74 protein-coding genes, 1 other RNA gene, 5 pseudogenes and 1 other annotated feature (1 of these 81 only partly in view) are annotated in these 54,198 nt (G+C 38.0%); of the genes and pseudogenes, 74 read left to right on the top strand and 6 right to left on the bottom strand.

The genetic code is table 11. The features are described from left to right. From fusA to JCM1039_RS03625, 39 genes and pseudogenes are all read left to right on the top strand, one after another. A protein-coding gene (gene fusA / locus JCM1039_RS03815; RefSeq protein ID WP_025014718.1) for an elongation factor G crosses the window boundary here: on the top strand, nt 1-1,110 show its 3' portion. It extends 984 nt beyond the left edge of the window; 1,110 of the gene's 2,094 nt are visible here — the last part of the coding sequence; its start codon lies beyond the left edge, outside the window; it ends in the stop codon at nt 1,108-1,110. A 315-nt stretch (nt 1,111-1,425) separates the two neighbouring features. Continuing rightward, nucleotides 1,426-1,734 (top strand): 30S ribosomal protein S10, encoded by a 309-nt coding sequence (rpsJ, locus tag JCM1039_RS03810; RefSeq protein ID WP_025014717.1) that lies wholly within the window; start codon nt 1,426-1,428, stop codon nt 1,732-1,734. 26 nt (nt 1,735-1,760) lie between these two features. Beyond that, the gene (rplC, locus tag JCM1039_RS03805) at nt 1,761-2,399 is read left to right on the top strand and encodes a 50S ribosomal protein L3 (RefSeq protein ID WP_005720335.1); all 639 of its coding nucleotides are present in this window, start codon (nt 1,761-1,763) and stop codon (nt 2,397-2,399) included. 14 nt (nt 2,400-2,413) lie between these two features. Beyond that, the gene (rplD, locus tag JCM1039_RS03800; RefSeq protein WP_025014716.1) at nt 2,414-3,031 is read left to right on the top strand and encodes a 50S ribosomal protein L4; all 618 of its coding nucleotides are present in this window, start codon (nt 2,414-2,416) and stop codon (nt 3,029-3,031) included. Next, nucleotides 3,031-3,336 (top strand): 50S ribosomal protein L23, encoded by a 306-nt coding sequence (rplW, locus tag JCM1039_RS03795; protein ID WP_025014715.1) that lies wholly within the window; start codon nt 3,031-3,033, stop codon nt 3,334-3,336. The genes rplD and rplW overlap by 1 nt, the downstream gene beginning before the upstream one ends. 15 nt (nt 3,337-3,351) lie before the next feature. Continuing rightward, nucleotides 3,352-4,188: a 50S ribosomal protein L2 gene (rplB, locus tag JCM1039_RS03790; protein WP_025014714.1), complete on the top strand. Its 837-nt coding sequence runs from the start codon at nt 3,352-3,354 to the stop codon at nt 4,186-4,188. Nucleotides 4,189-4,206: 18 nt separating this feature from the next. Next, nucleotides 4,207-4,491: a 30S ribosomal protein S19 gene (gene rpsS, locus JCM1039_RS03785; RefSeq protein WP_005720340.1), complete on the top strand. Its 285-nt coding sequence runs from the start codon at nt 4,207-4,209 to the stop codon at nt 4,489-4,491. A 19-nt stretch (nt 4,492-4,510) separates the two neighbouring features. Further along, entirely contained in the window at nt 4,511-4,864 is a 354-nt protein-coding gene (gene rplV, locus JCM1039_RS03780) for a 50S ribosomal protein L22 (RefSeq protein ID WP_003625788.1), read from the top strand. Between the two features lie 13 nt (nt 4,865-4,877). Next, entirely contained in the window at nt 4,878-5,552 is a 675-nt protein-coding gene (gene rpsC, locus JCM1039_RS03775; RefSeq protein ID WP_025014713.1) for a 30S ribosomal protein S3, read from the top strand. Further along, the gene (gene rplP, locus JCM1039_RS03770) at nt 5,552-5,992 is read left to right on the top strand and encodes a 50S ribosomal protein L16 (protein WP_003625792.1); all 441 of its coding nucleotides are present in this window, start codon (nt 5,552-5,554) and stop codon (nt 5,990-5,992) included. Before rpsC ends, rplP begins: the two co-directional genes overlap by 1 nt. Continuing rightward, entirely contained in the window at nt 5,982-6,179 is a 198-nt protein-coding gene (rpmC, locus tag JCM1039_RS03765) for a 50S ribosomal protein L29 (protein WP_003549032.1), read from the top strand. Before rplP ends, rpmC begins: the two co-directional genes overlap by 11 nt. A gap of 18 nt (nt 6,180-6,197) precedes the next feature. Beyond that, nucleotides 6,198-6,464, top strand: a complete 267-nt coding sequence (gene rpsQ / locus JCM1039_RS03760; protein ID WP_025014712.1) for a 30S ribosomal protein S17 — start codon at nt 6,198-6,200, stop codon at nt 6,462-6,464. Nucleotides 6,465-6,495: 31 nt separating this feature from the next. Then, a pseudogene (rplN, locus tag JCM1039_RS03755) lies at nt 6,496-6,863 on the top strand (50S ribosomal protein L14). Between the two features lie 19 nt (nt 6,864-6,882). After that, the gene (rplX, locus tag JCM1039_RS03750; RefSeq protein WP_013437135.1) at nt 6,883-7,116 is read left to right on the top strand and encodes a 50S ribosomal protein L24; all 234 of its coding nucleotides are present in this window, start codon (nt 6,883-6,885) and stop codon (nt 7,114-7,116) included. Nucleotides 7,117-7,130: 14 nt separating this feature from the next. Continuing rightward, nucleotides 7,131-7,673 (top strand): 50S ribosomal protein L5, encoded by a 543-nt coding sequence (gene rplE, locus JCM1039_RS03745; RefSeq protein WP_025014710.1) that lies wholly within the window; start codon nt 7,131-7,133, stop codon nt 7,671-7,673. A 12-nt stretch (nt 7,674-7,685) separates the two neighbouring features. Continuing rightward, a complete protein-coding gene (locus JCM1039_RS03740) occupies nt 7,686-7,871 on the top strand; it encodes a type Z 30S ribosomal protein S14 (RefSeq protein WP_003549037.1) in 186 nt (61 codons plus the stop codon). A gap of 24 nt (nt 7,872-7,895) precedes the next feature. Beyond that, entirely contained in the window at nt 7,896-8,294 is a 399-nt protein-coding gene (gene rpsH, locus JCM1039_RS03735) for a 30S ribosomal protein S8 (protein WP_013437137.1), read from the top strand. 24 nt (nt 8,295-8,318) lie between these two features. After that, nucleotides 8,319-8,849 (top strand): 50S ribosomal protein L6, encoded by a 531-nt coding sequence (rplF, locus tag JCM1039_RS03730; protein WP_025014709.1) that lies wholly within the window; start codon nt 8,319-8,321, stop codon nt 8,847-8,849. A 26-nt stretch (nt 8,850-8,875) separates the two neighbouring features. Further along, nucleotides 8,876-9,235, top strand: a complete 360-nt coding sequence (gene rplR, locus JCM1039_RS03725) for a 50S ribosomal protein L18 (RefSeq protein ID WP_013437139.1) — start codon at nt 8,876-8,878, stop codon at nt 9,233-9,235. A 16-nt stretch (nt 9,236-9,251) separates the two neighbouring features. Then, the gene (rpsE, locus tag JCM1039_RS03720; RefSeq protein ID WP_013437140.1) at nt 9,252-9,758 is read left to right on the top strand and encodes a 30S ribosomal protein S5; all 507 of its coding nucleotides are present in this window, start codon (nt 9,252-9,254) and stop codon (nt 9,756-9,758) included. A gap of 16 nt (nt 9,759-9,774) precedes the next feature. Then, nucleotides 9,775-9,960, top strand: a complete 186-nt coding sequence (gene rpmD, locus JCM1039_RS03715) for a 50S ribosomal protein L30 (RefSeq protein WP_003549042.1) — start codon at nt 9,775-9,777, stop codon at nt 9,958-9,960. A 24-nt stretch (nt 9,961-9,984) separates the two neighbouring features. Then, nucleotides 9,985-10,425: a 50S ribosomal protein L15 gene (gene rplO / locus JCM1039_RS03710; protein ID WP_013437141.1), complete on the top strand. Its 441-nt coding sequence runs from the start codon at nt 9,985-9,987 to the stop codon at nt 10,423-10,425. Beyond that, complete coding sequence (secY, locus tag JCM1039_RS03705) at nt 10,425-11,720, top strand: preprotein translocase subunit SecY (protein ID WP_025014708.1); 1,296 nt, start codon at nt 10,425-10,427, stop codon at nt 11,718-11,720. The genes rplO and secY overlap by 1 nt, the downstream gene beginning before the upstream one ends. Before the next feature lie 11 nt (nt 11,721-11,731). Then, the gene (locus tag JCM1039_RS03700) at nt 11,732-12,388 is read left to right on the top strand and encodes an adenylate kinase (protein WP_013641476.1); all 657 of its coding nucleotides are present in this window, start codon (nt 11,732-11,734) and stop codon (nt 12,386-12,388) included. Nucleotides 12,389-12,462: 74 nt separating this feature from the next. Further along, nucleotides 12,463-12,684: a translation initiation factor IF-1 gene (infA, locus tag JCM1039_RS03695; RefSeq protein WP_002878178.1), complete on the top strand. Its 222-nt coding sequence runs from the start codon at nt 12,463-12,465 to the stop codon at nt 12,682-12,684. Nucleotides 12,685-12,700: 16 nt separating this feature from the next. After that, on the top strand, nt 12,701-12,817 hold the full coding sequence (gene rpmJ / locus JCM1039_RS03690; protein WP_002878160.1) for a 50S ribosomal protein L36: 117 nt from the start codon (nt 12,701-12,703) through the stop codon (nt 12,815-12,817). A gap of 24 nt (nt 12,818-12,841) precedes the next feature. Next, entirely contained in the window at nt 12,842-13,192 is a 351-nt protein-coding gene (gene rpsM / locus JCM1039_RS03685) for a 30S ribosomal protein S13 (RefSeq protein WP_013437144.1), read from the top strand. A 24-nt stretch (nt 13,193-13,216) separates the two neighbouring features. Further along, complete coding sequence (rpsK, locus tag JCM1039_RS03680; protein ID WP_003625817.1) at nt 13,217-13,606, top strand: 30S ribosomal protein S11; 390 nt, start codon at nt 13,217-13,219, stop codon at nt 13,604-13,606. Nucleotides 13,607-13,654: 48 nt separating this feature from the next. Beyond that, nucleotides 13,655-14,593, top strand: coding sequence for a DNA-directed RNA polymerase subunit alpha (locus tag JCM1039_RS03675; RefSeq protein ID WP_013437145.1), 939 nt, complete (start codon nt 13,655-13,657; stop codon nt 14,591-14,593). 26 nt (nt 14,594-14,619) lie between these two features. Then, a complete protein-coding gene (rplQ, locus tag JCM1039_RS03670; protein ID WP_013437146.1) occupies nt 14,620-15,003 on the top strand; it encodes a 50S ribosomal protein L17 in 384 nt (127 codons plus the stop codon). Between the two features lie 178 nt (nt 15,004-15,181). Further along, the gene (locus JCM1039_RS03665; protein WP_025014707.1) at nt 15,182-16,033 is read left to right on the top strand and encodes an energy-coupling factor transporter ATPase; all 852 of its coding nucleotides are present in this window, start codon (nt 15,182-15,184) and stop codon (nt 16,031-16,033) included. Further along, nucleotides 16,009-16,866, top strand: a complete 858-nt coding sequence (locus JCM1039_RS03660) for an energy-coupling factor transporter ATPase (protein WP_025014706.1) — start codon at nt 16,009-16,011, stop codon at nt 16,864-16,866. Before JCM1039_RS03665 ends, JCM1039_RS03660 begins: the two co-directional genes overlap by 25 nt. Continuing rightward, nucleotides 16,859-17,656 carry an energy-coupling factor transporter transmembrane component T family protein gene (locus tag JCM1039_RS03655; RefSeq protein WP_025014705.1) on the top strand — a complete coding sequence of 266 codons (798 nt, stop codon included), beginning with the start codon at nt 16,859-16,861 and terminating at the stop codon, nt 17,654-17,656. Before JCM1039_RS03660 ends, JCM1039_RS03655 begins: the two co-directional genes overlap by 8 nt. Before the next feature lie 2 nt (nt 17,657-17,658). Continuing rightward, entirely contained in the window at nt 17,659-18,453 is a 795-nt protein-coding gene (gene truA, locus JCM1039_RS03650; protein WP_025014704.1) for a tRNA pseudouridine(38-40) synthase TruA, read from the top strand. Between the two features lie 39 nt (nt 18,454-18,492). After that, complete coding sequence (locus JCM1039_RS03645; protein WP_025014703.1) at nt 18,493-19,011, top strand: hypothetical protein; 519 nt, start codon at nt 18,493-18,495, stop codon at nt 19,009-19,011. Nucleotides 19,012-19,206: 195 nt separating this feature from the next. Continuing rightward, the gene (gene rplM / locus JCM1039_RS03640; protein ID WP_013437152.1) at nt 19,207-19,650 is read left to right on the top strand and encodes a 50S ribosomal protein L13; all 444 of its coding nucleotides are present in this window, start codon (nt 19,207-19,209) and stop codon (nt 19,648-19,650) included. An 11-nt stretch (nt 19,651-19,661) separates the two neighbouring features. Beyond that, the gene (gene rpsI, locus JCM1039_RS03635; RefSeq protein ID WP_025014702.1) at nt 19,662-20,057 is read left to right on the top strand and encodes a 30S ribosomal protein S9; all 396 of its coding nucleotides are present in this window, start codon (nt 19,662-19,664) and stop codon (nt 20,055-20,057) included. A gap of 158 nt (nt 20,058-20,215) precedes the next feature. Next, a complete protein-coding gene (locus JCM1039_RS03630) occupies nt 20,216-20,851 on the top strand; it encodes an ABC transporter ATP-binding protein (RefSeq protein WP_025014701.1) in 636 nt (211 codons plus the stop codon). Further along, nucleotides 20,848-21,612 carry an ABC transporter permease gene (locus tag JCM1039_RS03625; protein ID WP_025014700.1) on the top strand — a complete coding sequence of 255 codons (765 nt, stop codon included), beginning with the start codon at nt 20,848-20,850 and terminating at the stop codon, nt 21,610-21,612. Before JCM1039_RS03630 ends, JCM1039_RS03625 begins: the two co-directional genes overlap by 4 nt. Nucleotides 21,613-21,654: 42 nt before the next feature. On the opposite strand, the gene JCM1039_RS03620 is transcribed toward JCM1039_RS03625, so the two are convergent. Both JCM1039_RS03620 and JCM1039_RS10575 read right to left on the bottom strand, forming a co-directional pair. Beyond that, a complete protein-coding gene (locus JCM1039_RS03620; protein ID WP_025014699.1) occupies nt 21,655-22,239 on the bottom strand; it encodes a DJ-1 family glyoxalase III in 585 nt (194 codons plus the stop codon). 39 nt (nt 22,240-22,278) lie between these two features. Next, a pseudogene (locus tag JCM1039_RS10575) lies at nt 22,279-22,934 on the bottom strand (HAD family hydrolase). A 73-nt stretch (nt 22,935-23,007) separates the two neighbouring features. Between JCM1039_RS10575 and JCM1039_RS03610 the strand changes: the two are divergent. From JCM1039_RS03610 to JCM1039_RS03585, 6 genes are all read left to right on the top strand, one after another. After that, nucleotides 23,008-23,766: a sulfite exporter TauE/SafE family protein gene (locus JCM1039_RS03610; protein WP_025014698.1), complete on the top strand. Its 759-nt coding sequence runs from the start codon at nt 23,008-23,010 to the stop codon at nt 23,764-23,766. Between the two features lie 42 nt (nt 23,767-23,808). Beyond that, entirely contained in the window at nt 23,809-24,489 is a 681-nt protein-coding gene (locus JCM1039_RS03605) for a histidine phosphatase family protein (protein WP_025014697.1), read from the top strand. A 61-nt stretch (nt 24,490-24,550) separates the two neighbouring features. Continuing rightward, nucleotides 24,551-25,450, top strand: a complete 900-nt coding sequence (locus JCM1039_RS03600) for a cation diffusion facilitator family transporter (protein WP_025014696.1) — start codon at nt 24,551-24,553, stop codon at nt 25,448-25,450. 8 nt (nt 25,451-25,458) lie between these two features. After that, nucleotides 25,459-25,647 carry a DUF308 domain-containing protein gene (locus JCM1039_RS03595; protein ID WP_013437161.1) on the top strand — a complete coding sequence of 63 codons (189 nt, stop codon included), beginning with the start codon at nt 25,459-25,461 and terminating at the stop codon, nt 25,645-25,647. 4 nt (nt 25,648-25,651) lie between these two features. Beyond that, nucleotides 25,652-26,329, top strand: coding sequence for a 2,3-bisphosphoglycerate-dependent phosphoglycerate mutase (locus JCM1039_RS03590; RefSeq protein ID WP_025014695.1), 678 nt, complete (start codon nt 25,652-25,654; stop codon nt 26,327-26,329). Nucleotides 26,330-26,433: 104 nt separating this feature from the next. Continuing rightward, nucleotides 26,434-27,369: an AAA family ATPase gene (locus JCM1039_RS03585; protein ID WP_025014694.1), complete on the top strand. Its 936-nt coding sequence runs from the start codon at nt 26,434-26,436 to the stop codon at nt 27,367-27,369. 62 nt (nt 27,370-27,431) lie between these two features. On the opposite strand, the gene pepC is transcribed toward JCM1039_RS03585, so the two are convergent. Then, nucleotides 27,432-28,781: an aminopeptidase C gene (pepC, locus tag JCM1039_RS03580; protein ID WP_025014693.1), complete on the bottom strand. Its 1,350-nt coding sequence runs from the start codon at nt 28,779-28,781 to the stop codon at nt 27,432-27,434. A 62-nt stretch (nt 28,782-28,843) separates the two neighbouring features. Then, a complete protein-coding gene (locus JCM1039_RS03575) occupies nt 28,844-29,140 on the bottom strand; it encodes a GNAT family N-acetyltransferase (protein ID WP_025014692.1) in 297 nt (98 codons plus the stop codon). 132 nt (nt 29,141-29,272) lie between these two features. Here JCM1039_RS03575 and JCM1039_RS03570 point away from each other — a divergent pair, with 132 nt between their 5' ends. The 10 genes and pseudogenes from JCM1039_RS03570 (at nt 29,273) to JCM1039_RS03525 (ending at nt 38,684) form a co-directional block, all read left to right on the top strand. Beyond that, nucleotides 29,273-29,824, top strand: a complete 552-nt coding sequence (locus JCM1039_RS03570; RefSeq protein ID WP_025014691.1) for a dCTP deaminase/dUTPase family protein — start codon at nt 29,273-29,275, stop codon at nt 29,822-29,824. Further along, nucleotides 29,824-31,200, top strand: a complete 1,377-nt coding sequence (gene radA / locus JCM1039_RS03565) for a DNA repair protein RadA (RefSeq protein ID WP_025014690.1) — start codon at nt 29,824-29,826, stop codon at nt 31,198-31,200. The genes JCM1039_RS03570 and radA overlap by 1 nt, the downstream gene beginning before the upstream one ends. A 76-nt stretch (nt 31,201-31,276) precedes the next feature. Next, a pseudogene (gene gltX, locus JCM1039_RS10570) lies at nt 31,277-32,773 on the top strand (glutamate--tRNA ligase). A 106-nt stretch (nt 32,774-32,879) separates the two neighbouring features. Continuing rightward, nucleotides 32,880-34,304, top strand: coding sequence for a cysteine--tRNA ligase (gene cysS, locus JCM1039_RS03555; RefSeq protein WP_420804975.1), 1,425 nt, complete (start codon nt 32,880-32,882; stop codon nt 34,302-34,304). Further along, nucleotides 34,297-34,740, top strand: coding sequence for a Mini-ribonuclease 3 (locus JCM1039_RS03550; RefSeq protein ID WP_025014688.1), 444 nt, complete (start codon nt 34,297-34,299; stop codon nt 34,738-34,740). The genes cysS and JCM1039_RS03550 overlap by 8 nt, the downstream gene beginning before the upstream one ends. Continuing rightward, entirely contained in the window at nt 34,727-35,479 is a 753-nt protein-coding gene (rlmB, locus tag JCM1039_RS03545; protein WP_025014687.1) for a 23S rRNA (guanosine(2251)-2'-O)-methyltransferase RlmB, read from the top strand. The genes JCM1039_RS03550 and rlmB overlap by 14 nt, the downstream gene beginning before the upstream one ends. 141 nt (nt 35,480-35,620) lie before the next feature. Beyond that, on the top strand, nt 35,621-36,166 hold the full coding sequence (locus tag JCM1039_RS03540) for a sigma-70 RNA polymerase sigma factor region 4 domain-containing protein (RefSeq protein ID WP_025014686.1): 546 nt from the start codon (nt 35,621-35,623) through the stop codon (nt 36,164-36,166). A 63-nt stretch (nt 36,167-36,229) separates the two neighbouring features. Further along, the gene (locus JCM1039_RS03535; RefSeq protein ID WP_007126845.1) at nt 36,230-36,448 is read left to right on the top strand and encodes a P8 family protein; all 219 of its coding nucleotides are present in this window, start codon (nt 36,230-36,232) and stop codon (nt 36,446-36,448) included. 141 nt (nt 36,449-36,589) lie between these two features. Continuing rightward, nucleotides 36,590-37,198 carry a hypothetical protein gene (locus JCM1039_RS03530; RefSeq protein ID WP_025014685.1) on the top strand — a complete coding sequence of 203 codons (609 nt, stop codon included), beginning with the start codon at nt 36,590-36,592 and terminating at the stop codon, nt 37,196-37,198. A gap of 1 nt (nt 37,199) precedes the next feature. Next, nucleotides 37,200-38,684, top strand: coding sequence for a gluconokinase (locus JCM1039_RS03525; protein ID WP_025014684.1), 1,485 nt, complete (start codon nt 37,200-37,202; stop codon nt 38,682-38,684). Between the two features lie 60 nt (nt 38,685-38,744). On the opposite strand, the gene JCM1039_RS03520 is transcribed toward JCM1039_RS03525, so the two are convergent. Further along, complete coding sequence (locus JCM1039_RS03520; RefSeq protein WP_025014683.1) at nt 38,745-40,487, bottom strand: 1-deoxy-D-xylulose-5-phosphate synthase; 1,743 nt, start codon at nt 40,485-40,487, stop codon at nt 38,745-38,747. Between the two features lie 187 nt (nt 40,488-40,674). Here JCM1039_RS03520 and rpmG point away from each other — a divergent pair, with 187 nt between their 5' ends. From rpmG to phoU, 11 genes and pseudogenes are all read left to right on the top strand, one after another. Then, entirely contained in the window at nt 40,675-40,824 is a 150-nt protein-coding gene (rpmG, locus tag JCM1039_RS11935) for a 50S ribosomal protein L33 (RefSeq protein ID WP_003549092.1), read from the top strand. 8 nt (nt 40,825-40,832) lie between these two features. Continuing rightward, nucleotides 40,833-41,003, top strand: a complete 171-nt coding sequence (gene secE / locus JCM1039_RS03515; RefSeq protein ID WP_025014682.1) for a preprotein translocase subunit SecE — start codon at nt 40,833-40,835, stop codon at nt 41,001-41,003. Between the two features lie 110 nt (nt 41,004-41,113). After that, complete coding sequence (gene nusG / locus JCM1039_RS03510) at nt 41,114-41,671, top strand: transcription termination/antitermination protein NusG (protein ID WP_025014681.1); 558 nt, start codon at nt 41,114-41,116, stop codon at nt 41,669-41,671. A gap of 127 nt (nt 41,672-41,798) precedes the next feature. Continuing rightward, nucleotides 41,799-42,224, top strand: coding sequence for a 50S ribosomal protein L11 (rplK, locus tag JCM1039_RS03505; protein ID WP_013437178.1), 426 nt, complete (start codon nt 41,799-41,801; stop codon nt 42,222-42,224). Nucleotides 42,225-42,300: 76 nt separating this feature from the next. Continuing rightward, a pseudogene (gene rplA / locus JCM1039_RS03500) lies at nt 42,301-42,992 on the top strand (50S ribosomal protein L1). A 94-nt stretch (nt 42,993-43,086) separates the two neighbouring features. Beyond that, entirely contained in the window at nt 43,087-43,953 is an 867-nt protein-coding gene (locus JCM1039_RS03495) for a phosphate ABC transporter substrate-binding protein (RefSeq protein ID WP_025014679.1), read from the top strand. Between the two features lie 3 nt (nt 43,954-43,956). Continuing rightward, nucleotides 43,957-44,952: a phosphate ABC transporter permease subunit PstC gene (gene pstC / locus JCM1039_RS03490; protein WP_025014678.1), complete on the top strand. Its 996-nt coding sequence runs from the start codon at nt 43,957-43,959 to the stop codon at nt 44,950-44,952. 1 nt (nt 44,953) lies between these two features. Next, the gene (gene pstA, locus JCM1039_RS03485; RefSeq protein WP_007126854.1) at nt 44,954-45,841 is read left to right on the top strand and encodes a phosphate ABC transporter permease PstA; all 888 of its coding nucleotides are present in this window, start codon (nt 44,954-44,956) and stop codon (nt 45,839-45,841) included. 9 nt (nt 45,842-45,850) lie between these two features. Continuing rightward, nucleotides 45,851-46,645 (top strand): phosphate ABC transporter ATP-binding protein PstB, encoded by a 795-nt coding sequence (gene pstB, locus JCM1039_RS03480; RefSeq protein ID WP_025014677.1) that lies wholly within the window; start codon nt 45,851-45,853, stop codon nt 46,643-46,645. Between the two features lies 1 nt (nt 46,646). Beyond that, entirely contained in the window at nt 46,647-47,402 is a 756-nt protein-coding gene (gene pstB / locus JCM1039_RS03475; protein ID WP_025014676.1) for a phosphate ABC transporter ATP-binding protein PstB, read from the top strand. A gap of 16 nt (nt 47,403-47,418) precedes the next feature. Further along, a pseudogene (gene phoU, locus JCM1039_RS10565) lies at nt 47,419-48,095 on the top strand (phosphate signaling complex protein PhoU). Nucleotides 48,096-48,129: 34 nt separating this feature from the next. On the opposite strand, the gene JCM1039_RS03465 reads toward phoU, so the two are convergent. After that, nucleotides 48,130-48,501, bottom strand: coding sequence for a hypothetical protein (locus JCM1039_RS03465; RefSeq protein ID WP_025014675.1), 372 nt, complete (start codon nt 48,499-48,501; stop codon nt 48,130-48,132). 90 nt (nt 48,502-48,591) lie between these two features. After that, nucleotides 48,592-48,713: a sequence feature (ribosomal protein L10 leader region), on the top strand. Nucleotides 48,714-48,757: 44 nt separating this feature from the next. Between JCM1039_RS03465 and rplJ the strand changes: the two genes are divergently transcribed. From rplJ to dnaX, 8 genes are all read left to right on the top strand, one after another. Beyond that, the gene (gene rplJ, locus JCM1039_RS03460; RefSeq protein ID WP_025014674.1) at nt 48,758-49,270 is read left to right on the top strand and encodes a 50S ribosomal protein L10; all 513 of its coding nucleotides are present in this window, start codon (nt 48,758-48,760) and stop codon (nt 49,268-49,270) included. Between the two features lie 49 nt (nt 49,271-49,319). Further along, nucleotides 49,320-49,682 carry a 50S ribosomal protein L7/L12 gene (gene rplL, locus JCM1039_RS03455; protein WP_025014673.1) on the top strand — a complete coding sequence of 121 codons (363 nt, stop codon included), beginning with the start codon at nt 49,320-49,322 and terminating at the stop codon, nt 49,680-49,682. A gap of 74 nt (nt 49,683-49,756) precedes the next feature. Then, complete coding sequence (locus tag JCM1039_RS03450; protein WP_025014672.1) at nt 49,757-50,572, top strand: potassium channel family protein; 816 nt, start codon at nt 49,757-49,759, stop codon at nt 50,570-50,572. Then, nucleotides 50,573-51,193: a class I SAM-dependent methyltransferase gene (locus tag JCM1039_RS03445; protein ID WP_025014671.1), complete on the top strand. Its 621-nt coding sequence runs from the start codon at nt 50,573-50,575 to the stop codon at nt 51,191-51,193. A 127-nt stretch (nt 51,194-51,320) separates the two neighbouring features. Next, nucleotides 51,321-51,503, top strand: coding sequence for a hypothetical protein (locus tag JCM1039_RS03440; protein ID WP_025014670.1), 183 nt, complete (start codon nt 51,321-51,323; stop codon nt 51,501-51,503). A gap of 98 nt (nt 51,504-51,601) precedes the next feature. Further along, complete coding sequence (gene tadA / locus JCM1039_RS03435) at nt 51,602-52,108, top strand: tRNA adenosine(34) deaminase TadA (protein ID WP_025014669.1); 507 nt, start codon at nt 51,602-51,604, stop codon at nt 52,106-52,108. Between the two features lie 46 nt (nt 52,109-52,154). Continuing rightward, an RNA gene (ffs, locus tag JCM1039_RS11930) (signal recognition particle sRNA small type) lies at nt 52,155-52,245 on the top strand. A gap of 59 nt (nt 52,246-52,304) precedes the next feature. Continuing rightward, nucleotides 52,305-54,110, top strand: a complete 1,806-nt coding sequence (dnaX, locus tag JCM1039_RS03430; protein WP_025014668.1) for a DNA polymerase III subunit gamma/tau — start codon at nt 52,305-52,307, stop codon at nt 54,108-54,110. Nucleotides 54,111-54,198: the final 88 nt, after the last annotated feature.

The raw sequence follows: 54,198 nt of genomic DNA, 5'->3' as shown, positions 1-54,198 counted from the left end.
TTCATCCGTGTTTACACCGGTTCTCTTGAATCAGGTTCATACGTATTGAACGCTTCAAAGAACAGTCGTGAACGTGTAGGTCGTTTGCTTCAAATGCACGCCAACTCAAGAACTGAAATTCCAGAAGTATTCTCAGGTGATATCGCTGGTGCTATCGGTTTGAAGAACACCACTACTGGTGACTCATTAACTGACCCAGATCATCCACTTATTTTGGAAAGCTTGAAAGTTCCAGATCCAGTTATCCAAGTATCAGTTGAACCTAAGTCAAAGGCTGACCGTGATAAGATGGACGTTGCTTTGCAAAAGCTTACTGAAGAAGATCCAACTTTCCGTGCTGAAACTAACCCAGAAACTGGTCAAACTTTGATTTCAGGTATGGGTGAACTTCACCTTGACATCATGGTTGAACGTATGAGACGTGAATTTAACGTTGATGCTAAGATCGGTGAACCACAAGTTGCTTACCGTGAAACCTTCACCAAGGAAGCTAAGGCACAAGGTAAGTTCGTTCGTCAATCAGGTGGTAAAGGTCAATACGGTGACGTTTGGATTGACTTTACTCCTAACGAAGAAGGCAAGGGTTACGAATTCGAAGATGCCATCGTTGGTGGTGTTGTTCCTCGTGAATTCATTCCTTCAGTTGACCAAGGTTTACAAGAAGCTATGAAGAATGGTGTTCTTGCAGGTTACCCATTGATCGACGTTAAGGCTAAGCTTTACGATGGTAGTTACCACGAAGTCGACTCATCAGAAGCTGCCTTCAAGGTTGCTGCTTCACTTGCTTTGAAGAACGCTGCTTCAAAGGCCGGCGCGGTTATCTTGGAACCAATTATGAAGGTTCAAGTAACTACTCCAGAAGAATACTTAGGTGACGTTATGGGTTCAATCACTGCTCGTCGTGGTACCATGGAAGGTATGGAAGACAGAGCCGGTGCAAAGATCATTAACTCATTTGTTCCACTTTCAGAAATGTTTGGTTACGCAACTACTTTGCGTTCATCAACTCAAGGTCGTGGTACATTTACTATGGTATTTGATCACTACTCACCAACTCCTAAGTCAATTCAAGCTGAAATCATCAAGAAGCGTGGCGGCGAAACTGAATAATTTCAGTTAAAAAAGCCGAAATGCTTTTAGCTTAATTGAAAACAATTACATACAAAAAAGAGTTATTGAAGATTTTTCAATAGCTCTTTTTTTGAAAAAATTTTTAGAAAAATGCCCTTAACCCTTGATATTTAAGGGGAGACAAAGTACAATAGTCTTTGTGCTTTAGGGGCAATTGTGCTCTAAAGCTAGAATATTGTTGTAAAGCTTTGACGCAAAAGGTTGCGGCACACCAGGCTGCATTGCCACAGTGGCGTGCGGGGAATTTTTGCCGAGCTAGTCATCTTTTAAAGAAGACGTTAAGGAGGTAATTTAATGGCAAGTCAAACAATTCGTATTAGACTTAAGTCCTACGAACATGGTATTCTCGATGAATCAGCTGCTAAGATCGTAGCTACTGCAAAGAGAACTGGTGCTGAAATTTCAGGTCCAGTTCCTCTTCCAACAGAAAGAACTTTATTCACTGTTCTTCGTTCACCACACAAGGACAAGGACTCACGTGAACAATTTGAAATGCGCACTCACAAGCGTTTGATTGACATTTTGAATCCAACACCTAAGACTGTTGATTCATTAATGAAGCTTGATCTTCCAAGCGGCGTAGACATCGAAATTAAACTGTAATTTAAATAATAGAAAGAGGTGTAAACATGACCAAAGGAATCTTAGGAAGAAAAGTTGGTATGACTCAAATCTTTACTAAAGATGGTGTCCTTGTTCCTGTAACTGTTGTAGAAGCAACTCCTAACGTTGTTATGCAAGTTAAGACTGTTGAGTCAGACGGTTACGAAGCAGTTCAATTAGGTTACCAAGACAAGCGTGAAGTTTTGAGCAACAAACCAGAAAAAGGTCATGCTGATAAAGCAAAGACTTCGCCTAAGCGCTTCATTCGGGAAATCCGCGGTGTTGAGCTTAAGGACTATGAAGTCGGCTCAGAAGTTACTGTGGATACATTCAAGGAAGGTGACGTTGTAAACGTTACTGGTACTTCAAGAGGTCATGGATACCAAGGTAATATTAAGCGTTGGGGCCAATCAAGAGGACCAGAAACCCACGGTTCAAGATACCACAGAATTCCTGGTTCAATGGGTTCCATCATTAACCGTGTACCAAAGGGCAAGCGTTTGCCAGGTCACATGGGTGTAAAGAAAGTTACCATTGAAAACTTAGTAATTGAAAAAGTTGTTGCAGATAAGAACGTATTAATGATTAAGGGTAATGTCCCTGGTGCTAAGAACTCATTAATCGTTGTTAAGACTGCTTCTAAAGCTGTTAAGGCTGATAAATAGGAAGGAGGACTAGAATGGCTAATTTAAAAGTTATGGATCAAAACGGTAAAGACTCTGGTGAAGTTACTTTAAACGATAAAGTTTTTGGTATTGAACCTAACGATAATGTCGTTTTTGAAGCAATCATTAGACAAAGAGCCGGCAAGCGTCAAGGTACCTCAAAGGTTAAGAATAGATCTGCTGTTCGCGGCGGTGGTAAGAAGCCTTGGAGACAAAAGGGTACTGGTCGTGCTCGTCAAGGTTCTATCAGAGCTCCACAATGGCGTGGCGGTGGTACAGTATTTGGCCCAACTCCACGTTCATACGCATACACTATGCCAAGAAAGCAACGTCGTTTGGCTATTAAGTCAGTTCTTTCTCAAAAGTTGATTGACAATGATTTAATCGTTTTAGACAAGTTGACTATGTCAGCTCCTAAGACTAAGGAATTAGTATCAATGTTAAACAGCTTAAACGCTGACGGTAAGGTTTTAATTGTTACTGATGATAACAATGTACAACTTTCCGCAAGAAACTTGGCTAAGGTTAAGGCTGTTCCAGTTAACGGTTTGAATGTTGAAGATGCTGTTAACTACAGCAAGTTAATCTTGTCTCAAGACGCTGTTAAGAAGATCGAGGAGGTTTTGGCTTAATGGATGCACGCGATATCATTTTAAGACCTGTCATTACTGAAAAGTCCACGAACTTAATGGATGATAAGAAGTACACTTTCGACGTGCTTTTAACTGCAACCAAGACACAAGTTCGCAATGCTGTTGAAGAAATCTTCGATGTTAAAGTAAAGAGCGTTAACATTATGAACGTTCGCGGCAAGGACAAGCGAGTAGGTCGTTACACTGGTAAGACTGCTCGTCGTAGAAAGGCTATTGTTGCTTTAACTGACGATTCAAACAGTATTAAGATTTTCCAAGACGAAGATAAAGAAGACAACAAGTAATAGGAGGTCAGTCAATTGGCTATTAAGATTTACAAGCCAACCACGAATGGTCGTCGTCATATGACTTCTTCCGACTTTGCGGAGATTACCAAGACAAAGCCTGAAAAGACTTTACTTGAATCACAATCACACACTGCAGGTCGTAACTCATATGGTCATATCACTGTAAGACACCGTGGTGGTGGTCACAAACAAAAATACCGTATCATCGACTTTAAGCGTAACAAAGACAATGCAAAGGCAGTTGTAAAGGCAATCGAATACGATCCAAACAGAACTGCTAACATCGCTTTGCTTCACTACACTGATGGTATCAAGGCTTACATTTTGGCACCTAAGGGCTTAAAGGTTGGCGACATCGTTGAATCAGGCGACGAAGTTGACATTAAGCCAGGTAATGCATTAGCATTGAAGAATATCCCTACTGGTACTTCAATTCACAACATTGAATTGAAGCCAGGCAAGGGTGGTCAACTTGTAAGAAGTGCTGGTGCTTCAGCTCAAGTTTTAGGTGTTGATGGAGACTACACTTTGATTAGATTACAAAGTGGCGAAGTTCGTAAGATTTTATCATCATGCCGTGCTACTATCGGTGTGGTCGGTAACGAACAACACTCCTTAATCCAATTAGGTAAAGCTGGTCGTAAGCGTTGGTTAGGCAAGCGTCCTCAATCACGTGGTTCTGTAATGAACCCTAACGATCACCCACATGGTGGTGGTGAAGGTAAGGCTCCTGTTGGTCGTCCACAACCTATGACTCCATGGGGTAAGAAGGCTCGTGGTATCAAGACTAGAGATGTCAAGAAGGCTAGCGAGAAGTTAATCATTCGTCACCGTAAGGGTAGCAAATAATAGAAGGAGGGTTAATTAATGAGCCGTAGTATTAAAAAAGGTCCTTTTGCTGATGCATCTTTATTAAAGAAGGTTGATGCACAAGCAGATGCAGATAAGAAACAAGTTATTAAGACTTGGTCACGTCGTTCAACTATTTTCCCTTCCTTTGTAGGTTTGACTATAGCTGTTTACGATGGTAGAAAGCATGTTCCGGTATATGTTACTGAAGACATGGTTGGTCATAAGTTAGGTGAATTTGTTCCAACAAGAACTTTCCACGGACACAAATCCACTGATGATAAAGCCACAACACAAGCTTAGAGGAAGGAGAAACATCTAAATGGCAGAACAAATTAGTTCAGCTAAAGCTGAAGCAAGAACTGTTCGCATCGCTCCAAGAAAAGCTCGTTTAGTCGTTGACTTAATTCGTGGCAAGAGCGTTGCTGAAGCATTAGCAATCTTAGAATTTACGCCTAGAGCTGCTTCCCCAATCGTTGAAAAAGTTTTACGTTCAGCTATTGCTAACGCAGAACACAACTACGATCTTGAAAGTGCTAACCTTTACGTATCAGAAGCTTACGTAAACGAAGGTGCAACCTTGAAGAGATTCCGTCCACGTGCTAAGGGTATGGCTTCTCCAATTAACAAGAGAACCAGTCACGTAGTTGTAGTAGTTTCAGAAAAGAACGATTAAGGGAGGTATATTAATGGGTCAAAAGATTAACCCAAACGGTTTTCGTCTCGGTGTTATCCGCGATTGGGAATCAAAATGGTATGCTGACAAGGGATACAAAGAAACTTTAAACGAAGACCTTCGAATCAGAAAATTCATCTCAGAAAAATTGAAGGATGCTTCAGTATCTACTGTTGAAATTGAACGTGCAGCTAACAGAATCAACATCTCAATTCATACTGCTAAGCCAGGTATGGTAATTGGTAAAGGTGGTTCTGAAGTTGAAGCTTTAAGAAAACAATTAAATGCTTTAACTGGTAAGCAAGTTCACATTAATATTGTTGAAATTAAGAAACCAGATCTTGATGCTGAATTAGTAGCTGATGGTATCGCTCGTCAACTTGAAGCTCGTATTGCTTTCAGACGTGCTATGCGTCAAGCTACTCAAAGAGCTATGCGTGCTGGTGCCAAGGGTATTAAGGTTCAAACTTCAGGTCGTTTGAACGGTGCCGACATGGCAAGAAGAGAATGGCACACAGAAGGTCGTGTTCCATTACAAACTTTGAGAGCTGATATTGATTACGCTTGGGTAAATTCATTCACTACTTACGGTGAAATTGGTGTCCAAGTTTGGATCAACCGTGGTGAAGTCTTACCAACTCGTAAGAATAAGCCAGCTTCAAAGCCAGCGAAGGGAGGAAATAGATAATGCCTTTAGTACCAAAACGAGTAAAACACCGTCGTGAATTCCGTGGTAAGATGCGTGGTGCTGCTAAAGGTGGTAAGTATATTGCCTTTGGTGAATATGGTCTTGAAGCCCTCGAATCACATTGGATTACTAACCGTCAAATCGAAGCTGCCCGTGTTGCTATGACACGTTACATGAAGCGTGGCGGTAAAGTTTGGATTAGAATTTTCCCTCAAAAGTCATACACTGCTAAAGGTGTTGGTGTACGTATGGGTTCCGGTAAAGGTGCACCAGCAGGTTGGGTAGCTGTAGTTAAGAGAGAAAAGATTATGTTTGAAATTGGTGGTGTTGATGAAGCAACTGCTCGTGAAGCTTTACGTCTTGCTTCAACTAAGTTACCAATTAAGACTAAGTTTGTAACTAGAAGTTCGGAAGTAGGTGGCGAATCTAATGAAGGCTAAAGATATCAGAGCATTAACCACTGATGAAATGTTAGAAAAAGAAAAGCAATATAAAGAAGAGCTCTTTAATTTGCGTTTCCAACAAGCAACGGGTCAATTAGAAAATACCGCTCGCTTGAGTAAAGTCCGCAAGAATATCGCCAGAATTAAGACTATTCTGAGCGAAAAAGCGTTAGAAAACAATTAATGGAAGGGAGCTATTAACTTGAGCGAAACAAACGAAAGAAATCGTCGTCACGTATACCAAGGTCGTGTAGTTTCTGATAAGATGGACAAGACTATTGTAGTCGTTGTTGACACTTACAAGAACCACCCTGTTTACAACAAGCGTATCAAATATTCAAAGAAGTACTACGCACAAGACGAAAATAACGAAGCTAAAGTTGGCGATACTGTACGTATCATGGAAACCCGTCCATTATCTCGTAAGAAACGCTTCCGTTTAGTAAAGATTGTTAAGAAATCTGTTTAATTTGCGGATTTAGTGAGGGGAGGATTACACAGTGATTCAAAACGAATCCCGTTTAAAGGTTGCTGATAACTCTGGTGCCAGAGAACTTTTAGTTATTAGAGTCTTAGGTGGTTCAAAGCGTAAGACTGGTAACATCGGTGACATCGTAGTATGTACTGTTAAGCAAGCAACACCAGGTGGCGTTGTCAAAAAAGGCGACGTTGTAAAAGCAGTTATTGTTAGAACCAAATCAGGTGCACGTCGTGAAGATGGTTCATACATCAAATTCGACGAAAATGCTGGCGTAATTATTAACGCAGATAAGAGCCACGTGGTACTCGTATCTTTGGGCCAGTTGCACGTGAGTTACGTGAGCACGACTTTATGAAGATCGTCTCTCTTGCTCCTGAAGTCTTATAATTGATAGTGAGGTGCACTGATGTTCGTTAAAACTGGTGACAAGGTAAAAGTTATTGCCGGAAAAGATAAAGGTAAAGAAGGTACTGTTCTTTCTGTTAACGTTAAGAAGAACCGCGTAGTTGTTAAGGGCGTTAACAAGATTAAGAAGCACCAAAAGCCTTCACAAGTTAACGCTAATGGTGGTGTAGTTGAATCAGAAGGTTCAATTCACGCATCAAACGTTAAAGTAATTAGTAAAAAAGAAGATAAGTAGAAGGGAGGACACAAATGGCAAGTTATTTAGCTGAAGAATACAAAGAAAAAGTAGCTTCTGCATTGGAAGAAAAGTTCAACTACACTTCATCAATGCAAATTCCTAAGATTGACAAGATCGTTTTAAACATGGGTGTTGGTGACGCTGTTTCAAACGCCAAGAACTTGGACGAAGCAGTTGAAGAATTAACTTTGATTTCAGGCCAAAAGCCATTAATCACTAAGGCTAAGAAGTCAATCGCTAACTTCCGTTTACGTGAAGGTATGTCTATCGGTGCTAAGACTACTCTTAGAGGCGATAGAATGTACGACTTCTTATACAAGTTGATCAATGTTTCTCTTCCACGTGTTCGTGACTTTCGTGGTGTATCAACTCGTTCATTTGATGGTCGTGGTAACTACACTTTGGGTATCAAGGAACAATTGATTTTCCCAGAAATCGATTTTGATAAAGTTAACCGCACTAGAGGTTTAGACATTGTTATCGTAACTACTGCCAACACTGACGAAGAAGCTCGTGAACTTTTGACTCAATTTGGTATGCCGTTTGCAAGATAGTGGAGGACATTAATGGCTAAAACATCACAAAAAATCAGAAATCGTCGTCCTGCTAAGTTCTCTTCACGTGAATATACACGTTGCGAGAGATGTGGTCGTCCACACTCCGTATACCGTAAATTCGGTTTATGCCGTATTTGCTTAAAGGAATTAGCACACAAGGGTCAAATCCCTGGTCTTAAAAAGGCTAGTTGGTAGGATACGGTTAGGAGGATAGCTTAAATGGTCATGACAGATCCAATCGCAGATTACTTGACTAGAATCAGAAATGCCAACATGGCAAAGCACGATTCAGTTGAAATTCCTGCATCAAATATTAAAAAGTCTATTTCAGAAATTTTGAAGCGCGAAGGTTTCATCCGTGATTACGAAGTTGCAGATGACAACAAGCAAGGCGTTATCAAGGTATTCTTGAAATACGGTCCAAATGGAGAACGTGTCATTTCAGGTTTGAAGCGTATTTCTAAGCCAGGTCTTAGAAACTACGTAAGCGCTGAAGACTTACCTAAAGTTCTTAATGGTTTGGGCATTGCCATCGTTTCTACTTCTGCTGGTGTTATTACCGACAAGGAAGCAAGACAAAAGAACGTTGGCGGCGAAGTAATTGCCTACATTTGGTAATACTGACAGAAAGGAGAACAATCAATGAGCCGAATCGGTTTAAAGACTATTGAAGTCCCTGACAGTGTTACTGTTACCAAAGAAGGCGACAACATTACTGTTAAGGGTCCTAAAGGTGAATTAACTAGATACTTCGATCCAAAGATCACTTTTGAACAAAAAGATGGTAAGATCAACTTCTCACGTTCAAGTGAAAACGATAAAGCACTTCACGGTACTGAAAGAGCTAACTTAGCTTCAATGATCGAAGGTGTAGTTGATGGTTACAAGAAGACTTTGAAGTTAATCGGTGTTGGTTACCGTGCACAAGCACAAGGCAACAAGATTACTTTGAATGTTGGTTACTCACACCCAGTTGTATTGACTGCACCAGAAGGTGTATCTGTAAAGGCAACTTCAGCAACTGATGTAGAAGTTGAAGGTATATCAAAGCAAGATGTTGGTCAATTTGCAGCTGAAATCCGCGCCGTACGTCCACCAGAACCTTACAAGGGTAAAGGTATTCGTTACGTTGACGAATACGTACGTCGTAAGGAAGGTAAGACAGGTAAGTAATAAGTAGTTTATTTTGAGGTGAAATTGTGATTTCTAAACCAGATAAAAACAAGTTACGCTTAAAGCGTCGTAAACGTATTCGTAGTAAGATTTCTGGTACTGCTGAGCGCCCACGCTTAAGCATTTTTCGTTCAAATAAAAACATCTACGCTCAATTAATTGATGACGTAGCGGGTGTTACGCTTGCAAGTGCCTCAACTTTGGATGAAAATGTATCAGAAGATGCAACTAAGGTAGAACAAGCTGCTGCTGTAGGTAAGGCAATTGCTGAAGCTGCTAAGGCAAAGAACATTTCTGCCGTTGTATTTGATAGAAGTGGTTACTTATACCACGGCCGTGTTCAAGCATTAGCTGATGCTGCTCGTGAAAACGGATTAGAATTCTAGGAAAGGAGATTAACACATGGCAAACCGCAATGATTCTCGTAACAATCGTAGAAATAAAGACGATATCGAAGATCAATTAGTCGCTGTCAACCGTATTACTAAGGTTGTTAAAGGTGGCCGTCGCATGAGATTTGCTGCTCTTGTTGTTGTTGGCGACAAGAAAGGCCGTGTAGGTTTTGGTACTGGTAAAGCTCAAGAAGTCCCAGAAGCAATCCGTAAGGCTGTAGAAGACGGTAAGAAGAAAATGATCAATGTACCTAAAGTTGGTACTACTATTCCTCATGAAGTTATTGGTCACTACGGTTCAGGTAACATTTTATTGAAGCCTGCCGAAGCTGGTTCTGGTGTTGCTGCTGGTGGTGCCGTACGTATCGTTATGGATATGGCTGGTATCTCAGATGTAACTTCAAAATCACTTGGTTCTAATACTCCAATCAACGTTGTTCGTGCAACTATCGATGGTTTGAAGAAGCTTAGAACTAGTGAAGAAGTAGAAAAACTTCGTCAACCTGAAAGAGCTTAGATTAGGGAGATCATAGATGACTGATTTAAAGATTACTTTAATTAGAAGTGCTGCTCACCGTCTACCTGAACAAAGAAAGATTGTTAAAGCTCTTGGCTTGGGTAGAGTAGATAGTACTGTTGTTCTTCCAGACAACGCTGCTACTCGTGGTGCATTATTGAAAATTGCTCACTTAATCTCTGTTGAAGAGATTAATAAATAGGATATCAAGGAGGTGCCCAATTTAATGAAGCTTCATGAATTACATTCTGCTGAAGGCTCACGTCGTGATAGAAAACGTGTCGGTCGTGGTACTTCAAGTGGTTACGGTAAGACTTCTGGCCGTGGTCAAAAGGGTCAATTGGCTCGTCAAGGCGGTCACACACGTTTAGGTTTTGAAGGTGGTCAGATGCCATTGTTCAGAACTATGCCAAAGCGTGGTTTTAAGAACATCAACCGTAAAGAATACGCAATCGTAAATTTAGATGACTTAAATAAGTTCAAAGATGGCAGTGAAGTAACTGTTGAAACTCTTAAGGAAAACGGCTTGGTAAAGAAAGAATTATCAGGCGTTAAGTTACTTGGTAACGGAGAATTAAAAGTTAAGTTAACTGTAAAGGTTAATAAAGTTTCCGCAGCTGCTAAGAAAGCAGTTGAAGCCGCTGGCGGAACTGTTGAGGTGATCTAATGTTTTCGACCTTGAAGAACGCCTTTAAGGATAAAGAAATTAGAAATAAAATTTATTTCACTCTTTTTATTCTATTAATCTACCGGATCGGTGCTAATATCACTGTTCCAGGTGTTAATGCAAAGGCGATCACACAGGTTGCTCAAACTGGATTAGTTCCAATGCTAGATACTGTATCTGGTGGTGGGCTAGATAACTATTCAATATTTTCTTTGGGTGTTTCCCCGTACATCACGGCACAAATTGTAATCCAGCTGTTACAGATGGATATTGTACCGACATTGGTAGAATGGGGAAAACAAGGTGAAGTAGGTCGTCGTAAAACTAATCAAGTAACAAGATATTTAGCATTAGTTGTTGCTTTTGTTCAAAGTATTGGTATTACGTTAGGTTTCAATGCCTTGACTCAAATGGGATTGGTTAAAAACCAAACCCCTCAAACTTATGTAGAAATTGCTATTATCATGACCGCTGGTACCATGTTATTAACATGGTTGGGTGATGAAATCACCGATAAAGGTCTTGGTAATGGTGTATCAGTAATTATTTTTGCTGGTATCATTGCAAGATTACCAAGTGGTTTATGGCAAATCTACAAAGAATCAATTATTAACAATAGTTCCAGTGATCGTTGGAAAGGTATTTTGTTCTTCATCGCGGTTATAGTTTCAATCCTTGTAGTTACTCAGTTAGTTACATGGGTTGAACAAGCTGATCGTCGCATTCCTATTCAATACACAAGAAGAGCGACGATTAGTGGTTCTGAAAGTTTTCTACCATTAAAAGTTAATGTATCTGGAGTTATTCCAGTTATTTTCGCCAGTTCATTTATCATTACACCGGCAACAATTTTAATGGCCTTTCAAAGAACCCAAGGCGATCAACAATGGTTTAAAGTAATGAACCAGATCTTTAGTTTACAAACTACTCCTGGGGTTATCATCTACACCTTATTGATTATCTTATTTACATTCTTCTACGCTTTCGTACAGGTTAACCCTGAGAAGCTGGCAGAAAACTTACAAAAGCAAGGTGCTTACATTCCTAGTGTTTGGCCAGGAAAAGATACCCAGAATTATATTTCAAAGATGTTGATTAAATTATCAACTGTAGGTTCAGTATTTTTAGGTTTAGTTGCTCTATTGCCTCAATTGGCCACAAACTTCTGGAATCTCCCAAGTTCCATTGGTTTAGGAGGAACAAGTCTTTTAATTGTAATTGGGGTTGTTCTTGAGTTATCTCGTCAAATTAACGGTTTGTTAATGAAGAGAGAATATGTTGGATTCATCAGATAGGAACGGAAAAAATGATTAACTTAATTCTTTTAGGCTTACCAGGTGCTGGTAAGGGTACAGCATCAGAGAGGATCGTTGACAAATATCACTTAACTCATATCTCAACTGGAGATATGTTTAGGGAAGCAATGGCTAACAAGACCAAGGTTGGTCTTGAAGCTAAAAGCTACATCGACAAAGGCAATTTGGTACCAGATGAAGTTACTGCTAGATTAGTGGAAGAACGTTTAGGTCAACCTGATATTAAAGAAGGTTTCATCTTAGACGGTTTTCCAAGAACTACTGTACAAGCAGAACTTCTTGAAGGCATTACTAAACGTTTGAACAAGCCTTTAACAAATGTCATCGCGCTTGAAGTTGACGAAGATACTTTGATCAAGCGTTTATCAGCAAGATACATGTGTAAGAATTGTGGTGCTACTTACAACAAGATTTCTAAGCAACCTAAAGTTGAAGGTACTTGTGATCGTTGTGGTGGACACGAATTCTACCAACGTGAAGACGATAAGCCAGAAGTAGTTAAGAATCGTCTTGAAGTTAACGAAAAGATGAATGCTCCTTTGAAAGACTTTTATCAAAAGAAAGGTTTGCTTACTGTAATTAATGGTGAACAAACTCCAGAAAAAGTCTTTGAAGACATTGATGCGGTATTGAGTAATAATCAATAAAAGAAAAATTTGTATAATTTTTTATCCGTGTTATAATTTCAAAGTATGACTGTATTAATTGCGGAGGAACAACTTTGGCAAAAGATGATGTCATTGAAGTAGAAGGTAAGGTAGTTGATACCTTACCTAATGCTATGTTTAAAGTTGAATTGGAAAATGGAGCTACTATTTTAGCACACGTTTCCGGTAAAATCAGAATGCACTACATTCGTATTTTGCCAGGAGACCGTGTGACTGTTGAATTGTCTCCATACGATTTAACTAAAGGTAGAATTACGTATCGATTTATAAAATAATATAACGGAGGGAAACATGAAGGTTAGACCATCTGTTAAACCAATGTGTGAACATTGTAAAGTTATTAAAAGACATGGCCGTGTTATGGTAATTTGCCCAGCAAATCCAAAGCATAAGCAACGTCAAGGTTAATAGAAAAAAGAGGAGGTGTAGTTTATGGCTCGTATTGCTGGTGTTGACTTACCAAGAGATAAGCGAATTGTTGTTGCCTTAACTTACATTTACGGTATTGGTGACACAACTGCTAAGAAGATTTGTGCTGATGCTGGTGTATCTGAAGACGTTCGTTCAAAGGATTTAACTCCAGAAGATCAAGAAAAGCTTCGTGCTGAAGTTGACAAGTACCGTGTTGAAGGTGACTTGCGTCGTGAAGTAAGCATGAACATTAAGCGCTTAGTTGATATTGGTTCTTATCGTGGTATTCGTCACCGCCGTGGACTTCCAGTTCGTGGCCAAAATACCAAGAACAATGCTCGTACTCGTAAGGGTACTAAGAGAAACCGTTAATTTTATTTATAAGGAGGTTTATTGATGCCTGCAAAGAAAACAGCACGTAAGCGTCGTGTGAAGAAGCATGTTGAAAGCGGTGTTGCACACATTCACTCAACGTTTAATAATACTTTAGTCATGATTACTGACGTTCAAGGTAATGCAGTTGCTTGGTCTTCAGCTGGTGCATTGGGCTTTAAGGGTAGTCGTAAGTCTACTCCATTTGCAGCTCAAATGGCAGCTGAAGCTGCAGCTAAGAGTGCAATGGACCAAGGTATGAAACATGTAGAAGTTTCAGTTAAAGGTCCTGGTGCTGGTCGTGAATCTGCTATTAGATCACTTCAAGCAACTGGTCTTGAAATTACTGCAATTCGTGACGTTACGCCAGTTCCCCACAATGGTTCCAGACCACCAAAACGTCGTCGTGTTTAATTTTGTCCTGGATGATATAGGACGTTACGTTTTGAAAGGGGCCCAGTAATGATTGAATTTGAAAAACCAAATATTACCGTTGTTGAACAAGAAGATTCTTACGGTAAGTTTGTTGTTGAACCACTTGAGCGAGGCTTTGGTACTACTTTAGGTAATTCTTTAAGAAGAGTTTTACTTACTTCTATTCCGGGTACTGGACTTGTTTATGTGCAAATTGATGGCGTTTTACACGAGTTCTCAACAGTTCCTGGCGTCAGAGAAGATGTAACCAAAATTATTCTGAACTTGAAGAAACTTGAATTAAAGTCTCTTTCAGATGAACAAAAGGTTATTGAATTAGACGTTGAAGGTCCTGCCACAGTAACTGCTGATGATCTTAAAGTTGATGCAGACGTTCAAGTCTTGAATCCAGATCAATATATTTGTACCATTGCTGAAGGTGGACATTTACATATGGAACTCGCCGTAAAGAATGGTAGAGGATATGTAACTGCAAGTGACAATAAGAGTGATGACATGCCAATCGGAGTAATTCCTGTTGATTCATTATTCTCACCAATTAAAAAGGTTAACTACCAAGTTGAATCAACTCGTGTTGGTAAGAGAGACGATTTCGACAAGCTCACTTTTGAGATTTGGACTGACGGTTCAATCAAGCCTAATGACGCCCTTAGTTTTGCTGCTAAGATCTTAGTTGAACACTTCAAGGTATTTGAATCAGCTGATGCAAATACTCAATTCAGCGAAGTAATGGTGGAAAAGGAAGACGATAAGAAGGAAAAGAAGCTTGAAATGACAATTGAAGAGCTTGACCTTTCTGTTCGTTCATACAACTGCCTGAAACGTGCGGGCATTAACACTCTTCAAGAGTTAACTGATAAGACAGAATCAGATATGATGCGTGTACGTAACTTAGGACGTAAATCATTGGAAGAAGTTAAGAATAAATTAGCCGACTTAGGTCTTTCACTTCGTCAAGAAGACTAAAAGTAGGCAATAAAGGAGGCAAACCCATGGCATACCGTAAATTAGGTCGCGATAGTGCTCACAGAAAAGCAATGCTAAGAGAAATGACTACTCAATTAATCATGAACGAACGCATTGTTACTACTGAAACTCGTGCTAAAGAAGTTCGCAAAACTGCCGAAAAGATGATCACTTTAGGTAAGCGCGGCGATTTAGCTTCAAGAAGAAAGGCTGCAGCATTTGTACGTGACGAAGTTGCAGATATCCACGAAGAAAAGGATACTGTAGTTGTTAAGTCAGCATTGCAAAAGCTTTTCAGCGATGTAGCACCTCGTTACAAAGACCGTAATGGTGGTTACACTAGAATTTTGAAGTTAGCTGTTCCTCGTAAAGGTGACGCTGCTCCAATGGTTATTCTTGAATTAGTCTAGAATAGTCAAAAACTTAATACGTATTAAGAATTATCCATGAAAGTGAGAATAAGCGTAAAGATGATGGCGCAAGCTTAGTCTAGCTTAGATGATGAAAATCATCCTCTTCATGGGTGATTTTTTTTACCCTTTTTTCTGTTACAATTACTATTAAGTGAGTTGGAAGGGAGAGTGAAATATGACAATTAGCAATGCTATTGAGTTTAAAGATGTGACATTTACATATCCAGAATCTAAAGCACCTGTCCTTAAGAAAATTAATTTTAAAGTAAAAAAAGGTTCATGGACAGCTTTAATAGGCCATAATGGGAGTGGTAAATCCACAATTTCCAAGTTGATTAATGGTTTACTTTTACCTGATAAGGATTCTGGCAGTGTAATTACTGTTTCCGGAATGAATCTAAATTCAGAAAATGTTTGGGATATTAGAGAAAAAGTTGGTATAGTTTTTCAAAATCCAGATAATCAATTTGTTGGAGCTACAGTTGGTGACGATGTAGCATTTGGATTAGAAAATCGTGGTGTTCCTAGGGACCAGATGGTACAGACCGTTAAAAAGGTATTATCTGATGTGGGAATGCTGGATTATATTGATGCTGAACCTGCTAATCTATCTGGTGGTCAAAAGCAAAGAGTAGCTATTGCAGGTATTCTTGCTGTTGAACCAGAGATTATTATCTTGGATGAATCGACGTCAATGCTAGACCCCAGCGGTAGAGACCAAATATTAAAGATAATTAAACGCTTAATGTCAGAAAAAAAATTAACCATTCTCTCTATTACGCATGATATCGATGAAGCTGATATGGCAGATAATGTCATTGTGCTAAATGACGGAAAAATATTAGCACAAGCATCGCCAACAGAAATTTTCAGTCAAACAGAGATGCCGCGGCAAATTGGATTAGATATTCCTTTTGTAGATAAATTGATATATAAATTAAATCAATTAGGCATTACAATACCAAAAGATGTACAAACGAAAGATGAGTTGAAACAGTACTTATGTCAATTAAATTCGAAAAAGTAGATTATATTTATTCTCCAGGAACAACAATGGAAAAAAAGGGGCTAGATAACGTTTCTTTCGAATTAGCTGACAATAAATTCATTGCTTTGATTGGACATACTGGTAGTGGTAAATCTACGCTTATGCAGCATTTTAATGCGTTGCTGAAGCCAAGCAAAGGCTCAATAGATATTGCCGGATATCATATCACTCCTCAAACAAGTAATAAAAATTTAAAAGAATTGCGTAAACGAGTTAGTCTAGTTTTTCAATTTCCTGAAGCACAATTATTTGAGAATACTGTGTTAGAAGATATTGAATTTGGACCTAAGAATTTTGGTGCGACAGAAAAAGAAGCAAAAAACAAAGCCCTTAAATGGCTGAGCAAAGTAGGACTGTCTGAAGAGATAGCAACTAAATCTCCGTTTGAGCTTTCAGGCGGGCAAATGAGACGAGTAGCTATTGCCGGGGTAATGGTAAATGAACCTCAAGTACTGTGCTTGGATGAGCCTGCTGCCGGTCTTGATCCACGGTCTCGTAAAGAAATGATGAAGTTGTTTTTGAACTATCAAAAGGCTGGCCATACTGTAATTTTAGTTACGCATAATATGGATGATGTTGCTGAATTTGCAGATGATGTATTAGTGATGGAACATGGACAGCTAATTAAACACGATAAACCGGAGAATATTTTCAAAGATAAAAATTGGCTGGAAAAGCATTATCTAATGGAACCAACCCCTAGTCGTTTTGCTTCAGAATTAGCAAATTATAATTTTACACAGAATCCGTTAACGCTTGATCAACTTGTAGATGGAATCAAGGAGAATTTGAAGGGAGAGTTTGATGAGTAAAATAATTGTTGGGCGATATATCCCGGGAAATTCTCTTGTCTATAAAATTGATCCACGTGGTAAATTATTGATTACAATACTATTTATTTTCGTGATTTTTTTGGCAAATAATCCCATAACTTACGCTATTATCACAGTATTTTGTTTAGCAGCGGTTTTCGCAACAAGGTTAAAAGTAAGAGTGTTCTGGGATGGGGTTAAACCGTTAATTGGGTTAATCTTTTTCACGTCTTTATTGCAATTATTCTTTATGACCGGTGGGAAAACATACTGGCAATGGTGGATTTTTACTATCTCTAGTTACGGGTTGGTTAATGCGGCCTATACTTTTATTAGATTCACTTTGATCATTTTGATTTCAACGGTCATGACGGTTACTACAATGCCACTTGAAATCGCCGATGCGATGGAGTGGTTACTAAAACCATTAAAAATATTTAAAGTGCCAGTGGATAAAATTGCGCTAGTAATTTCAATTGCTCTTCGTTTTGTCCCAACATTGTTTGATGAAACTTTGAAGATAATGAATGCTCAAAGATCACGTGGGGCTGATTTCAATGATGGTGGTCTAGTAAAAAGAGCAAAAGCAATTACGCCAATATTGGTGCCATTGTTTATTCACTCTCTAGAAACCGCAATTGATTTATCGACTGCTATGGAATCACGTGGCTATCGTGGCAGTAGTGGTCGAACCAAATATAGAGTTTTGAATTGGTCAAAATATGATTTAATTTCATTATTCTATTTCATCGCATTAGTATTGTTACTATTAATTTTTAGGAATCACTAATTATGTTAACTAGATATAAAATGACAATGTCGTATGATGGTCATTTGTTTCATGGCTTTCAACTTCAGCCAGATCAGCGAACGGTCCAAGGAACAATCGAAGATGCTCTTAAGAAGATGACTAAGGGTAAGCGAGTTATTGTTCAAGGATCTGGTAGAACAGATGCTGGAGTACATGCTGTGGGGCAAGTGATTCACTTCGACTATCCTGGAAAGACGATTCCAGTCCACAGAATGATTTTAGCTTTAAATTCAATGATGCCAACTGATATTGTTTTTACAGATTGTCAAATAGTGGACGAAAATTTCCATGCCAGATATTCAATTAAGGGAAAATGGTATCGATATCGCGTTAGTTTAGACCATTTTGTGAACCCATTTAAACGATTTTATACAGGGCATTTTCAATACCATCTTGATATTAAAAAGATGCAAGAGGCAGCTAAAGATTTACTTGGGACACATGACTTTACCAGTTTTGCAGCCAGTGGTGGTCAAATAGAAGATAAGGTTCGAACTATTTATTATGTCAATATCAGGAAAAACGAAGAAGAAAATGAAATAATATTCGATTTCATTGGCTCAGGCTTTCTGTATAATATGGTCCGAATTATGGTTGCTGCATTGCTAGAGATAGGCAATGATCGTCGACCAGTTCATGATTTAAAACGAGTGATTTTAGCCAAAGATAGACAAGAAGTTCGTCAGACGGCACAAGCAAGCGGCTTATATTTGTATCATGTATTTTATGACGAAATTCCACAAAAATATCGTCAAGACCAAGGATTAATGATATAATTAAAATAAATGTAAGTGCTTTTTTAGGAGGTAAGTAAAATGAAAAAGAGATTTGTTTACTTATTTTCGGTTGTATTCTTTGTGTTCTTAGGACTTCTTCAACTAGGTTTAAGACCACAAAAGGTAGAAGCTGCCGACGGAATTTTGCATCCCTATAGCACGCCTGTAGCAACGCGCGGTAATTGGTATTATCTTGATCGTGATGGCAAGGGAACCCAAAAGATTTATACTGTTAAAATTACGGCCCATGCTGTTGATAAAGATAAACTATATGTTCCTTCACAAAAGTATTTTGAGAAACATGTCTATAATGCTTCTGAGAAGAAACGTAATCAATTTATTGAGAAAACTAAGAATATTTATGCTGGCTACAATTATAAAAAGGGCTTCAATGTCAATAATTGGGTTAGTTTAGCAGGAGACGGAGTCTACTATATTCCTGTTACGCGTAAAGTTAAAGGCAAGAAGGTAAAAGCATTACGTATTGCTACTGGTGCTGGTCCTTATACTGCTGCATATGCATATAAGACAAAAAAGCTTGCTAGACTGGCAAAATAAAGAATTATCATATTTTGGTATTTTTACTGAAATATGATTTTTTATTTCTCTACAAATGCAAGAATAAATTCTTTAAGACTGGTATTTATAATTGACTTTTTTCAAAAAAGGACGTACTCTAATATAGTATGTTTGTCCACGATAGGCCCCGGAAACTTATTGTTTTCAAACTGCAAATAAACGGAGGAATTTAAATTGCGTACTACACCATTAGCAAAATCTAGTGAAATCGAACGTAAGTGGTACATTATTGATGCAACTGACGTATCTCTTGGTCGTCTTTCTGCAGCTGTAGCCACTATTTTGAGAGGTAAGAACAAGCCTCAATACACACCTAATGTTGATACCGGTGATAATGTTATTATTATCAACGCATCAAAGATTAAGTTGACTGGTAAAAAGGCTTCTGACAAGATTTACTACCACCACTCAGAATGGCGCGGTGGCTTAAAAGCTACTTCATACGGCGAGTTGCTTGCTAATAACCCAGTAAAGATGGTTGAAATCTCAGTTAAGGGCATGCTTCCAAAGAATACTCTTGGTCACCAAGAATTCATGAAGATGCACGTTTATGCTGGTGAAGATCACAAGCATGAAGCACAAAAGCCTGAAAAGTTAGATATTAACAAGTTAATCTAGGAGGTTAAATAATGGCACAACAAGCTGCATACACAGGTACTGGTCGCCGCAAGGATTCAGTTGCGCGTGTTCGTTTAGTACCAGGTAACGGTAAGATCACTGTTAACGGTAAAGATGTTGATCAATACATTCCATTCCCTAACTTGGTTAAAGATTTGAAGCAACCTTTAACATTAACTGAAACTGACGGTCAATACGACGTCCACGTTAATGTTAACGGTGGTGGTTTCTCAGGCCAAGCTGGAGCTATCCGTCTCGGTGTTGCACGTGCTCTTCTTGAAGTTGACCCAGACTTCCGTGGCCCACTTAAGAAGGCAGGTTTCTTAACCCGTGACCCAAGAATGAAGGAAAGAAAGAAGCCAGGTTTGAAGAAAGCCCGTAAAGCTTCTCAATTCTCAAAGCGTTAATCTGTGGATTTTACGTTTATATATCAAAAAAGCATTCCAACCAGGGATGCTTTTTTTGTGCCTAAAATTATTTCTAAGTTTTGCTAAAGTACAAAGTTAATTAATGATAAAGATGTAAAATTAAACTAACAGTTTTGATTATTCAAAGTAGGTGCAAAATGATCCTGTCACTAAAAAATGTTGGTTATCGCGTAAAAGATAAAGATATCATTTCAAATTTTTCACTGGATATTGCAACAGGGGCTTTTTTAACAATTGTTGGTCCTTCTGGTGGAGGGAAGAGTACGCTGTTAAAGTTATTGGCTAATTTAATTTCACCAACTTCTGGAGAAATTGATTTTAAAGATAAAAATATTAATACATACTCACCAACAAATTATCGGCGCCAAGTATCATATTGTTTTCAACAGCCAAGTCTTTTTGGAGAAACTGTTAAAGACAATTTGGAGTTTCCATTTAAAATTAGAAAGCAACCCCCTGATCAAAGTAAAATGGAGCAGGTACTAGAATCTGTTGACCTAAAGCCAGATTTCTTAAATAAAAATATTACAGAGCTATCAGGTGGGGAAAAGCAAAGGGTAGCTTTGATTCGTAATCTATTGTTTAAACCAGAAGTGCTTTTACTAGATGAAATTACCACGGGTTTGGACAATGATAGTAAAGAAATTGTGCATCGCTTAATTCAGAATGTACATAAAGACAACACGACTATTATTCAAGTTACTCACGATAATGATGAAATTCATCAAGCTGGTCAAATCATTAAAGTGGCGGAAGGAAAATTAGTAAAATGAAAGATTTAGCTGTTAGCAATTTATCGTTGTTTCTCTCGGTTGCATTAGTTATGGTTTCTGTCGGAATCTCTATGAAAGAGCACTTGGGATTAACCAAGGATGTTTTTTATAGTGTTGGCCGTGCAATAATTCAGTTAACCATTGTAGGTTATATTCTGAAATACATTTTTAAAATCAACAATGTTTGGCTCACGATTGTGATTACCCTGTTGATAATTTTTAATGCATCATGGAATGCCAATAAGAGAGACCCTAATCCTGATAAAAAATTATGGCAATCTTTTGTGGCGCTGCTGATTGGGACTTATATTACGTTGGGCGTGCTAATGCTTTCAAAGACGATTAAATTAGTGCCAATGCAAATCATTCCAATAACAGGCATGATAGCTGGTAATGAAATGGTTGCAATTGGGCTCTGTTATAAAACACTGAATGAAAGTTTTCATGATCAACGCCAACAAATCTTAGAAAAATTGGCATTAGGAGCGGATATCAAAGATTCCAGTATGCCAATTTTACGCAGAAGTATTAAAACTGCGATGCAACCAACAATTGATTCGGCTAAAACTGTAGGTTTAGTTAACTTGCCAGGTATGATGTCAGGATTGATTTTCGCCGGAGTTGATCCTGTATATGCGATCAAATATCAGATTATGGTTACATTCATGCTGCTATCTGCTACAGGGCTGGGAGCAGTGATAGCAGGTTACTTGGCCTATAAAAATTACTTTAATGATCGTATGCAATTAATTGAAAAATAAAAAAAGAGCAAGTCCATCTAGATTTGCTCTTTTTGCTTGAAATTATAAACTATCTTGAATATTGTCAGCTAAGTAATCGTAAAGCATGCCTTTCTTCAAGTCCTTAGTATCAATGCCAAGTGCTTCGACGATTGCAAAAGCAAATGCCCAAGCAGTAGCAGGACCACGGCTAGTTACAATCTTGTGCTTATCGTCAGTAACGGTGATTCTTTCTGAAAAATGAGCATTTGGTTGATATTTCAAGCATTCTTGTTCAATACCTGGGTAGCAGGTGAAGTTAGCGTCATCTAACACGCCATAACGTGCGAGGGCACGAGGTGCAGCACACATCGCAGCATCCCATTTACCTTCTTTGTGACGCTTAACCATCAAATCACGCAACTTTTCGTTGTCACGTAAGTTTGCGGAACCGGTCATTCCGCCTGGGAATGCAACTAAATCGTAATCAAGTAAGCTATCATCAACAACTTTGTCACAAGTGATTTCGATGTGGTGGTCGCCATCAACCTTTTTACTGGTTAGGCCAACCATGTCACATTGCACATTTAAACGACGAAGTACGTCAACTACGCTTAAGCCTTCAACTTCTTCGCAGCCATCTGCAAAGATTACAGCAACTTTTGTCATTATATAACCTTCCTTTCTTCACTATATTAATTATACTAGTTAATTAATGTCTAAATAAAATGAGAGGTCTGTTAATTTACTCAAATGCAAAGTAGGATGTGGTGAAATAGGAATCTTATCTTTTTTAGGAGCCAACCATAGTGACTTCAAGTTAGCATTTTCTGCACCTTGAATTTCCTCATCTAAGTTGGTACCGATTACTAAAACAGTATCAGGGTCAATTTCGGGATGATCCTTGAGAATTTTGAAAAAGATATTTTTGCTAGGTAATTTGTCTTTAAAATCATCTGCAAAGTAAGTATAATCAAACGAACTAAGCAATTCAGATGGCGTAAGGCGAGGTTCAATTTGAGCTTTAGTTTCTTTAGCAAGCAAAATTAAACGCAAAGAACTAATTTGATCTAGAAAATCAGGCGCACCTTTGACAAGCCTAGTTTGTTCTTTCATTAAGTCGTCAAAAACAGGGCGTGTTTCCTTAATATCCTTATCCAAAAAAGTGGTTAAAGATAAATCGATTTGCTCGTCATCAGATAAAGTTTTAAATTGTTTTTGCAGACTAGTGTACCTTAAGCGTTCGGCTGGTCCCCAATCGAGGCCAAAATGCTTTAAGGCTTGGCGCAAAGCAGTCTTTTCGGCTAGTTTTTGATTTAATAGACTGCCTCGGGAACGAAAATTAATGTTTCAAATGTTGACATATAGTACCTTCTTTTTGCGTTAATCTCTATAAGAATTATAATGAACTCGATAATTTTTAGAAAGGATTTAAGAATGACAATCTGGATAGCTATTTTCTTATTATTAGGTGGGGTTGGCGGTGGTTTATTATCATCCATTGCTTCAATGGCCTCGCTTGCTTCGTATCCAGTATTACTTGCAGTGGGGATTCCGCCAGTTTATGCAAATGTAACTAATGACGCCGCTTTAATTTGGACGAGTATTGGCTCAACCATTTCTTCAACCAAGGAATTAAAGGGACATTGGAAGGAAACATGGTTTTTCACGATTTTTACCGTGCTTGGCTCAATTGTGGGATGCATGTTGCTTCTTTCGTTTCCTTCTAGTGTTTTTGAAAAAGCAGTACCGTTTTTCATCGCGTTTTCTGGAATTATGATTCTTGTTTCGGAAAAGCATAATACATTAAATACGGAAAAGCAGCCTACTTGGTTAAGAATTGTTTACTTAGGCACGCTTTTAATCATGGGTGCTTACACTGGTTATTTCGGTGCTGCCGGTGGTGTTATCATATTGGTAATTTTAACCTACATTACTAATGAGAAGTTTATCGTAATTAATGCAATTAAAAATGTGATTAGTGGCTTTGCTAACTTAGTTGCTTTAATAATCTTTATGTTTACTTCTCACATTTATTGGCTTCAAGCAATTCCACTAGCAATCGGAATGTTCATTGGTGGTTATATTGGGCCAGCTATTTTAAGACATGTTCCTGAAAAGCCGGTTAGAATTTTTATTGCAACTTTGGCATTCGTTCAATCAGCCTACTTCTTTTATACAGCATACCTAGGCTAAGTTTGATACAATATTTATTAATGCAAAGGGAGGGGTTAATAGATGGCAACAGAAGTTTATTTAGTTCGCCACGGTGAGACTATGTTTAACCAGCTGAACAAAGTTCAAGGCTGGTGTGATTCTCCACTAACTGTGAAGGGAATTAACGATTTAAAGAGAACTGCAGATGCATTAAGCCAAGTTCACTTTGACAACATGTACTCATCAGATTTGAAAAGAGCAATTGACACCGTTCACTTAATGAAAGACGCTAATTTGGTCTCGGATATTGGTAAAATTAAAAAGTTGCCGGAATTTCGTGAAGTTTTCTTTGGAACTTTCGAAGGTGATGATATTAACCAAACTTGGGATCAAGTAGCAATGGCAGCTGGAATCGGTCATGAAGATGATGTTACAAAGATCATCAATCAAGTTGGTTTGCACAATTTCCGTGAAGCTACTAAGAAAGCTGATCCACGTCACTTAGCAGAAAATACGGAAGAACTCGATAAAAGAATGGTTCGTGGTATTCACGTATTGGGTGATCTTACCAAGAACGAAAAGAGAGTTTTACTAGTTACACATGGTGATTTTATTAAAACCTTGTCGATTAAGTATTGGAATAAAAGCGATGGTAAGCATGACATTATTTTTCCAAACAACGGCAGTGTTACTAGAGGAATTTTGCATGATGATGGTCAATTTGAAATCGTTGACTATAATGTCGATGCTGAAAAATTATAAGAAAGTCCTACTGCATAAGTAGGGCCTTTTTTGGTACACTGATAGCGAGAGGAAAATTTACATGAATAAAGATCATACAACAAAGCGTTATGTATTTGTTACGCTGTTAAATGTTGTTATTACTATTGCCGAATTCTTAGGTGGTATTTTTTCGGGCTCGTTAGCTTTGCTTTCGGATGCTGTCCACAACTTAAGTGATGTAGGTGCGATTATTCTATCTTTTGTCGCTCACTTGATTAGTAGGCGCAGTCGTAATCAGCACAAGACATTCGGCTATGAACGGGCGGAGACACTAGCCGCTTTTACGAATGGTGTTATTCTGATCGTCATCAGTGTAGTTTTGTTTGTGGAAGCAATTCAACGTTTCTGGGAACCAGAACATATTCATGGCGGAATTATGCTGGTCGTCTCAATCATTGGTCTTGTTGCTAACTTGATTTCAATGTTTGCTATGCATAGAGATTCAAAAGGCAATTTGAATGTTCGTTCAACTTTTATTCATATGCTTAGTGATGCATTATCAAGTGTAGCCGTTGTAATTGGTGCGATCTTCATTTACTTCTGGAATGTTATTTGGCTTGACCCAGTTTTGACAATCTTGGTATCATTCTTTGTTTTGCATGAAGCATATGAAATCACCATGAAGGCAGCCAACGTGTTGATGGAATCAAATCCTAACATCGATTTGAGCGAAGTAAATAAAATTATGTTGTCATTCCCAGAAGTAAAGAATGTTCACCATGTCCATGTTTGGCGCTATAGTGATGATTTTATTATGATGGACGCTCATATTAACGTTGACCGTAATCTAGAAGCCGGAGAACTGGAACAGCTTTATCAAAAAATTGGTAAAAAGTTAAAAGAAAAATTGGGCATTAATCACATTACTTTACAAGCAGAATGTGAACGTGGCCGCAATGATAAGATGATTGTTCCGGGGCGCGGAAATAATGAAAATTAGGTGGATAAATGTTTTCAGTCAATATTTTTACAGCGATTATCGTCCTGGTTATGGGTATATATGACATGTCATATGCCTTTAATCGACGTAAGCAACCCAATAATAAAGGCGGAATTAGAGCTTTTATGATTTTGGGTGTAATCTTCACCATCGGTGGAATAGTAATGATTATTAGATGTTTGATTAACAAAGGATAATAGAATGGCTAAATTAGTATTAGTTCGACATGGCGAAAGTGTTGCCAATGCCGCAAATGTTTATACTGGATGGAACGATGTTCCATTAACTCACAAAGGTGAGGAGCAGGCTAAGCAGGCAGGCGAATTAATTAATACTATCTCAGACTTTGCTCCAACACATATTCATACTTCAGTCTTGTCGCGTGCTATTACGACAGCCAATATTGTTGCCGATACGTGTCATTTGTTATGGCTTCCGATCACTAAAACGTGGCGCTTAAATGAACGTCACTATGGGGCTCTACGTGGCCTTAACAAGGATATTTCACGTAAAGTATTTGGTGTAGAACAAGTTTTACTCTGGCGTAGAGGTTTTGACTCTGTTCCACCAGCTCAAGGTTCACCAATGATTGATCGCCGCTATAAATTATGTGATCAGCATTTGATGCCACGAGCTGAAAGCTTGCACCAAACTCAAAAACGTTTGATGCCATATTACTATGATCATGTTGCTTCAAGATTATTAAACGGTGAAGACCAATTAATCGTAGCCCATGGTTCAAGTCTTCGTGCTTTAATTAAAAAACTTGAAAATATCAATGATCATGACATTGTTAACTTAGAGGTGCCTAACGCAGAACCGATCGTTTACACAATGGATGATCAATTAAATATCGTTGATAAAAAGATTTTACGTTAAAAATGCAGATAACCTGCATTTTTTTAATGCTCTGAATAAGGATTTGCTTGCAACTATGGTAGAATTTAATATGATTTCTAGTATATTAGTTTGGAGTATTTTGCATGCGTAAATTATTTTTATTGCGAGGTGCACCTGGCTCCGGTAAGTCTTCTTTTATTGCCCGTCATCACTTAACGCCTTATGCGATCAGTCGTGATCAAATTCGGTTATTATTGGCGGATCTAACAGTTTATTATCAAGAGGATGCGGATGTATTACACCAAGTGATTCCGCGGCACGTAACTGTGCGTACTGAGCAAATGGTAGATCACCTTGTAGAACACAAGATGGAACATGGGGAAACTGTAATTGTCGACGGAACACATATTGTTCCTAGTGCAATTGAGCATTTTAAGCCATGGGTAGATAAGTATCACTATGAATGTTTCGTAGTAGATTTGATGCAACACAACACTTTGGAGAACTTACTTAAGCGTAATCAAACCAGAATGCATTACGATTGGGTAAAGCCAGAAGTAGTTAAGCAAATGTATCATGCATATGAAGCACATCCAGAAGTTCCAAGTTGGGCACATAAGATTGTTCCAACTCAAATGGATCATGCACTGTCACAAAAGGAAAGTAATCTTGATCGTTATTCACACGTAATCGCTGTTCCAGATAAGGTAAGCGAAGAAGATTTTCCACATGTGCATATCTCGAACTTTTACTTTTCATTTAATGAGAAGTTTACTGAAAAATATGGCACCTACCGTAATGTGGTTTCAATTGCCAAAACTGAAGATGAAGCAGTAAAGCAATTCAAGTTGCCATACTTCGTATTTAAGTTTCACCACAAGCATTTCTTAATTTCGGCATATCCAATTAGAAATGAAATGCTTGACCCAATTAGAAAAGTGAAGGGTGTATGGACATATTCAACTGGACTGTACAACGTTGCTGATTTTATTAAAGAATTTCCAGAAAATCCAAAGCAACATGTGCACCAGTTCAATTTAAGCAAACTTGATGCAACCCGTTTGCTTCATATTTGGTAAAAGAGTGCAAAAAAGAGTTACGTTTTAAAAACGTAGCTCTTTTCTTTTATAAAATTATTGAATTAATATTCAAATGCTAAAGCACCCATTGGGTCCCATGGCAACAATTGAATAGGGTTCTTCTTGCCTTCGTCATATGCCTTCTTGAGGTCATCTGGCAAGAACTTCTTGTTAATAACAGCTTGGTAAACGAATGAATCGAACCACTTGTCGCTCATGACGAAGTAACCCTTAAAGCCTGGCTTTTCACCCCATGAGTTTTCAATCTTCCATTTAGTTGGCTTGCCGTCAACAATGTCAACACCGGTGATAACCATAGCGTGGTCCATCATGCTTTCGCCAGAATCAAGCTTTTCAGCTTTAGTCATTGAGAAGTCAGTGTCGAACAATTCGTCACGACGGTAAAGATTAGTATCAAGGAGACCAGCTCTTCTTTCTGAATCCTTAACAACGTTTGAACCGAACCAAACAACTTCACCGCTCTTTAATTGCTTGATGATTAAGTCCTTCATTTCATCAACTTTAAGGTTCAAGTGACGAACTTGACGACCGCCTTCAACGTTACCTAAGTATTCAACTGAGAATACCTTGTGGAAAGGCTTGTCGCTAGTTGGAGCATTGATAGTTGAAATGTGGTTTTCAAGGTCCATACCAACATATTTGTCGAAGAATTCCTTAGGAGTGATGTCCTTATCAATGTGGTAGTTCTTGTCGTCGTCTCTGTATTCAAAGCTGAACTTTGTTGGAGGAACACCAAGTGAAATTGAAAGTACACGGAAGACGTCGTTTAACATTTCTTCCTTGCGAGCTTGAACTTCGTCTTCTGACTTGCCATCGTTAACTAACTTACGCAATTCAAGACCATCTTTACGAAGTAAAGTGTTTAAAGTGTCGTTTAATGCACTAGAATTGTTTGAGTTAGCAGTTTCTGGGTAAACGCTCTTTGGTACGATACCGTACTTTTCAATGATGCCGCAAAGCATGTCCCATTGACCACCATCTTGTTGTGGAGTAGCAAACAAGAATGAAACCTTACGATCACCAAGTGACTTGTCTGCAGTTGCGATAACATTTTCGAAGAACCAGTTTGACTTTTCGAATTTGTCCCAGAAGTTAGTGTAGTTTTGAGATAATTCGAAGTCCTTTAACTTGAACTTCTTTTGAAGTGGGTGACGCATGGTGTTCAAAGCTGAGAACATCCAGCAACGACCTGATTGCTTTTGGTCAGCTGACTTACCAGTGTCGATTTCAATTGAGAAGGTTGGATCAAGATCAATCTTAGTTTGTAAGTCTTGGCTTGCCTTGAAAATACCGTTTTCTTGAGCAGCACGGCTAGCTACTTTATATGCAGGATGATTGGTTAAATCGTTCTTGAATTTTTCGATTGTATCATTAGAAATTTCTTTTGCCATTAATTTTTCCTCCCTTTTTAATGGAAATCTAACTCCATTTTAGCCTATAAAGGGAGAAACGTCTATTTTGTAAATGGACGATGATACCAAATATCGTTTAATTCGGGATGCTTTTCAAAGTACTTAATGGCGATCGGATCAAGCGGCCACACCTTTTTACCAGATTCTTGAACATAAGAGATCACTTGCTTCATTAGCAAACTGATTTCATGTGGGTCATGTTTATCAGGATTAATAAAAATATGGTTCATCATCCAGACGGTAGCATCCTTACGTTCAATTAAATCTAAATCAGTTCGTGATGTGATTTGGTCGTCATTACTGTTAGATAGCGTAAAATATTTTTTAGTTTCAGACATTTTTTACCTTTTCTAAGAAAAAATCACGCTTTTTTTGCGTAATAAATAATGGGAAGTTAATTATTTTGTGTTTACCTAAAACATTGTAAAATAGATAACTAGCAAAATAAAAGAAGTAAATGGAGTTAACTAATGAAGACACGTGGATTTGAAGTAGTTAAAAAATATCAAGATAAAGGGATTAACTTGCCTAGAAGACAAACCTTGGCAAGTGCTGGCTATGATCTTGAGGCAGCTGAAGATATTACCATTCCTAGTATTTGGCGTCTTAACTTTGTCAGAATTTTTAGATTAATCAGAAATGGTCACCAACTTTATGAACGTGACTACGAAATGGCGGATCAAATATTAAAACCATTTTTGGTTCCTACAGGTTTGAAAGCTTATATGCCTGAAGATGAAGTATTAATTTTAGCCAACCGTTCATCTAACACTTTTAAACGTAATCTTGCATTGCCTAATGGCATAGGAGTAATCGATTCAGATTATTACAACAATCCAAATAATGAAGGCGAAATTTTTGTGCAAATGCTTAATTACGGCGTGCGTCCTTTACACATTCATAAGGGTGATCGCATTGCACAAGGAATTTTTATTAAATATCTTAAAACTGACGACGATGATCCAATCAGTAGACAAAGAATTAGTGGTTTTGGTTCTACTAATGAAAAGAAGGATGATTAATGGCAAGAGTAAAAACACAATATAAATGTCGCTCCTGTGGCTATATTTCTGCGAGTTACTTGGGTAGATGTCCTAACTGTGGTGCTTGGAACCAATTTGAAAAAGAGACTGAAGAAGTACAAAAGCGTTCTACTAAGGCTACAGCTAGTCGTTTAATTCAAAAGACCGGCGTCAATGAACCGGTTAAGTTAGACGAAATTAAGGCAGAAAAAGAAGAAAGAATTCCTACCAAATCTGAAGAATTAAATCGTGTTTTAGGTGGCGGTATCGTGCCAGGATCGCTTGTCTTAATTGGCGGGGATCCCGGAATTGGTAAATCTACATTGATGCTGCAGATCATGAGCGATTTATCTGAAAAATATAAAGTACTATATGTTTCAGGGGAAGAATCAGCTAATCAGATCAAGTTAAGAGCCGATCGACTTGGCGTAGGGCAAAGCAACATGCTGTTATATCCCGAAACTGACATGCATGATATTCGTGAACAGATTAATGATGTTAAACCTGATTTTGTGGTGATCGATTCCATTCAAACGATGAATGAACCTAGTTTGGACTCGATGACCGGTTCAGCTTCACAGGTTAGGGAAGTAACCAGTGAGCTCATGAAGATCGCTAAAATGGATGCGATCACGATTTTTGTTATCGGTCACGTGACTAAAGAAGGGGCCATTGCTGGTCCTAAGATTATGGAACACATGGTGGATACGGTACTTTATTTTGAGGGGGATGAACACCACTCTTACCGTATTCTGCACTCTGTTAAAAACCGTTTTGGTGCTGCTAACGAAATTGGCATGTTTGAGATGGTCAATGAAGGGCTAAAAGAAGTTACTAATCCATCATCTATTTTTCTTGATCAAAGATTGCCTAACTCGACTGGTTCAGCTGTCGTTGTTTCGCTTGAAGGAACCCGTCCACTTTTAGCTGAAATCCAAGCTTTGGTAACCCCAACGGCATTTGGCTATGCGAAGCGAACAACTTCAGGCCTTGACTACAATCGAGCATCTCTTTTACTTGCCGTTCTTGAAAAGCGTGGCAATTTAATGCTGCAAAATCAAGATGTTTATTTAACTGCAACTGGCGGGATTAAACTGAATGAACCGGCAATTGATTTAGCTATTGTTATGGCTGTGGCATCTAGTTACACAGATAAAGAAATTTCACCAACGGACTGCTTTGTAGGTGAAGTTGGTTTAACCGGTGAAGTTCGCCGCGTAGACAAGATCGATGCTAGGGTAAAAGAAGCCGCTAAAGTTGGCTTTAAACGAATCTTTGTACCGCGGCACAACATGTATGCTGGTCTTAAGGATTATGGAATCGAAGTAATTCCAGTTTCCAGTATTCCACAAGCATTAAAATTAGTTTTTAATTAGCACTAATTGAATTCTTCCTATATAACGAGTAAACTAAGATTGTTTGAATTTACTATTTTTGAAAGAGGCATGAATTTTGGCTAAAGAAAAAATCCGTGTAAGATATGCACCAAGTCCAACTGGTCACTTGCACATTGGTAACGCACGTACTGCACTTTTTAACTATTTATTCGCCCGTCACAACAAGTACTATGGTATTGAGAATTGAAGATACCGACCAAAAACGTAACGTTAAGGGCGGTTCTAAGTCTCAAATGGAAAACCTTCACTGGTTAGGTATTGACTGGGATGAAGGTCCTGACAAGGGTGGAGACTACGGTCCATACCGCCAATCAGAAAGAAAAGATATTTACCAAAAGTACATTGATCAATTGATCGATGAAGGTAAGGCATACTACTCATACAAGACTGAAGAAGAACTTGAAGCTCAACGTGAAGAACAACGTGCTATGGGTGTTGCTCCACACTACACTTACGAATACGAAGGCATGACTGCTGACGAAATTAAGCAAGCTCAAGACGAAGCTAAGGCAAAGGGTCTTAAGCCAGTTGTACGTATTCACATCCCAGAAATGGAACTTATTCATGGGATGATATCGTTAAGGGTCATCTTGAATTCGAATCAGACACTATTGGTGGCGACTTCGTTATTCAAAAGCGTGACGGTATGCCAACTTACAACTTTGCCGTTGTAATTGACGACCACTTGATGAAGATTACCCACGTACTTCGTGGTGATGACCACGTTTCAAACACTCCTAAGCAATTAGTAGTTTATGAAGCACTTGGTTGGAAGCCACCTAAGTTTGGTCACATGACTTTAATCATTAACTCAGAAACTGGTAAGAAGCTTTCTAAGCGTGATGAATCAGTTCTTCAATTTATTGAACAATATCGTGACCTTGGTTACTTACCAGAAGCTATGTTTAACTTCATTACACTTCTTGGTTGGTCACCAAAGGGTGAAAACGAAATCTTCACTAAGCGTGAATTCATCAAGCAATTTGATCCAGCTCGTTTGTCTAAATCACCTGCTGCATTTGACCAAAAGAAGCTTGAATGGATCAACAACCAATACATCAAGAAGGCTGACCGTGATACCTTACTTGACCTTGCTTTGAACAACTTGCAAGAAGCAGGCTTAGTTGATGAACACCCAACCCCAGAAAAGATGGAATGGGTACGTCAATTAGTTAACATTTACTCAGTACAAATGTCATACACTAAGCAAATTGTTGACATGGCTAAGATCTTCTTTGAAGATGCTAAGGATCTTTCAGATGAAGAAATTGAAGAAATCAAGAAAGATGATGGTCGCGCAGTAATTGAAGAATTCAAGAAGCAATTAGACCTCATTCCAAGATTTACTTCAGTTCAAATCATGAACGCAATTCAAGCTACTCGTAAGGCAACTGGCGTTAAGGGTAGAAAGCTCTTTATGCCAATCAGAATTGCTACTACTCGTTCAATGGTCGGCCCTGGTATCGGTGAAGCCATGGAACTTTTAGGTAAGGAACGTGTCGTAGAGCACATCGACTTAACCTTGAAGCAAATGAGTGCTAACAATCTTTAATTAAAAAGATAATAAAGCAAAGAAGAAGCTGCAGATGACTGCAACTTCTTTTTGTTTCTGCTAAAATAAAAACTAGCTATTTTCACAGAAGGGATGAGTGTTAGCATTGAAAGTCTATAATACACTGACGCGCAAAAAAGAAGAATTTAAACCACTGGTTCCGGGACAAATCAGTATGTATGTCTGTGGACCAACCGTGTATAACTATATTCACATCGGCAATGCTCGTAGTTCAATCGCCTTTGACACAATTAGACGATACTTTGAATATAAAGGCTATAAAGTAAAATACGTTTCTAATTTTACTGATGTTGATGATAAGATGATCAATGAAGCTCGCGCTGAAGGTACAACTGTTCCTAAACTTGCAGAGAAGTTTATCAATGCGTTTTTAGAAGACACAACTGCCTTAAATATTGAACCAGCTACACTGCATCCTCGTGCAACTCATGAAATTAAGGATATTATTAATTTTGTCAAAGCTTTAATTGATAAAGGCTATGCTTATGAAGTAGATGGCGACGTTTACTACCGTGCACGTAAATTCAAGCATTACGGCGAATTAAGTGATCAAAATATTGAGCAACTTGAAGAAGGTGCTTCTGAGCATATCAACGATGAAGAACAAAATCGTAAAGAAGATTCAATTGATTTTGCTCTTTGGAAAGCTCAAAAAGAGCCTGATGAAATTGCTTGGGATTCACCTTGGGGCAAGGGCCGTCCAGGCTGGCACATTGAATGTTCAGTAATGAGCACCAAGTATTTAGGCGACACGATTGATATTCACGGTGGTGGTCAAGACCTTGAATTTCCACACCATGAAAATGAAATTGCTCAAAGTGAGGCAAAGACTGGCAAGAAGTTCGTTAATTACTGGCTTCATAACGGCTTTGTAACTGTAGGCAAGGATCAAGAAAAGATGTCTAAGTCATTGCACAACTTTGTTACTGTGCACGATATCTTAAAAGAAGTTGATCCACAAGTATTGCGTTTCTTTATGGCTAGCGTGCAATATCGCCGTCAAATTAACTATTCTGAAGAAAACTTGAAGCAAGCAGCTACTATTTTGGATCGTTTCAAGAATACTTTGACTAATATTAATTACCGTCTTGATGATGATACAGTTAGTGAAAATGATCCTAATTTAGCTAAGGCTATTGAAGAAACTGAGCAAAAATTTGTGACCGCAATGGATGATGACTTTAATGTGCAAAATGCATTAACAGCTATTTATGATTTGCTTCCAGTAGTAAATGCCAATGCTAATAGTGAAAAAGCTGATAAGAAGACTTTGGAACTTTTTGAAAAGAAATTAGCAGCTTGGTTATTGGTCTTTGGTGTTGATACAGAAAAATTATGCGCTCAAAGTGCTGGTTCAAATGATGATGAAATTGAAGAATTGGTAAAACAACGTGATGAAGCTCGTGCCAATAAAGATTGGGCAACTAGTGATAAATTGCGTGATCAATTAAAGGAAATGGGCATTACGATTCAAGATACCCCACAAGGGACAAGGTGGACTCGTGACTAAAATTAAACAATTGACTGAAGAAGATGTAAATCCAGATACCTTAAATGGTCAAACTTTGGCTTATTTAGGGGATGCAGTATATGAAGTAATTATTCGTCACCACTTAGTTAGAGGCGGAATAGTTAAACCACAAGTTTTACAACGTGAGGCAACTCATTATGTTTCTGCTAAGGCACAAGCCGCATTAGTAACAAAGATGCAAGATGAAGAAATGCTTACAGATGATGAATTAACTGCGTTTCGTCGTGGTCGCAATGCCAAGAGTCACACTAAGGCTAAGCACACGAGTCTTAAGACTTACCAATTGTCAACTGGTTTTGAAGCAATGATTGGTTACTTGAATTTATTAAATAAAAATGACCGTGTACAAGAATTAAGTGAATGGTGCATTGATACAGTAGAAAAGGATGGACTAAAAGATTATGACTTCGAATAAAGATTTTGTTTTTGGTCGCCATGCCGGACTCGATTATTTGAAGACGCATAACTCTGATCAAATTAATAAGGTCTTTTTACAACATGGTGTGCAAGAAGATTTTGCCAATCAAGTATATGCGATAACTAAGAAAAAGAGACTGGTAGTTCAAACCGTTCCTAAGAATAAATTGGACCGCTTAGTTGAAGGCGGCAACCACCAAGGCCTTGTTTTGGCAATTTCTAGTTTTGAATATGCGGATTTGGATCAACTTCTTGATAAGTTTGACCAAGAAGGAAAAGAACCATTCTTGCTTATGCTTGATTCGATTGAAGACCCACATAATTTGGGTTCTATCTTGCGTTCTGCAGATGCGACTGGCGTTGATGGAATTATTATTCCCAAGCGTCATGCCACCGGTTTGACTTCAGTTGTGGCTAAAACTTCAACTGGTGCGATCGATTATGTTCCTGTTGCCCGTGTAAATAATTTGGTTCAGACAACTAAGGAATTAAAGAAGCGGGGCTACTGGATCTTTGGTACAGATATGGCCGGCGTAGATTATCGTGAATGGAATGCCAAGGGTAAAAACGTTTTGGTTATTGGGAATGAAGGTAAAGGTATTGCACCATTACTTAAGAAACAAATGGACCAAACAATTACTTTACCAATGATTGGTCACGTACAATCATTAAATGCTAGTGTTGCAACTGGTGTTTTACTTTACCAATCATTTAATAGCAGACATCCATTAAATTAATAGAAAAGCGGACAAAAGTTGATTTTTGTCTGCTTTTTTCGTACAAAAACACAAAAGTGTATGACATAAACACTTGTTTCCTTATCATACTCAGAGCTTAACTTGTATCCTCAAAGTGACAATTTGAGTGAGGATATTAAGATGAAGGTAAAAGAGAAGACACTAATTAAAAAAGTTAAGGCCGGAGATGATGAGGCACTAGAAAAATTATTTGTATTATATAAACCGCTAGTAAATTCAGTGGTGAAAAAATATTATCTAGGACATTATGATAGGAATGACTGGGAACAAGAAGCCATGATTGTGTGTTATGAGGCAGCATTGGTTTATTCAAGTGAAAAGGGCAATTTTAGTAGTTTATACAAGACTAAATTGTCTAACCATGCACGAACGTTAATTAGATATAATAATGCATTTAAAAGGCAGGTTTATGACCAATCTATATCTTGGGAGAATGTGAAGATTCAAGGAATTCAGGAGCCAAGGCGCAGTGAACTAGCTATCCCAATTAATGATACTTACAATGAGTTTGTTAAAAGTTTGTCTCGTTTAGAATTGATAGCATTAATGACGATTATCGGTGAAATGAGTACAGAGTATGTAATTAATCATATGAAAATCGAGGCAATACAGCTAATTAGAGCTAGGTCGAGAACGTTACAAAAAATGCGCAAAGTACTTTTTTAGTATGATATAAAAAGAAAGTGCGTTATAATAATAAACGTAGAATATTTTAGGAGGTAATTTAAGATGGCAGACGAAATTATTAAGACTGCATTGTTAGACCGTCACATGAAGGAAGTATTTGACTGGAGTGATTCAAACATGCCAGTTAGAGATGCCCTTTGGGACTACTTTATGGAAAAGAATGGTAGAGATACCATGAAGACGGAAGAAGATATGCTTCCATTTTTGAAAGACTCAGACGATAAAATCGAAGCCTTCGTTAACGAAAATCTTAAGAAGTAAATCCGACTAAAAAACAATGTTCTACGCACCGTGGTCACGCATGTTTGACTACCAAAGACAGCTACTCTCCGGTAGCTGTCTTTTTTGTGCTTCAAATAATCTTTTGCTATAATTTTCAAAAATTATTGAAAAGGAAAAGCTATGAGCAAAAGTAAGAAAAAGAAGAGAAAGAAAGTATTAAAAGAAATCAAGGAAATGGAGAAGATCATTGAATTTCTGGTTGAGAATACACCTTACTATTATTTAGATACGGTACCAGAAACTATTGTTCGTGAAGATTCTTACTACGATGGCTATCAAGATTGGTGTGATAAATCTTATTTACCTGCTTTTGCTGAGAGTATTACTAGAATAGTTTTTGCAATGATGGAATATAATTATGCAGAAGTATATTTGGAACCGGAATTTTGTCCAAAAAAGTATAGTAAGTATGTAGGTAAAAATATTCGTGATATTGGTTTTGATAAGTTAGAAAAAATTATTAAGCATATCGTTTTAAAGTGGCAGGGTAGTTTAATTATTAGGTTAGTTGATAAAAAGCACCGCGAATTCTTTATTCAAATCAAAGATGAGTGGGAGACTACTTTCTTCAATTTGAAAGGTAAGAACCTTAAATTGGTAAAAGAATTAGCTCGAAGCGAAGGCTTATTTTTACAAAAAATGAAAGACCGCTACTGGGATTGGGAAGATCTGCCAAAATCCTGGCAAGACAAGTCTTATAAGAAATGGAAGAAGTTTTATCAAGAATAAAATGAAATATATTATTGGCATGGATGTCGGTACAACGGCAACTAAGGGCGTACTTTATGACGAAAACGTCAAGGCGGTTTTTTCGGCTAGTAAAGGATACCCATTAATTCAAACTAAAATAGGGCAAGCTGAAGAAGATCCAAAGGTGATTTTTGATGCGGTTCAAGAAGTTATTTTTGCTTTAACCCAAAAAGCAGATGGAGAAATTGCGGCGATATCTTGGTCTAGTCAAATGCATAGTTTGATTGGACTAGATAAAGACAACAATTTATTAACTAATAGCATTACATGGGCAGATAATTGCGCTAAAAATGTTGTTCAGGATGCTAAGAAGAGTGGCTTAGCTCGGAAGATTTATCAAAAAACAGGGATGCCTATGCACCCAATGGCACCAATTTATAAGATGCTTTGGCTAAAAGATAATGAGCCAGAATTATTTAACCAAGTTAAAAAATGGATTGGAATTAAGGAATACCTGATCTTTCGTTTAACGGGTAAATTAATCATTGATACTACTATGGCGGCTGGGACAGGGATGATTAATCTTAAAACACTAACCTGGGATCAAGAATTACTAGATACTTTAAATGTAAAGCAAGAACAACTGCCTGAAATAGCACAACCGACGGAAATTGTTGCTCCCATTAAGGAAGAATATGTACAAAAATTAGGGATAGATTCGGACACAAAAATTGTTTTAGGAGCTAGCGATGGGTACTTATCTACGATTGGAGTTAATGCCATTGATAGCGATCATTTTGCCTTAAATGTTGGTACTTCTGGTGCAGTTAGAACCATTGTTGATCAGCCTAAGATCGATCAAAATGCTAGTTATTTCTGTTATCCAGTTGATAAAAAACATTATCTATTGGGTGGACCAGTAAATAACGGCGGGATCGTATTTAATTGGGCACGGCAAACTTTATTTGATGCTGGCGAAACGCCACAAGATTATTTGGACGTGGCTCAATCTGCTCCAGCAGGAAGTCGTAATTTGATCTTCTTACCATATTTGGGTGGAGAACGTGCGCCAATTTGGGATGCCAATGCACGTGGTTCATTTGTGGGGCTAACGCGCATGCATCAAAAACCTGAGATGGCACGAGCAGTAATTGAAGGAATTATCTTCAATCTTTATGATGCAGCTTTTAGCCTAATTAAGAATACGAAAAAACCAGTCGCAATTAATGCAACTGGTGGCTTTTTAAAGAGTGATTTTGTAAGACAGCTTTGTGCTGACATTTTTAACGTGCCAATTGTTACTATGAAAGAACAACAAAGTGGGACACTTGCTGCCATGTTTTTAGCAAGACAGGCATTAGGAATCAATCAAGATTTAAGTGAGATTAAGCAATTTGCTCAAGAAGATAAAGTATATTTTCCTAATCCAAAAGAAGCAGTCATTTATCAAAATATGTTTCCACTTTATTGTGAAATCAAAAATGCTTTAGCCGCTTCTTATAGTAAATTCTTGAATAAAGATTAATAAAAAATCTCTTCAGGATTAACCGAAGAGATTTTTAGTTTGTTTTTAAATATTTATTTTTTAGGCGTTCTTAACGTATTCAACAATTTGATCGACAGTCATACGATTGTCTTTCAAAATCTCGTCTAGTGGAACTTGGTCAGTGTAGACACGCTTTTGACCGTAGTTCAAAACTTTGACATCTTTGTCGCCAAGGTATGAAGCAATCTTTTCGCCCAAGCCACCGTCCAAGATGTTGTCTTCAAGGGTTACGATAACTTTGTTTTCATCAGCTAATGTGTCTAATGCATCTTTATCTAAGATGTTAGCTGAAATTGGGTTAACCAAACTTGCGCCGAGTTTTTCAGCTACTTCTTTGCCAAGCATGTCGTACATGTCACCTAAAGCTAAAATTGCAACGTCTTTACCAGGCTTGATATCATATTTGATTTCTGAGTAATCGCGTTTAACATCTTCGCCTGCAGGAACTGGCTTGGTTGGCATCTTAATTGCTACAGGATGCTTTCTTTGCTTGATGGCCCATTCTATCATGTCTTTTTCTTCAGCTAAAGTAGTAGGGGCAAGATAGATCCAGTTTGGCAAGTTAGAAATCATTACTTGATCAAACACACCAAGGTGGGTCTTACTTGTACCTGAAATACCACCGCCAGCAACCATCATAACAACTGGTAAGGCGTTAGCAGCAACATCGTGTGATAATTGGTCAAAAGCACGTTGTAAGAAAGTAGAGTTTTCAAATAAGACTGGAACTGCACCTTCTTTGGCCATACCTGCAGCAAAAGCAACAGATTCTTGTTCAGCGATACCTACATCGTGGTAGTTTTCAGGATATTTGTTTTTAATTTCATCAAGACCAAATACACCGGGGATTGCGGCATTAATAGCCATAATCTTTTCGCCATTTTCAATGTGTTCCTTCATTACATCCATGGCTACAGAGCTTGCGCTTGGATCTTCTGGAGCTGAAACAGTTGACTTGTCAGTCTTTAAATCAAATGGCATTACCCAGTGGTGAGATTCTTCATTGTCAATAGCTGGTTGGTAGCCTTTACCCTTCAAGGTATTAATGTGAAGTAAAATTGGGTGATCCACATCTTTAACTGCCTTAAATGCATCGATCATTGATTTAACGTCGTTACCATCAGCAACGTAGCGGTAGTCAAAGCCCATAGCGGTAAATGGGTTTTCTTTGGTTTCACCGTTTGAATCACGTAATTTCTTTAATGCAGTAACTAAACCACCAACGTTTTCATCGATAGACATTTGGTTATCGTTTACTACGACAACAATATTATGCTTTTCAATAGCAGCGTTGTTTAAACCTTCGTATGCTAAACCACCGGTCATTGAGCCGTCGCCGATTAAAGCCATGATGTTTTCATGACCACCCATTAAGTCTCTGGCTCTAGCCATACCAGTTGCTAAAGCAATTGAAGTAGAGGTGTGACCTACAGCATAGTAGTCGTATGGACTTTCATCTGGGTTTGAATATGGGGTTACGTCTTCGTAGTGATCAGGATCAAGCCAAGCTAAAGCACGTCCGGTTAACATCTTGTGTGGGTAAGTTTGGTGAGAAACGTCCCAAACAATTTTGTCTTTTGGAGCATCAAAGACGTAGTGGTAAGCAATGGTTGCTTCTACAATACCTAAATCTGGACCAAGGTGGCCACCTTCAGCTGCATCTTTTTCGAGGATTAGGGTTCTAATTTCTTTGGCTAATTCTTCCATTTCAGAAATAGATAATTTCTTTAAGTCTTTAGGACCAGAAATTTTGTTTAATAAATATTCTGGATGTTTATTCATGATAGTTTTCCTTTCTACAAAATACTCATACTTATTATAGATAAGTGAAATAGATATTTGAAATATAAAGATAGAATAGATTACGATTAGTTTTGTTTATCGAATAGTTAACTTATTGACGCAAGAGGGCAGATCAGTATACAATACTCCTTAAGTATGTGTTTTATTAAAGTTTGGAAGTGAGATTATGGCAGTGAAAAAAGCAGCCTTAGCCTGCAGCGTATGCGGGTCACGCAACTACTCAATCACCGCAAGTAAAAATCGCACTCAGCGACTTGAACTGAAAAAGTTCTGCAAGCATTGCGGTAAGATGACTTTGCACAAAGAAACGAGGTAAAGAAGTTAATGATTAAGTTTTTTAAGAGCGTAGCTCAAGAAATGAAAGAAGTTACTTGGCCAACAGCTAAGCAAAACAGACACGATACTGCAATTGTTATCACTAGTTCAATTTTATTTGCAGCATATTTAGGTGCTCTTGACTGGCTCTTCAGTTGGTTAACTCAAAGAATTATGTAATTACAGGTAATAGAATTTACCAGTAATTCATGCTATAATAATAAAAGCGAAGAAGAGAAACCTCTGAGTGGAGGTTTTTTTGTTTACCTAAAATTTAAGGAGAAGTCAAAATGGTCGAAACAGCACAAAAGAAATGGTATGTATTGCATACTTATTCTGGTTATGAAGACAAAGTTAAGTCAGACTTGCTTTCACGTGCACAAAGTATGGGGATGCAAGACTACATCTTCCGTGTAATGGTTCCAGAAGAAGAAAAAGTGGAAACTGTTCGCGGTAAGAAACAAGAAGTTGAAGAAAAGATCTTCCCAGGTTACGTTTTAGTAGAAATGGTTATGACTGACGAAAGTTGGTTTATCGTAAGAAACACACCAAACGTAACTGGATTTGTTGGTTCACACGGTGGTGGTTCTAAGCCTTCACCACTTCTTCCAGAAGAAGTTGAACGTTTACTTAAGAACCAAGGTCAACCTGCAAAAGAACCTACTACTAACTTTGAAATTGGTGAATCAGTAACTATTACCGAAGGTGCCTTCAATGGTATGGTTGGTAAGATTACTGACATTCAACCAGATAAGTACAAGTTATACGTTTCAGTTGATATGTTTGGTCGTGCAACTACTGCTGAACTTGATTATGACCAAGTTAAAAAGTTGGACGAAAACGAATAATTTTAAATTATTGTTGTAATTGTACTGAAACGATGTTATTCTAATACGGTACGTTTATTATTGTGGGAGGAGAAAAAAGGAAAATTCTCCATTTTAACCGCATCACGGAATCAAGGAGGTTTTGACCGTGGCAAAGAAAGTTATTAACGTAGTTAAGTTGCAAATTCCAGCTGGCGCTGCAACCCCTGCACCTCCAGTTGGTCCTGCTTTGGGTCAAGCTGGTATTAACATTGTTGGTTTTACTAAGGACTTCAATGCTAGAACTGCTGACCAAAAGGGCATGATTATCCCTGTAGTTATTACTGTTTACGAAGACCGTTCATTCGAATTCGTAACTAAGACTCCACCAGCACCAGTACTTTTGAAGCAAGCTGCTAAGATCAAGAAGGCTTCTGGCGAACCTAACACCAAGAAAGTTGGTAAGGTAACCAAGGACCAAGTCAAGGAAATTGCCGAGACTAAGATGAAAGACCTTAACGCTGCTGACATCGAAGCTGCTATGCGCATGGTTGAAGGTACCGCTAGAAGTATGGGTATCGAAGTCGAAGACTAATCCTGTTATTTAGGTAACACATTAGGTGGGAGAGTTAGAGAAGCTCGTTTGACCACATATACAAGGAGGAATTCACATGCCAAAGCATGGCAAGAAATATTTAGATGCTGCCAAGAAGGTAGACTCAAATAAATTATACTCAGTAGCAGAAGCTATGAAACTTGTTAAGGAAACTTCATACGCTAACTTTGACGCTACAGTTGATGTAGCTTACAACTTAAGCGTTGATCCTAAGCAAGCAGATCAACAAATTCGTGGTTCAATTGTTTTACCAAATGGTACTGGTAAGACCCAAACCGTTGTAGTATTTGCTGAAGGCCCACAAGCTGATCAAGCTAAGGCTGCAGGTGCTGACTTTGTTGGTTCAGACGACTTAGTACAAAAGATTCAAGACGGTTGGTTAGACTTCGACGTTGTAGTTGCAACTCCAATGATGATGGCTAAGGTAGGTCGTTTAGGTCGTGTTCTTGGACCTAAGGCTTAATGCCAAACCCTAAGACTGGTACTGTAACTATGGACATTGAAAAGGCTGTTAAGAATGTTAAGGCTGGTCAAGTAGAATACCGTGTTGACCGTCAAGCAGCTATCCACACTCCTATTGGTAAGGTATCATTTACTGAAGATCAATTAGTTGAAAACTTTGACGCTTTACGTGATGTAATTTTACGTGCACGTCCTGCTTCAGCTAAGGGTCAATACATTAAGAGTGTTGCAGTTTCAGCAACTTTTGGTCCTGGTATCAAGCTTGATCCATTAAACTTGGACTAATTTAAATATATTTTAATAAGCGCTCCGTGTTATAGCGGGGCGCTTTTTTGTATGGTATTATTAACTTAGCTTTGCAAAAATACGAGGAGAGGCAATGAAAAGGCATTCGATAGGAAAATTAATCATACTTTTGTTGTTGACATTGGTTGCTACAACCGCTTGCGCCAATAATGGTTCAAAAATTACGATTGTTGGTTCAAGTGCCATGCAACTTTTAGCCGAACAAGCGGGCAATGATTATCGCTTAAGCCATTCTAATAGCAACATTGTTGTTCAAGGTGGTGGTTCCGGTACCGGACTTAGCCAAGTTCAAGCTGGCGCAGTGCAAATTGGGACTTCTGATGTGTTTGCGGAAACTCAAAAAGGAATTCAAGCAAATAAGCTAAAAGACTATAGAGTAGCCGTAGTTGGAATTGTACCTATTGTTAATAAAGATGTTGGTATAAAAAATATTACTACCAATGAACTAACCAAGATCTTTACAGGAAAAGTTACCAATTGGAAACAACTTGGTGGCAAAAACGAAGCAATTACTGTAATCAACCGTTCAAAGGGTAGTGGTACTAGAGGTACTTTTGAAGATATAATTTTGCGAGGTCAAAAACCAATTAAGTCTCAAGAACAAGACTCAAACGGGACAGTAAAGAAAATTGTCAATAGTACTCCGGGAGCCATCAGTTACTTGTCATTCCCATATGCTCACGACACTCATATTCAAAAATTGAGTATTGATAATGTTAAACCAACAAACAAAAATATTACTACTAATAAATGGAAACTTTGGTCATATGAGCATATGTATACTAAAGGCGAACCTAATAAGCAAACTAAAGCCTTTATTAAGTATATGCTCGGTAAAAAGGTACAAAAAGATCTTGTGCCTAAGATCGGTTATTTGAGTATTAATGATATGAAAGTTACTCGTAATAGTAAAAATCAAGTTACGCAAATAGGAAAATAGTTTATGGAGAACAAAGAAGATTTAAAAAAGGTTGTTGATCAGGCGATTGCTGAACAACAGGTTCCTCACGTTAAATTAAATAAAATGGGACCGAGTAGTGTTGACGTTGATAAGTTAACCAAGCCTTCTAAAGAGACACACCAAGAATATTGGGGTAAGGGCTTAACTTACTTTGCTATCGGCTTGATCATTGTTTTAGTGGTTTCCATTATTGGTTTCGTAGGTTACCACGGTTTAGCCACTTTTGTGAGCGATCATGTTAATGTGTTTCATTTCCTGACCTCAACGGATTGGGATCCAGGTGAAGGTAAAAACCATGTTGGTGCTGCAGTAATGATTGTTACTTCATTTGCAGTAACACTTTTTGCTGCTTTAATCGCTACGCCATTTGCTATCGCCATTGCCCTTTTTATGACAGAATATTCTTCTAAAAAAGGTGCCAACTTCTTACAATCAGTTACTGAATTGCTTGTAGGTATTCCTTCTGTTGTTTATGGTTTCTTAGGATTAACAATTATCGTTCCTGTAATTAGAAAGTTATTTGGTGGAACAGGGTTCGGTATTTTAGCCGCTACTTTAGTCTTATTTGTTATGGTTTTGCCAACGATTACTTCATTAACAGTAGATAGTTTAAAGGCAGTACCAAGTCATTTTAGAAAAGCTTCAATGGCACTTGGTGCAACTCACTGGCAAACTATTTATCATGTTGTTTTGCGAGTAGCTACTCCTAGAATTTTAACTGCTGTTATTTTCGGTATGGCCCGTGCCTTTGGTGAAGCCTTAGCCGTACAAATGGTAATCGGTAACGCAGTTTTGATGCCATACAATTTGGTCAGTCCATCTGCAACATTAACGAGTCAATTAACAAGTCAAATGGGTAATACAGTTATGGGCACATTGCCTAACAACGCATTATGGTCATTGGCATTGCTTCTTTTGATCATGTCTTTAGTCTTTAACTTCTTAGTTAAATTAGTAGGAAAGAGAGGTCAAAAGTAGAATGGATGCAAAAAAGAGAGATAAATTAGCAACAGTTATTATCTATATTTTAGTTGGCATCGTCGTTTTGATCTTGGCGGGCATTTTGGGTAATATCCTGATTACTGGTATTCCTCATTTGTCATGGCACTTTTTAACCTCTGAGGCTTCATCTTATCAAGCTGGTGGTGGGGTTAGAGATCAATTATTCAATTCATTGTATTTATTAATCCTGACCACGATTATCTCATTGCCAATCGCGTTAGGCGCAGCTATTTATCTAGCTGAATATGCCAAGGATAATTGGATAACTAATTTGATTAGAACTACTATTCAAATTTTGAGTTCATTGCCATCAATCGTTGTTGGTTTGTTTGGTTACTTACTCTTCGTAGTTCAATTTGGCTTTGGCTTCTCAATTATTTCTGGTGCGCTTGCGTTAACTTTCTTCAATTTGCCTATTTTGACCAGTAACATTGAAGAAGCAATTAAAGGTGTGCCACAAGATCAACGTGAAGCAGGACTTGCTTTAGGTTTATCTAATTGGAAGACAATCCGTGGTATTGTTTTACCAGCAGCTTTACCGGGTATTTTAACCGGTATTATTTTGAGTGCAGGTAGAATCTTTGGTGAAGCAGCTGCCCTGATTTATACTGCCGGTCAGAGTGGTTCTACCGTAAATTATGCGGATTGGAATCCATTCAGTCCAACTAGTCCATTAAACGTAATGCGTCCAGCTGAAACTCTTGCTGTGCACATTTGGAAGGTGAATACAGAAGGTATTATTCCGGATGCCACGATCGTTTCAGCTGCTACATCAGCATTGCTAGTTATTGTAGTAATTGTATTTAATTTAGGTGCGCGTTACCTGGGTAATAAATTGTACCGTAAGTTAACCGCAGCTAAATAAGGTGATGTAATGCAAGATTTAGAACAAAGCTATGTAAAAACTTTTGCTAAGGATGATTTGGAATTATCCACCAAAAATTTAAGTGTTCTATATGGGGGAAAAGTTCAAAAATTATTTGATGCCAGTTTACAATTTAAGAAAAATACAATCACAGCTTTAATTGGTGCTTCAGGTTCAGGTAAATCTACCTTTTTACGTTCGCTCAATCGTATGAACGACCGAGTAGCAACAGTAAAAGGAGAGATTTGGTTTCATGGCCTGGATGTAAATAAGCCAAATATCAATGTTTATGAATTAAGAAAAAATATTGGTATGGTGTTCCAGCGTCCAAATCCTTTTCCTAAGTCAATTAGAGAAAATATTGTCTATGCTTTAAAGGCCGATGGACAAAACGACAAAGAAGAATTAGATAAAATAGTTGAAGAAAGTTTGCGTGCGGCTGCTTTATGGGACGAAGTAAAAGATAAGCTTGATAAAAGTGCTTTGGCAGTCTCAGGTGGTCAGCAGCAGCGTTTGTGTATTGCTCGCGCATTAGCTGTTAAGCCTGAAATTCTACTTTTGGATGAACCAGCCAGTGCGCTTGATCCAGTATCTACTTCTAAGCTAGAAGACACATTAAAACAGCTTAGAAGCAAATATACTATGATTATGGTTACGCACAATATGCAACAAGCTTCAAGAATTAGTGATTATACAGCGTTTTTCCATTTAGGTCATGTGATTGAATATAATACGACTGCAGACATCTTTACTAATCCTAAAGGAAAGATTACTGAAGATTATATTCAGGGAAGTTTTGGTTAAAATGACAGCAATTATTACAGCAAAAGATGTACATTTAAAATACGGTGACTATGAAGCACTTCATGGCATCAATCTTAACTTTAATGAAAAAGAATTAACTGCTTTAATTGGTCCATCAGGATGTGGTAAATCGACTTTCTTGCGCTGCCTTAATCGCATGAACGATGATATTGAAAATATTAATATTACAGGCGAGATTATGTTTGAGGGCCAAGATATTTATAGTTCCAAAATGGACTTAGTAGAACTGCGTAAAAACGTGGGTATGGTATTCCAACAACCAACGCCATTTCCATTCTCAGTTTATGACAATGTGGCCTATGGTTTAAAAATTGCCGGCGTAAAAGATAAAGAATTGATTGATCAACGCGTTGAAGAAAGTTTAAAGCAAGCTGCAATTTGGAAAGAAACCAAGGATAACTTAAATCGTAATGCACAAGCCTTTTCAGGTGGTCAGCAGCAGAGAATTTGTATTGCTCGTGCTTTGGCTATTAGACCTAAAGTGGTTCTGCTTGATGAACCTACTAGTGCTCTAGATCCAATTTCAAGTAGTGAAATCGAAGAAACATTGATGGACTTGAAGCACCAGTATACTTTTATTATGGTTACTCACAACCTGCAGCAAGCTGGTCGAATTTCTGATCAAACCGCCTTTTTGATGAATGGTGACTTAATCGAAGCTGGCAAGACTGAAGAAATGTTTATTGCACCTAAAAAGCAAATTACAAGTGATTACCTTAACGGTCGTTTTGGTTAAATTTTGAGGTATAAAGATGCACGAAATATTTTTAGATGAATTAAAGAAATTAAACACGCAATTTATGGAAATGGGTGTTTTCGTAAATGATCAAATTGATCAAGCAACACGCGCATTTGTTGATCATGACAAGAAGACAGCCCAATCTATGGTTGATAATGAAGAAAAGATTCCTACTGAATCGATTGATATTCAAAAAAAGGCCTTAAAATTAATGGCCTTACAACAACCAGTGGCTACTGACTTTAGAGTTGTTATTAGTATTTTGAAGGCGACAACTGATTTGGAAAGAATCGGTGAAAATGCATGAGTATTGCTCTTGAAACAATTCGTGTAAAGGGTAATCCAAGAATTCCTGAAGTTGAAGAGATCATTTCAAATATGACTCACAATGTTCGTCACATGCTTATTCAAATTTTGACGGCTTATGTACAAGATGACGAAAAAATGGCTAAAGAAGTAGCCGGTCGTGATGGTATTATTGACCATGATTATGTACGCGCAAGAAAGTTAATTGTTGACGGAATTGAGGACGATCCATCCAAAGCCGCAGCTTCATCAAGTTATTTTATGGTTATTCGTTTACTTGAAAGAATTGGTGACCATATTGTAAATCTTGCCATGTGGGTTGTTTATAAAACTACTGGAGAGCTTGAAGAATTAACAAATGCAACAGAGAATCAAACTCTTTAAGATAGAATAAAAGCTTCGCAAAACGGCGAAGCTTTTATTTTTTGTCCTTGATAGGGATGCAGCCGGCAATGAAAATTGCAATACCGATAATTAACCAGAGATTGTTTTTCAATAAATAAGCACAATTACCTAGTAAAATACCAAGTAGAATAGTGGCCCAATCAGTGAGTAAGAAAACTTTTGCTTTAGAATTTAATGGCTCAAAGCTCTGATAAATACTTATGAAGGCTTGAACTATTAAAATTAGGGCTAAAACAATCCAAAGGGCATTTGAAACAATATTGCCAAAAGCGGTATTGGAAACAATACTTGCAATGCTAATGAAAATGACGGTAATCCCAAGTAGTAGGAAGACAATGTTGCGTAATTTGGTTAGAATACGTTCTTTTCGTTCTTGATCTGTCATAATTCTCTCCAATCTTTTTTGTACTATCTTACAGATTATTCCACAATTTGTAAATTTATCCTTGCTATATCTTGATTTGCCTGCTATACTAAGTAACTGTAAATTCTACCTAAGACTCGGGTGGCATGACGCCTCAAAATCCCGCCGAGGCCAGAAGATAATGAAGATTTTTATGCTCCATGTCTTTCGGCATGGAGTTTTTGCTTTAAGAAGGCCTTATAGAATTTATCAATGCCGATCATGGAGGTGAAATTAATTGAGTAAAGCTGCTATTGCTGAAAAGGAAAAGCTCGTTGATGCATTTGCTGAAGAACTTAAGGCTGCTAAGGCTATCTTAGTAATCAACTACCTTGGTTTAACTGTTGAAGAAGTTACTAACATGCGTAAGGAACTTCGTGATAACGACGTTAAGATGAAGGTTATCAAGAACACTTACTTGAGACGTGCTGCTGCTAAGGCTGGTATTGAAGGCCTTGACGATACTTTCGTTGGTCCTACTGCTGTTATCTACACTGATAATGCTGACGATGTTACTGAACCAGCTAGAATCGTTTCTAAGTACGAAGATGATTTCGACGTTATCGAAATCAAGGGTGGTATGCTTGAAGGTAAGTTGACTTCTAAAGAAGAAATCAAGGAACTTGCTGCTATCCCTGGCCGCGAAGGTTTGCTTTCAATGCTTGTTTCTGTATTGCAAGCTCCAGTTCGCGACTTCGCTTATGCTGTTAAGGCTGTTGCTGAATCTAAGGATGAAGAATCAGCTGAATAATATTGACTATATTTAATATCTAAATTCTAATTTTTCGGAGGATACTTAAATGGCTTTAGATACTGATAAGATTATTGAAGAATTGAAGGGTGCTACTATCCTTGAATTGAACGACCTTGTAAAGGCTATTGAAGATGAATTTGACGTTACTGCTGCTGCTCCAGTTGCTGCTGCAGGTGCTGGTGACGCTGCTGCTGCTAAGTCAGAATTCGACGTTGAATTGACTGACGCAGGTCAAGAAAAGGTTAAGGTTATCAAGGAAATCCGTGACATCACTGGCAAGGGCTTACTTGATGCTAAGAAGTTGGTTGACGGTGCTCCAGTTATCGTTAAGGAAGGCGCTTCAGAAGACGACGCAAACAAGATCAAGGAACAACTTGAAGGCGTTGGCGCAACTGTAACCCTTAAATAATTAATGCCTTAGGGCAATTAAGAATAAGCTCTTCGCTATGTGCGAGGAGCTTATTTTTTTGTATAATTTATTTCATGATGAAAGATATAACAAGAAAATTAACGCCATATCAATGGACAATGGCGATTTTATCAGTTATTTCAATCTTTTTGATTCTTCTAGATTTTGCGGCAGTAATTAGTATTGATCAGCCAACAAGCAAGTGGTTTTGGGTAAACGCGGGAATCGTAGTTTATTTTGCAATTGATTATTTTTCTCGTTTAAAACAGGCTACAGATAAAAAAGTTTTTTTTAAAACGCACATTTATGATTTGTTAAGTATCATTCCAATGGGACTCTTTTTTGTTTGTCTGAATGTATTTAACTTGTCTGGGTTAGTTGCAGATCTAAAATTGCTGCGTTTAATTCGACTGGCCGGCTTAATGGGAAAATTGCGGCAAATTTTTCATACTAATGGTTTGCTCTACGTCATTTTCTTTACCATTACATTTATTTTAGTTGGTGCTGAAGCTTTTGCGATTGCGGAACATGTGACACTTGATACAGCCTTCTGGTGGGTGATTTCAACTGCTTCAACAGTCGGGTATGATGCAATTTTTGGTAAAACAATTCCGCCTCATAGCATTGTAGGAAAGTTCGTCACGCTGATAACCATGCTTTTAGGCATCGGCATTGTCGGCATGCTGACGTCGTCTATTACGTCATATTTAATGCGGAGAACAAATGGTGCACATACTCATGAAACGCATGATAATATTGAAAAGCAAAATGAAGCTTTAACGGATCAAAATAAAAAGATGCAGGCTGAAATTGAAAAACTGAAGGCGGAACAAAATTCGAGCGAACTAAGCAAGATCAAAGATTGGTTTGGAAAAAGAAAGGATAATTAGATGAGCGAAGAGAAAAATCAAATGTACTTTGCGGCAGATCCTACGGCTAAACATGATGAGCATGTTGTGGATTATCATGTGGATGATATTGATTTGAAGTTTACGACTGATGCCGGCGTTTTTTCTAAAATGAGAATTGATTACGGTAGTGGCGTTTTAATTAAGACCATGAAGGATGTAGTTTTTCCTAAAGATGGAATTCTAGACGTAGGTACTGGCTATGGTCCTATTGGCTTGTTTGCCGCCAAGTTTTGGCCCGATCAAACAGTTGATATGGTTGACGTTAATGAACGTGGGCTTAATTTAGCTAGACAAAATGCCCAAAACAATCATATTTCAAATGTGGATATCTATACTTCTGATTGTTATGCACAAGTTGATAATGATAAAAAGTTTGGCTTAATATTAACAAATCCGCCTATTAGAGCCGGTAAAAAAGTGGTAAATGAAATTTTAATGGGTGCAAATGAGCATTTAGTGAGTGGCGGCGTGCTCCTAGTAGTAATTCAAAAGAAGCAGGGCGAGCCTAGTGCGCGTAAGAATATGACCGCTACTTATGGAAATTGTGAAATTTTAACAAGAGATAAAGGCTATTATATTTTAAAATCTACTAAGAATTAAATAAATAAGAATTGCGTAAAAGCCTTATTAGATCAACATTAGAGTTTATAAAAATGCTTTCTTTAGGTAAATTACCTCTTTATAATAAAGGTATAAAGATAGAGATTATGTGAAGAGGTTAATTATCATGAAAAAAGCTTGGAAATATATCATTGCTATTTTAATTGTTGTTGTTGGCGTATTTATGCTTGGTTGGATCTCAGGCGATAATGAAACTGCTGGCCCAGCAAGCATCACTGCACTGTACCTTATTTTGTCAGGTATCTTCTTCTACCACAACTTTAGAAATCGCACCATTGGTACTTTATAAAAAGTATTCACTAAAAGATTAAAGGACTAGTCAAAATGGCTAGTCCTTTTTTGGTAGAATAATAAAGAAAGAACTTAAATTGAATGTGAGTGAAAATAATGCTTTCTAGCGATGATAAACAAAAATACATACAATTAGCCATAGCTAAGGCAAAAGAAGCTGAGAAGCAAGGAGAAGTTCCTATCGGGGCAGTAGTAGTTGATCCCGATGGTAAAGTAATTGGTACCGGCTATAATCGACGAGAATTAGATGAGGATGCTACGCAACATGCGGAAATGATTGCTATAAAAGAGGCATGTAAAAATTTAGGCATGTGGAGATTGATTGACTGCAGTTTATTTGTAACTTTGGAACCATGTCCGATGTGTGCTGGTGCGATTATTAATTCACGCATTAAAGATGTTTATTTTGGTGCGCTTGATCCTAAAGCCGGTGCCTGTGGATCAGTTGTGGATTTATTTACTGTGGAGAAATTCAATCATCATCCTCATGCAATCCGCGGTCTTTATCGTGATCAATGTGCTCAAATGTTAAAAGATTTTTTTAGAGCAATTCGTCAAAAACAAAAAGAAGCAAAACGGGCTCAAAAGGAAGAAAACAATTAATTTTTTGAAGCAATAAACTAGAAAAAAAGTTTAAAATACGTTATCATACTGTATGGGCAATGTTTGGCCTCTGAAGCGTGTCAGGACCGGAAGGTAGCAGCACTAAGGTTGTTCAGGCATGTGCCCTTTTATTAGAAATTAACAAAGCTCTTAGCTCTTTTAGAGTTAGGAGTTTTTTTACTAGGGAAGAGAATTTATGGCTTATCAAGCACTATATCGAAAATGGCGGCCACGGACTTTTGATAGTGTGATTGGTCAAGAAGCGATTACCGATACGCTAAAAAATGCGATTATCCGAGGCAAAGTTTCCCATGCATTTTTGTTTGCAGGACCTCGTGGTACGGGTAAAACTTCTTGTGCCAAGATATTTGCGAAAGCATTAAACTGTACTAATCTTCAAGATGGCGAGCCATGCAATAAATGTGCCAATTGTGTCGCGGCGGATCAAGGGTCAATGCCTGACATCATGGAAATCGATGCGGCTTCCAACAACGGTGTTGATGAAATCCGTGAAATTCGCGATAAAGTAAAGTACGCTCCAACAGAAGGTAAATACAAAGTTTACATTATTGACGAAGTTCATATGCTTTCAATGGGTGCTTTTAACGCATTGCTTAAGACGCTAGAAGAGCCGCCAGAGCATGTCGTTTTCATTTTAGCAACGACAGAATTGCAGAAAGTACCAGCTACGATCATTTCTAGAACGCAGCGCTACAATTTTAAACGAATTTCCAAAGCTGATCTTGAAAAGAGAATGAAGTATATTCTCGATCAAGAACACATTAAATACGAAGATAAGGCGATTGCGGTCATTGCGCAGGTAGCCGATGGTGGGATGCGTGATGCGCTCAGTATTCTAGACCAACTACTTAGCTATGAAAAGGAAAGCGTCAATTACGAAGATGCTTTGCAAATTACTGGTTTTGCCGATCGCAAGAATGTTGAACAAATCTTGCTTAAATTATTAAGTAAAGATGCACCTGCTGCATTAAAACTTGCTCAAGAAGAATTAGATAAAGGTGCAAGTTCCAAGAACATCTTGGACGAATTGGTCGATATGGCGACTAAGAGCTTGATGATCATTAAAACAGGTGACGACGATAAAAATATGTTTTTATCGGAAGACTTTATCGCTAAAATAAAAGATGTGCCTACTTCAACGTATTATCGCTTGATTACTTTAGCTAATAAGGCATTGAACGATTTGCGCTATACTAACCAGCAACAAATCCCGTTGGAAGTATTTTTGGTAGAAGCCACTAGCAGCGAGCAAAAACAAGTAGCGTCTGCACCTGTAGCAAATGCCGCTCCTGCGCCAGCACAACAACAAGGCAGTACAGATTTATCTGCTGAGCTTGCTGCATTGAAGAATCAAGTTGTTGAATTAACGCAAAAAGTTCAGCAGCTTTCCAAGAGACCTTCTTTTGCAAAAGATCAGGTTTTCCAATTGGACACGGCAATTCCAAAATCAGTGCCTAAGGCAAAGGCTAAACCAGCTGAGCCTGTTAAGAAAAAGCCAGTCAAAAATATCAAAAAAACTACAGCAGAAAATCGCAAACAGGTTTATCATGTTCTTGAAAACGCCACTAGAGATGACTTAAATACCATCAAAAATGTGTGGCCTGATTTGCAATCTGTCTTGGCAGTTTCTGAAAGAGCATTGCTTGATGTCCTTGAACCAGTGGCAGCTAGCCCGGATCAAGTAGTCATGAAATGTAAGTACACTTTATGGTTTGAAAATGCCAGCTCAGATAGTGATTTGCTGGAGAAATTGACGAGTTATATCGAAAAGTTTGCTAAACATTATTATGGCATCGTTTTAGTTCCAGATAGTGATTGGTTAGCAGTAAGAAAAGAATTCGTTGAAAGCCATAAGGCAGAATTGCTAGCTAAGAAAAAGCAGCAAATTGAAGATAAGGAAGAAGCAGACTCCAAAGAAGATACTGAAGTAATTAATAAAGCTAAGGATTTATTTGGGGATGCAGTAACAATCAAAGATTAAGGAGCTGATTAACTGTTAACAAAAATATGGAAATTTGTAGAATATTATAGAAATATTTGCCATAATATTCATTAGAAAGTTAAACATA

Source organism: Lactobacillus kitasatonis DSM 16761 = JCM 1039 (genome assembly GCF_000615285.1).
Classification (GTDB): domain Bacteria; phylum Bacillota; class Bacilli; order Lactobacillales; family Lactobacillaceae; genus Lactobacillus; species Lactobacillus kitasatonis.
This window is presented reverse-complemented; position numbering and strand designations above follow the sequence as displayed.

Bases quoted from the DNA above. Each gene is read 5' to 3' on its own strand.
- secY (WP_025014708.1), top strand. From the start codon at position 10,425: ATGTTTTCGACCTTGAAGAACGCCTTTAAGGATAAAGAAATTAGAAAT.
- rpsE (WP_013437140.1), top strand. From the start codon at position 9,252: ATGGCAAACCGCAATGATTCTCGTAACAATCGTAGAAATAAAGACGAT.
- JCM1039_RS03625 (WP_025014700.1), top strand. From the start codon at position 20,848: ATGAAAGATTTAGCTGTTAGCAATTTATCGTTGTTTCTCTCGGTTGCA.
- rplO (WP_013437141.1), top strand. From the start codon at position 9,985: ATGAAGCTTCATGAATTACATTCTGCTGAAGGCTCACGTCGTGATAGA.
- rpmC (WP_003549032.1), top strand. From the start codon at position 5,982: ATGAAGGCTAAAGATATCAGAGCATTAACCACTGATGAAATGTTAGAA.
- truA (WP_025014704.1), top strand. From the start codon at position 17,659: ATGTTAACTAGATATAAAATGACAATGTCGTATGATGGTCATTTGTTT.
- rplP (WP_003625792.1), top strand. From the start codon at position 5,552: ATGCCTTTAGTACCAAAACGAGTAAAACACCGTCGTGAATTCCGTGGT.
- rplD (WP_025014716.1), top strand. From the start codon at position 2,414: ATGGCTAATTTAAAAGTTATGGATCAAAACGGTAAAGACTCTGGTGAA.
- JCM1039_RS03525 (WP_025014684.1), top strand. From the start codon at position 37,200: ATGAAATATATTATTGGCATGGATGTCGGTACAACGGCAACTAAGGGC.
- JCM1039_RS03610 (WP_025014698.1), top strand. From the start codon at position 23,008: ATGACAATCTGGATAGCTATTTTCTTATTATTAGGTGGGGTTGGCGGT.
- JCM1039_RS03665 (WP_025014707.1), top strand. From the start codon at position 15,182: ATGACAATTAGCAATGCTATTGAGTTTAAAGATGTGACATTTACATAT.
- JCM1039_RS03645 (WP_025014703.1), top strand. From the start codon at position 18,493: ATGAAAAAGAGATTTGTTTACTTATTTTCGGTTGTATTCTTTGTGTTC.
- JCM1039_RS03450 (WP_025014672.1), top strand. From the start codon at position 49,757: ATGATGAAAGATATAACAAGAAAATTAACGCCATATCAATGGACAATG.
- JCM1039_RS03440 (WP_025014670.1), top strand. From the start codon at position 51,321: ATGAAAAAAGCTTGGAAATATATCATTGCTATTTTAATTGTTGTTGTT.
- JCM1039_RS03495 (WP_025014679.1), top strand. From the start codon at position 43,087: ATGAAAAGGCATTCGATAGGAAAATTAATCATACTTTTGTTGTTGACA.
- JCM1039_RS03585 (WP_025014694.1), top strand. From the start codon at position 26,434: ATGCGTAAATTATTTTTATTGCGAGGTGCACCTGGCTCCGGTAAGTCT.
- rpsC (WP_025014713.1), top strand. From the start codon at position 4,878: ATGGGTCAAAAGATTAACCCAAACGGTTTTCGTCTCGGTGTTATCCGC.
- JCM1039_RS03620 (WP_025014699.1), bottom strand. From the start codon at position 22,239: ATGACAAAAGTTGCTGTAATCTTTGCAGATGGCTGCGAAGAAGTTGAA.
- JCM1039_RS03595 (WP_013437161.1), top strand. From the start codon at position 25,459: ATGTTTTCAGTCAATATTTTTACAGCGATTATCGTCCTGGTTATGGGT.
- radA (WP_025014690.1), top strand. From the start codon at position 29,824: ATGGCAAGAGTAAAAACACAATATAAATGTCGCTCCTGTGGCTATATT.
- rplV (WP_003625788.1), top strand. From the start codon at position 4,511: ATGGCAGAACAAATTAGTTCAGCTAAAGCTGAAGCAAGAACTGTTCGC.
- JCM1039_RS03520 (WP_025014683.1), bottom strand. From the start codon at position 40,487: ATGAATAAACATCCAGAATATTTATTAAACAAAATTTCTGGTCCTAAA.
- JCM1039_RS03465 (WP_025014675.1), bottom strand. From the start codon at position 48,501: ATGACAGATCAAGAACGAAAAGAACGTATTCTAACCAAATTACGCAAC.
- secE (WP_025014682.1), top strand. From the start codon at position 40,833: ATGATTAAGTTTTTTAAGAGCGTAGCTCAAGAAATGAAAGAAGTTACT.
- JCM1039_RS03605 (WP_025014697.1), top strand. From the start codon at position 23,809: ATGGCAACAGAAGTTTATTTAGTTCGCCACGGTGAGACTATGTTTAAC.
- JCM1039_RS03700 (WP_013641476.1), top strand. From the start codon at position 11,732: ATGATTAACTTAATTCTTTTAGGCTTACCAGGTGCTGGTAAGGGTACA.
- JCM1039_RS03540 (WP_025014686.1), top strand. From the start codon at position 35,621: ATGAAGGTAAAAGAGAAGACACTAATTAAAAAAGTTAAGGCCGGAGAT.
- JCM1039_RS03575 (WP_025014692.1), bottom strand. From the start codon at position 29,140: ATGTCTGAAACTAAAAAATATTTTACGCTATCTAACAGTAATGACGAC.
- JCM1039_RS03655 (WP_025014705.1), top strand. From the start codon at position 16,859: ATGAGTAAAATAATTGTTGGGCGATATATCCCGGGAAATTCTCTTGTC.
- rplX (WP_013437135.1), top strand. From the start codon at position 6,883: ATGTTCGTTAAAACTGGTGACAAGGTAAAAGTTATTGCCGGAAAAGAT.
- pstC (WP_025014678.1), top strand. From the start codon at position 43,957: ATGGAGAACAAAGAAGATTTAAAAAAGGTTGTTGATCAGGCGATTGCT.
- rpsK (WP_003625817.1), top strand. From the start codon at position 13,217: ATGCCTGCAAAGAAAACAGCACGTAAGCGTCGTGTGAAGAAGCATGTT.
- pstA (WP_007126854.1), top strand. From the start codon at position 44,954: ATGGATGCAAAAAAGAGAGATAAATTAGCAACAGTTATTATCTATATT.
- JCM1039_RS03660 (WP_025014706.1), top strand. From the start codon at position 16,009: ATGTCAATTAAATTCGAAAAAGTAGATTATATTTATTCTCCAGGAACA.
- JCM1039_RS03570 (WP_025014691.1), top strand. From the start codon at position 29,273: ATGAAGACACGTGGATTTGAAGTAGTTAAAAAATATCAAGATAAAGGG.
- tadA (WP_025014669.1), top strand. From the start codon at position 51,602: ATGCTTTCTAGCGATGATAAACAAAAATACATACAATTAGCCATAGCT.
- JCM1039_RS03530 (WP_025014685.1), top strand. From the start codon at position 36,590: ATGAGCAAAAGTAAGAAAAAGAAGAGAAAGAAAGTATTAAAAGAAATC.
- rplQ (WP_013437146.1), top strand. From the start codon at position 14,620: ATGGCATACCGTAAATTAGGTCGCGATAGTGCTCACAGAAAAGCAATG.
- rpmD (WP_003549042.1), top strand. From the start codon at position 9,775: ATGACTGATTTAAAGATTACTTTAATTAGAAGTGCTGCTCACCGTCTA.
- rplC (WP_005720335.1), top strand. From the start codon at position 1,761: ATGACCAAAGGAATCTTAGGAAGAAAAGTTGGTATGACTCAAATCTTT.
- rpsJ (WP_025014717.1), top strand. From the start codon at position 1,426: ATGGCAAGTCAAACAATTCGTATTAGACTTAAGTCCTACGAACATGGT.
- rpsH (WP_013437137.1), top strand. From the start codon at position 7,896: ATGGTCATGACAGATCCAATCGCAGATTACTTGACTAGAATCAGAAAT.
- rpmJ (WP_002878160.1), top strand. From the start codon at position 12,701: ATGAAGGTTAGACCATCTGTTAAACCAATGTGTGAACATTGTAAAGTT.
- rpsS (WP_005720340.1), top strand. From the start codon at position 4,207: ATGAGCCGTAGTATTAAAAAAGGTCCTTTTGCTGATGCATCTTTATTA.
- JCM1039_RS03630 (WP_025014701.1), top strand. From the start codon at position 20,216: ATGATCCTGTCACTAAAAAATGTTGGTTATCGCGTAAAAGATAAAGAT.
- rplF (WP_025014709.1), top strand. From the start codon at position 8,319: ATGAGCCGAATCGGTTTAAAGACTATTGAAGTCCCTGACAGTGTTACT.
- JCM1039_RS03740 (WP_003549037.1), top strand. From the start codon at position 7,686: ATGGCTAAAACATCACAAAAAATCAGAAATCGTCGTCCTGCTAAGTTC.
- rlmB (WP_025014687.1), top strand. From the start codon at position 34,727: ATGACTTCGAATAAAGATTTTGTTTTTGGTCGCCATGCCGGACTCGAT.
- rpmG (WP_003549092.1), top strand. From the start codon at position 40,675: ATGGCAGTGAAAAAAGCAGCCTTAGCCTGCAGCGTATGCGGGTCACGC.
- JCM1039_RS03590 (WP_025014695.1), top strand. From the start codon at position 25,652: ATGGCTAAATTAGTATTAGTTCGACATGGCGAAAGTGTTGCCAATGCC.
- rplL (WP_025014673.1), top strand. From the start codon at position 49,320: ATGGCTTTAGATACTGATAAGATTATTGAAGAATTGAAGGGTGCTACT.
- rplW (WP_025014715.1), top strand. From the start codon at position 3,031: ATGGATGCACGCGATATCATTTTAAGACCTGTCATTACTGAAAAGTCC.
- rpsM (WP_013437144.1), top strand. From the start codon at position 12,842: ATGGCTCGTATTGCTGGTGTTGACTTACCAAGAGATAAGCGAATTGTT.
- JCM1039_RS03535 (WP_007126845.1), top strand. From the start codon at position 36,230: ATGGCAGACGAAATTATTAAGACTGCATTGTTAGACCGTCACATGAAG.
- rplE (WP_025014710.1), top strand. From the start codon at position 7,131: ATGGCAAGTTATTTAGCTGAAGAATACAAAGAAAAAGTAGCTTCTGCA.
- nusG (WP_025014681.1), top strand. From the start codon at position 41,114: ATGGTCGAAACAGCACAAAAGAAATGGTATGTATTGCATACTTATTCT.
- JCM1039_RS03675 (WP_013437145.1), top strand. From the start codon at position 13,655: ATGATTGAATTTGAAAAACCAAATATTACCGTTGTTGAACAAGAAGAT.
- dnaX (WP_025014668.1), top strand. From the start codon at position 52,305: ATGGCTTATCAAGCACTATATCGAAAATGGCGGCCACGGACTTTTGAT.
- rpsI (WP_025014702.1), top strand. From the start codon at position 19,662: ATGGCACAACAAGCTGCATACACAGGTACTGGTCGCCGCAAGGATTCA.
- JCM1039_RS03600 (WP_025014696.1), top strand. From the start codon at position 24,551: ATGAATAAAGATCATACAACAAAGCGTTATGTATTTGTTACGCTGTTA.
- pepC (WP_025014693.1), bottom strand. From the start codon at position 28,781: ATGGCAAAAGAAATTTCTAATGATACAATCGAAAAATTCAAGAACGAT.
- JCM1039_RS03445 (WP_025014671.1), top strand. From the start codon at position 50,573: ATGAGCGAAGAGAAAAATCAAATGTACTTTGCGGCAGATCCTACGGCT.
- pstB (WP_025014677.1), top strand. From the start codon at position 45,851: ATGCAAGATTTAGAACAAAGCTATGTAAAAACTTTTGCTAAGGATGAT.
- pstB (WP_025014676.1), top strand. From the start codon at position 46,647: ATGACAGCAATTATTACAGCAAAAGATGTACATTTAAAATACGGTGAC.